General features: G+C 60.6%; 49 protein-coding genes (2 of these 49 cut by a window edge). 28 read left to right on the top strand and 21 right to left on the bottom strand.

Going from position 1 to position 57,671, the window contains the following annotated elements; all coding sequences use genetic code 11:
• A protein-coding gene (locus M2447_RS05125; RefSeq protein ID WP_277557690.1) for a hypothetical protein crosses the window boundary here: on the top strand, nt 1–50 show its 3' portion. The gene continues 403 nt to the left of window position 1, outside the view; the window shows 50 of its 453 coding nt (coding positions 404–453); the start codon falls outside the window, past its left edge; the stop codon is at nt 48–50.
• Nucleotides 51–121: 71 nt separating this feature from the next.
• Here M2447_RS05125 and M2447_RS05120 read toward each other — a convergent pair whose 3' ends face one another.
• The 3 genes from M2447_RS05120 to M2447_RS05110 all read right to left on the bottom strand — a co-directional run bounded on the left by M2447_RS05120 (nt 122) and on the right by M2447_RS05110 (nt 3,802).
• Nucleotides 122–904: a succinate dehydrogenase/fumarate reductase iron-sulfur subunit gene (locus M2447_RS05120; RefSeq protein ID WP_343215370.1), complete on the bottom strand. Its 783-nt coding sequence runs from the start codon at nt 902–904 to the stop codon at nt 122–124.
• A gap of 75 nt (nt 905–979) precedes the next feature.
• Nucleotides 980–2,905, bottom strand: a complete 1,926-nt coding sequence (locus M2447_RS05115; protein WP_277557689.1) for a fumarate reductase/succinate dehydrogenase flavoprotein subunit — start codon at nt 2,903–2,905, stop codon at nt 980–982.
• Nucleotides 2,906–2,974: 69 nt separating this feature from the next.
• Nucleotides 2,975–3,802, bottom strand: coding sequence for a succinate dehydrogenase cytochrome b subunit (locus M2447_RS05110; RefSeq protein ID WP_277557688.1), 828 nt, complete (start codon nt 3,800–3,802; stop codon nt 2,975–2,977).
• 412 nt (nt 3,803–4,214) lie between these two features.
• Between M2447_RS05110 and M2447_RS05105 the strand changes: the two genes are divergently transcribed.
• The 3 genes from M2447_RS05105 (at nt 4,215) to M2447_RS05095 (ending at nt 6,599) form a co-directional block, all read left to right on the top strand.
• The gene (locus tag M2447_RS05105) at nt 4,215–5,429 is read left to right on the top strand and encodes an MFS transporter (protein ID WP_277557687.1); all 1,215 of its coding nucleotides are present in this window, start codon (nt 4,215–4,217) and stop codon (nt 5,427–5,429) included.
• A 49-nt stretch (nt 5,430–5,478) separates the two neighbouring features.
• Nucleotides 5,479–6,186, top strand: a complete 708-nt coding sequence (locus M2447_RS05100) for a Bax inhibitor-1 family protein (protein WP_277557686.1) — start codon at nt 5,479–5,481, stop codon at nt 6,184–6,186.
• Between the two features lie 137 nt (nt 6,187–6,323).
• The gene (locus M2447_RS05095; RefSeq protein ID WP_277557685.1) at nt 6,324–6,599 is read left to right on the top strand and encodes a hypothetical protein; all 276 of its coding nucleotides are present in this window, start codon (nt 6,324–6,326) and stop codon (nt 6,597–6,599) included.
• A 269-nt stretch (nt 6,600–6,868) separates the two neighbouring features.
• On the opposite strand, the gene M2447_RS05090 is transcribed toward M2447_RS05095, so the two are convergent.
• The 4 genes from M2447_RS05090 to M2447_RS05075 all read right to left on the bottom strand — a co-directional run bounded on the left by M2447_RS05090 (nt 6,869) and on the right by M2447_RS05075 (nt 12,806).
• Nucleotides 6,869–7,978, bottom strand: a complete 1,110-nt coding sequence (locus tag M2447_RS05090) for a DNA alkylation repair protein (RefSeq protein WP_277557684.1) — start codon at nt 7,976–7,978, stop codon at nt 6,869–6,871.
• A 110-nt stretch (nt 7,979–8,088) separates the two neighbouring features.
• Nucleotides 8,089–8,775, bottom strand: coding sequence for a 3'-5' exonuclease (locus tag M2447_RS05085; RefSeq protein WP_277557683.1), 687 nt, complete (start codon nt 8,773–8,775; stop codon nt 8,089–8,091).
• Between the two features lie 154 nt (nt 8,776–8,929).
• Complete coding sequence (locus M2447_RS05080; RefSeq protein WP_277557682.1) at nt 8,930–10,900, bottom strand: DUF294 nucleotidyltransferase-like domain-containing protein; 1,971 nt, start codon at nt 10,898–10,900, stop codon at nt 8,930–8,932.
• A 373-nt stretch (nt 10,901–11,273) separates the two neighbouring features.
• Nucleotides 11,274–12,806, bottom strand: a complete 1,533-nt coding sequence (locus M2447_RS05075) for a DEAD/DEAH box helicase (protein ID WP_277557681.1) — start codon at nt 12,804–12,806, stop codon at nt 11,274–11,276.
• Between the two features lie 216 nt (nt 12,807–13,022).
• On the opposite strand from M2447_RS05075, the gene M2447_RS05070 reads away from it, so the two are divergent.
• From M2447_RS05070 to dtd, 3 genes are all read left to right on the top strand, one after another.
• Entirely contained in the window at nt 13,023–15,338 is a 2,316-nt protein-coding gene (locus M2447_RS05070; RefSeq protein WP_277557680.1) for a TonB-dependent receptor, read from the top strand.
• A gap of 90 nt (nt 15,339–15,428) precedes the next feature.
• Complete coding sequence (gene fabV, locus M2447_RS05065) at nt 15,429–16,619, top strand: enoyl-ACP reductase FabV (RefSeq protein WP_277557679.1); 1,191 nt, start codon at nt 15,429–15,431, stop codon at nt 16,617–16,619.
• A gap of 41 nt (nt 16,620–16,660) precedes the next feature.
• On the top strand, nt 16,661–17,107 hold the full coding sequence (gene dtd, locus M2447_RS05060; RefSeq protein WP_277508111.1) for a D-aminoacyl-tRNA deacylase: 447 nt from the start codon (nt 16,661–16,663) through the stop codon (nt 17,105–17,107).
• A 61-nt stretch (nt 17,108–17,168) separates the two neighbouring features.
• On the opposite strand, the gene M2447_RS05055 is transcribed toward dtd, so the two are convergent.
• Both M2447_RS05055 and M2447_RS05050 read right to left on the bottom strand, forming a co-directional pair.
• On the bottom strand, nt 17,169–17,924 hold the full coding sequence (locus M2447_RS05055; protein ID WP_277557678.1) for a ComF family protein: 756 nt from the start codon (nt 17,922–17,924) through the stop codon (nt 17,169–17,171).
• Between the two features lie 97 nt (nt 17,925–18,021).
• Complete coding sequence (locus M2447_RS05050; protein ID WP_277508108.1) at nt 18,022–18,660, bottom strand: phosphoribosylanthranilate isomerase; 639 nt, start codon at nt 18,658–18,660, stop codon at nt 18,022–18,024.
• Between the two features lie 143 nt (nt 18,661–18,803).
• Between M2447_RS05050 and M2447_RS05045 the strand changes: the two genes are divergently transcribed.
• Both M2447_RS05045 and M2447_RS05040 read left to right on the top strand, forming a co-directional pair.
• Nucleotides 18,804–20,201 carry a LutB/LldF family L-lactate oxidation iron-sulfur protein gene (locus M2447_RS05045; protein ID WP_277508107.1) on the top strand — a complete coding sequence of 466 codons (1,398 nt, stop codon included), beginning with the start codon at nt 18,804–18,806 and terminating at the stop codon, nt 20,199–20,201.
• Nucleotides 20,202–20,212: 11 nt separating this feature from the next.
• Nucleotides 20,213–20,833 carry an LUD domain-containing protein gene (locus M2447_RS05040; protein ID WP_277557677.1) on the top strand — a complete coding sequence of 207 codons (621 nt, stop codon included), beginning with the start codon at nt 20,213–20,215 and terminating at the stop codon, nt 20,831–20,833.
• Nucleotides 20,834–20,864: 31 nt separating this feature from the next.
• Here the strand turns inward: M2447_RS05040 and M2447_RS05035 are convergent, their stop codons facing one another.
• Complete coding sequence (locus M2447_RS05035) at nt 20,865–22,391, bottom strand: FAD-dependent oxidoreductase (protein ID WP_277557676.1); 1,527 nt, start codon at nt 22,389–22,391, stop codon at nt 20,865–20,867.
• A 169-nt stretch (nt 22,392–22,560) separates the two neighbouring features.
• On the opposite strand from M2447_RS05035, the gene M2447_RS05030 reads away from it, so the two are divergent.
• The 3 genes from M2447_RS05030 (at nt 22,561) to M2447_RS05020 (ending at nt 24,167) form a co-directional block, all read left to right on the top strand.
• Nucleotides 22,561–22,971, top strand: a complete 411-nt coding sequence (locus M2447_RS05030) for an energy transducer TonB (protein ID WP_277557675.1) — start codon at nt 22,561–22,563, stop codon at nt 22,969–22,971.
• 10 nt (nt 22,972–22,981) lie between these two features.
• Nucleotides 22,982–23,422, top strand: a complete 441-nt coding sequence (locus M2447_RS05025; protein ID WP_277557674.1) for an energy transducer TonB — start codon at nt 22,982–22,984, stop codon at nt 23,420–23,422.
• Nucleotides 23,423–23,540: 118 nt separating this feature from the next.
• Entirely contained in the window at nt 23,541–24,167 is a 627-nt protein-coding gene (locus M2447_RS05020) for a DUF2937 family protein (RefSeq protein WP_277557673.1), read from the top strand.
• Nucleotides 24,168–24,272: 105 nt separating this feature from the next.
• On the opposite strand, the gene M2447_RS05015 is transcribed toward M2447_RS05020, so the two are convergent.
• Nucleotides 24,273–25,388: a low specificity L-threonine aldolase gene (locus M2447_RS05015; RefSeq protein ID WP_277557672.1), complete on the bottom strand. Its 1,116-nt coding sequence runs from the start codon at nt 25,386–25,388 to the stop codon at nt 24,273–24,275.
• A gap of 103 nt (nt 25,389–25,491) precedes the next feature.
• Entirely contained in the window at nt 25,492–26,859 is a 1,368-nt protein-coding gene (locus tag M2447_RS05010) for a sodium:proton antiporter (RefSeq protein WP_277557671.1), read from the bottom strand.
• Nucleotides 26,860–27,164: 305 nt separating this feature from the next.
• Here M2447_RS05010 and M2447_RS05005 point away from each other — a divergent pair, with 305 nt between their 5' ends.
• Complete coding sequence (locus M2447_RS05005) at nt 27,165–28,547, top strand: hypothetical protein (RefSeq protein ID WP_277557670.1); 1,383 nt, start codon at nt 27,165–27,167, stop codon at nt 28,545–28,547.
• Here the strand turns inward: M2447_RS05005 and M2447_RS05000 are convergent.
• Nucleotides 28,525–29,664 (bottom strand): lytic transglycosylase domain-containing protein, encoded by a 1,140-nt coding sequence (locus M2447_RS05000; protein ID WP_277557669.1) that lies wholly within the window; start codon nt 29,662–29,664, stop codon nt 28,525–28,527. The two genes, M2447_RS05005 and M2447_RS05000, sit on opposite strands and share 23 nt — an antisense overlap.
• 208 nt (nt 29,665–29,872) lie before the next feature.
• Here M2447_RS05000 and M2447_RS04995 point away from each other — a divergent pair, with 208 nt between their 5' ends.
• The 3 genes from M2447_RS04995 (at nt 29,873) to M2447_RS04985 (ending at nt 34,171) form a co-directional block, all read left to right on the top strand.
• Nucleotides 29,873–32,872: a hypothetical protein gene (locus M2447_RS04995; protein WP_277557668.1), complete on the top strand. Its 3,000-nt coding sequence runs from the start codon at nt 29,873–29,875 to the stop codon at nt 32,870–32,872.
• 97 nt (nt 32,873–32,969) lie between these two features.
• Complete coding sequence (locus M2447_RS04990) at nt 32,970–33,413, top strand: hypothetical protein (RefSeq protein ID WP_277508094.1); 444 nt, start codon at nt 32,970–32,972, stop codon at nt 33,411–33,413.
• A gap of 95 nt (nt 33,414–33,508) precedes the next feature.
• Nucleotides 33,509–34,171: a hypothetical protein gene (locus tag M2447_RS04985; RefSeq protein WP_277557667.1), complete on the top strand. Its 663-nt coding sequence runs from the start codon at nt 33,509–33,511 to the stop codon at nt 34,169–34,171.
• A 17-nt stretch (nt 34,172–34,188) separates the two neighbouring features.
• Here the strand turns inward: M2447_RS04985 and M2447_RS04980 are convergent, their stop codons facing one another.
• Entirely contained in the window at nt 34,189–35,694 is a 1,506-nt protein-coding gene (locus M2447_RS04980) for a hypothetical protein (RefSeq protein WP_277557666.1), read from the bottom strand.
• 654 nt (nt 35,695–36,348) lie between these two features.
• Between M2447_RS04980 and M2447_RS04975 the strand changes: the two genes are divergently transcribed.
• The 10 genes from M2447_RS04975 (at nt 36,349) to M2447_RS04930 (ending at nt 46,784) form a co-directional block, all read left to right on the top strand.
• The gene (locus M2447_RS04975; RefSeq protein ID WP_277557665.1) at nt 36,349–38,337 is read left to right on the top strand and encodes a TonB-dependent receptor; all 1,989 of its coding nucleotides are present in this window, start codon (nt 36,349–36,351) and stop codon (nt 38,335–38,337) included.
• A 2-nt stretch (nt 38,338–38,339) separates the two neighbouring features.
• Nucleotides 38,340–39,323, top strand: a complete 984-nt coding sequence (locus M2447_RS04970; RefSeq protein WP_277557664.1) for an ABC transporter substrate-binding protein — start codon at nt 38,340–38,342, stop codon at nt 39,321–39,323.
• Between the two features lie 93 nt (nt 39,324–39,416).
• Nucleotides 39,417–40,379: an iron ABC transporter permease gene (locus M2447_RS04965; protein ID WP_277508225.1), complete on the top strand. Its 963-nt coding sequence runs from the start codon at nt 39,417–39,419 to the stop codon at nt 40,377–40,379.
• A 133-nt stretch (nt 40,380–40,512) separates the two neighbouring features.
• Nucleotides 40,513–41,232 carry an ABC transporter ATP-binding protein gene (locus tag M2447_RS04960; protein WP_277557663.1) on the top strand — a complete coding sequence of 240 codons (720 nt, stop codon included), beginning with the start codon at nt 40,513–40,515 and terminating at the stop codon, nt 41,230–41,232.
• Nucleotides 41,233–41,297: 65 nt separating this feature from the next.
• Complete coding sequence (cobO, locus tag M2447_RS04955; RefSeq protein ID WP_277508086.1) at nt 41,298–41,933, top strand: cob(I)yrinic acid a,c-diamide adenosyltransferase; 636 nt, start codon at nt 41,298–41,300, stop codon at nt 41,931–41,933.
• Nucleotides 41,934–42,037: 104 nt separating this feature from the next.
• Complete coding sequence (gene cobT, locus M2447_RS04950; protein ID WP_277557662.1) at nt 42,038–43,081, top strand: nicotinate-nucleotide--dimethylbenzimidazole phosphoribosyltransferase; 1,044 nt, start codon at nt 42,038–42,040, stop codon at nt 43,079–43,081.
• A gap of 77 nt (nt 43,082–43,158) precedes the next feature.
• The gene (locus M2447_RS04945; RefSeq protein ID WP_277557661.1) at nt 43,159–43,929 is read left to right on the top strand and encodes an adenosylcobinamide-GDP ribazoletransferase; all 771 of its coding nucleotides are present in this window, start codon (nt 43,159–43,161) and stop codon (nt 43,927–43,929) included.
• 152 nt (nt 43,930–44,081) lie between these two features.
• The gene (locus M2447_RS04940; protein WP_277557660.1) at nt 44,082–44,708 is read left to right on the top strand and encodes a transposase; all 627 of its coding nucleotides are present in this window, start codon (nt 44,082–44,084) and stop codon (nt 44,706–44,708) included.
• 28 nt (nt 44,709–44,736) lie between these two features.
• Nucleotides 44,737–45,297, top strand: coding sequence for a histidine phosphatase family protein (locus tag M2447_RS04935; RefSeq protein WP_277557659.1), 561 nt, complete (start codon nt 44,737–44,739; stop codon nt 45,295–45,297).
• Nucleotides 45,298–45,392: 95 nt separating this feature from the next.
• Complete coding sequence (locus tag M2447_RS04930) at nt 45,393–46,784, top strand: patatin-like phospholipase family protein (RefSeq protein ID WP_277508080.1); 1,392 nt, start codon at nt 45,393–45,395, stop codon at nt 46,782–46,784.
• Between the two features lie 30 nt (nt 46,785–46,814).
• Here M2447_RS04930 and M2447_RS04925 read toward each other — a convergent pair whose 3' ends face one another.
• The 4 genes from M2447_RS04925 to lptD all read right to left on the bottom strand — a co-directional run bounded on the left by M2447_RS04925 (nt 46,815) and on the right by lptD (nt 51,913).
• Nucleotides 46,815–47,546 carry a TrmH family RNA methyltransferase gene (locus tag M2447_RS04925; protein ID WP_277557658.1) on the bottom strand — a complete coding sequence of 244 codons (732 nt, stop codon included), beginning with the start codon at nt 47,544–47,546 and terminating at the stop codon, nt 46,815–46,817.
• Between the two features lie 147 nt (nt 47,547–47,693).
• The gene (gene hisH / locus M2447_RS04920; protein ID WP_277557657.1) at nt 47,694–48,344 is read right to left on the bottom strand and encodes an imidazole glycerol phosphate synthase subunit HisH; all 651 of its coding nucleotides are present in this window, start codon (nt 48,342–48,344) and stop codon (nt 47,694–47,696) included.
• 49 nt (nt 48,345–48,393) lie between these two features.
• Nucleotides 48,394–49,635: an RsmB/NOP family class I SAM-dependent RNA methyltransferase gene (locus M2447_RS04915; RefSeq protein ID WP_277557656.1), complete on the bottom strand. Its 1,242-nt coding sequence runs from the start codon at nt 49,633–49,635 to the stop codon at nt 48,394–48,396.
• A gap of 127 nt (nt 49,636–49,762) precedes the next feature.
• The gene (gene lptD, locus M2447_RS04910; RefSeq protein ID WP_277557655.1) at nt 49,763–51,913 is read right to left on the bottom strand and encodes an LPS assembly protein LptD; all 2,151 of its coding nucleotides are present in this window, start codon (nt 51,911–51,913) and stop codon (nt 49,763–49,765) included.
• 114 nt (nt 51,914–52,027) lie between these two features.
• Here lptD and M2447_RS04905 point away from each other — a divergent pair, with 114 nt between their 5' ends.
• Nucleotides 52,028–52,948, top strand: coding sequence for a hypothetical protein (locus M2447_RS04905; RefSeq protein WP_277557654.1), 921 nt, complete (start codon nt 52,028–52,030; stop codon nt 52,946–52,948).
• A gap of 41 nt (nt 52,949–52,989) precedes the next feature.
• Nucleotides 52,990–54,285, top strand: a complete 1,296-nt coding sequence (locus M2447_RS04900) for a thymidine phosphorylase (protein WP_277557653.1) — start codon at nt 52,990–52,992, stop codon at nt 54,283–54,285.
• A gap of 323 nt (nt 54,286–54,608) precedes the next feature.
• Here M2447_RS04900 and M2447_RS04895 read toward each other — a convergent pair whose 3' ends face one another.
• The 3 genes from M2447_RS04895 to M2447_RS04885 form a co-directional block, all read right to left on the bottom strand.
• The gene (locus M2447_RS04895; protein WP_277557652.1) at nt 54,609–55,802 is read right to left on the bottom strand and encodes a hypothetical protein; all 1,194 of its coding nucleotides are present in this window, start codon (nt 55,800–55,802) and stop codon (nt 54,609–54,611) included.
• Between the two features lie 441 nt (nt 55,803–56,243).
• On the bottom strand, nt 56,244–56,468 hold the full coding sequence (locus M2447_RS04890) for a hypothetical protein (protein ID WP_277557651.1): 225 nt from the start codon (nt 56,466–56,468) through the stop codon (nt 56,244–56,246).
• A 659-nt stretch (nt 56,469–57,127) separates the two neighbouring features.
• Nucleotides 57,128–57,671, bottom strand: partial view of an ATP-dependent Clp protease ATP-binding subunit gene (locus M2447_RS04885; RefSeq protein WP_343215366.1) — the end only. Its footprint extends 1,997 nt past the window's final position; 544 of the gene's 2,541 nt are visible here — the last part of the coding sequence; its start codon lies beyond the right edge, outside the window — the gene reads right to left on this strand; the stop codon is at nt 57,128–57,130.

Raw genomic sequence — 57,671 nt, 5'->3', positions numbered from 1 at the left:
ACGGCGTGTTTGAGAAATACGTGAACGAGGCACTGAAGGCCGGGAAGTGAAAATAAAAAAAGCGCGCCGGTGATTGGCGCGCTTTTGGTTGGTTGGAAAATTGGCAGTCTGCGCCACGTCTTTATGCGCCGCCGGCGACGGCGTTGCTCTTCGGTTTGAAGGTCTGGCGGATCGTCGCCTTGATGTAGTCGCGGTTCATGCGGGCTATGAAGTCGTGGCTGATGAGCTTCGGGCACGCGGCGCTGCATTCGTATTGGTTGGTGCAGCTTCCGAAGCCGAGTTCGTCCATCTTGGCGACCATGGCGAGCACGCGGCGGTCGCGCTCGGGCTGGCCTTGCGGGAGGAGGCTGAACTGCGAGACTTTGGCCGCGACGAAGAGCATGGCGCTGGCGTTTTTGCAGGCCGCGACGCAGGCGCCGCAGCCAATGCATTGGGCGGCGTCCATGGCGAGGTCGGCGTTGTCCTTCGAGATCGGGGTCGCGTTGGCGTCGGCTCCGGCTCCGGTGCGCACGCTGATGAAGCCGCCGGCCTGCTGGATTTTGTCGAACGCGCTGCGGTCGGTGATGAGGTCCTTGATGACCGGGAAGGGTTTTGCGCGGAAGGGCTCGACGGTGATGACCGCGCCGTCGGCGAAGCTGCGCATGTAGGTCTGGCAGGTGGCGATGGCTTTGTGCGGGCCGTGCGGCTTGCCGTCGATGACGAGGTTGCAGGTGCCGCAGATGCCTTCGCGGCAGTCGTGCGCGAACGCGATGGGCTCCTCGCCTTGCGTGACGAGGCTGTCGTTCACAACGTCGAGCATTTCGAGGAACGACATGTTCGGGTTGCAGTTCTTCGCCTGATACTCGACGAACTTGCCGGGCTGGTTCGGTCCGGCCTGGCGCCAGACGCGAAGGGTCACGTTGATGTTTTTTTCGGATGATTCGGCAACCATGGGAGTGTGTTTGTTAAATGTGTTTGGTTGTGCGTATGCCCTTTTGGCTTATTTGTAGGAGCGAACGCTCATCTGGGTGAATTCGTAGTTGAGCGGTTCGACGTTGCGGAGCGGGTCCTTGCCGTCGCCTTGGTATTCCCAGGCGGCGACGTGGCCGAAGTTGGCGTCGTCGCGTTTGCATTCGCCGTCCGGATATTGGTATTCCTCGCGGAAGTGGCCGCCGCAGCTTTCCTCGCGGGCGAGGGCGTCGCGGCACATCAGTTCGCTCAGTTCCATGTAGTCGGCGACGCGGCTGGCGTTTTCGAGCGACTGGTTGAGGGTCGCTCCCGAGCCGGGCACGCGGACGTTTTGCCAGTATTCGGCGCGGAGCTCGGGGATGAGCTTGATCGCCTTCTGGAGCGATTCCTTGGTGCGGGCCATGCCGCAGTTTTCCCACATGATGAGGCCGAGGCGCTTGTGGAAGTGCGAGACGGGTTCCTTGCCGTTGGCGCCGAGGAGGCGGTCGTTGATGTCGCGGACGTTTTGCTCGGCTTGCGCGAACTCGGTGGCGTCGGTTTTCGGACGGGAGCCGGGTTTCTGCGTGGCGAGGTAATTGCCGATGGTGTAGGGGATGACGAAGTAGCCGTCGGCGAGTCCTTGCATGAGCGCGGAGGCGCCGAGGCGGTTCGCGCCGTGGTCGGAGAAGTTCGCCTCGCCCAGAACGAAGAGGCCGGGGACGTTCGACATGAGGTTGTAGTCAACCCAGAGGCCGCCCATGGTGTAGTGCACCGCGGGGTAGATGCGCATGGGTTGTTTGTAGGCGTTTTCGTTGGTGATTTCGTGGTAGATGTCGAAGAGGTTGCCGTAGCGTTCGCGCACGCCGTCCTCGGTGAGGCGCTGGATGGCGTCGGCGAAGTCAAGGTAAACGCCGCGCTTGCCGGGGCCGACGCCGCGGCCTTCGTCGCACATGCGCATCGCCGCGCGCGAGGAGACGTCGCGGGGGGCGAGGTTGCCGAAGCTCGGATAGATGCGTTCGAGATAGTAGTCGCGCGCTTCTTCGGGGATTTGGCTGGCGGGTTTGTCGCAGTCGGCGGCGTTTTTCGGAACCCAGATGCGTCCGTCGTTGCGGAGCGACTCGGACATGAGGGTGAGTTTCGACTGGTAATCGCCGGAGACGGGGATGCAGGTGGGGTGGATTTGCGTGAAGCAGGGATTGGCAAAGCAGGCGCCGCGTTTGTAGGCGCGCCAGGCGGCGGTGGCGTTGGAGCCGCGCGCGTAGGTGGAGAGGTTGAAGACGTTGCCGTAGCCGCCGGTGGCGAGGATGACGGCGTCGGCGGACCAGCGGCGGATTTCGCCGGAGACGAGGTTGCGGGTGATAATGCCCTTGGCCTGTCCCTCAATGACGACGAGGTCGGACATTTCCTCGAAGGGGTGCACTTCGACCGCGCCGCGTCCGGCCTCCTTCATGAGCGCGGAATAGGCGCCGAGGAGGAGTTGCTGGCCGGTCTGGCCGCGGGCGTAGAAGGTGCGCGATACTTGCGCGCCGCCGAAGGAGCGGTTGGCGAGCAGGCCGCCGTATTCGCGGGCGAAGGGCACGCCTTGCGCGACGCATTGATCGATGATGTTGACGGACACTTCGGCGAGGCGGTGGACGTTGGCCTCGCGGGAGCGGTAGTCGCCGCCCTTGATGGTGTCGTAGTAGAGGCGGTGGACGCTGTCGCCGTCGTTCTGGTAATTTTTCGCGGCGTTGATGCCGCCTTGCGCGGCGATGGAGTGGGCGCGGCGCGGGGTGTCGTGAAACACGAAGCATTTCACCTTGTAGCCGAGTTCGGCGAGGGTGGCCGCGGCGGAGGCGCCCGCGAGGCCGGCGCCGACGACGATGACTTCGTATTTGCGCTTGTTGGCGGGGTTGACGAGCTTGAGCGCTTCGGACTTGTAGGTGCTCCACTTGTCGGCGAGCGGGCCTGTGGGAATCTTGGATTCGAGTTTGGCCATGGTAAAAAAATTAGGAGTTAAAAATTAGGAATTAGGAAGTGAGGTTTCGGTGGTGCGGGAGTGCGTCGGTTATTTTTGCGCGGGGGTTTGCGTCGTGCAACTGGCGCCGGCGGAGCATTGGAGTGCGGCGACCTTGGCGGCGGTGGTGCCTTCGGCGGGTTTGGCGACTCCGCTGACGATCAGGCCGGGCATCGCGAGATTGCCGAGCAGATAGACGAGGGCGAAAAGGCCGACGATGCCGCGCAGCAGGCAGGACCATTTGTGGTTGCGCCAGCCGAGGGTTTGGAAGAGCGACTCGACACCGTGCCAGAGGTGCATGGCGAGGAGGGCGACGGCGAGCATGTAGAAACCGGCGACGATCGGGTTCATGAAGCCGAGGAAAACCATGCTGTAAACGTCGTGGACGGACTCGCCCTTGTTGGCGAGGGGGATGCCGAATTCCTTGACGTTGTCGGTCATTACCCAGTGCGGAAGCGCGTCCTTGAACACGCCGCCCGTGCCTTGCACGCCGACCGTGAAATGCAGGATGTGGTAGATGATGAACGCGAGCACCACGAGGCCGGTGAGGCGCATGTAGCGCGAGGCCGTGGTGGCGGCGAGCCACTTGTTGCGGTCGTATTTTTCGGGGCCGCGGGCCTTTTTGCTTTCAACCCAAAGCGTGACGGCCGCCCAAACGTGGATCACCACGCAAAGCAGCAGGAAGCCGCGAACGCCCCAGAGGGCGAGCCCGAGTCCCTGGAGGAAGTGGGCGTAACCATTGATGTGGTCGGGATGCAGGAAGATCTGCAAATTGCCCACCATGTGGCCTGTGACGAAGCCGGTGAGCACGAGGCCTGTCAGGGCCATGAGGAATTTTCGACCTATTGAGGATGTTACGAGGTTGGCGATGGGAGTCATCGTTTGATGTGGGTGGCTGGTTCAGAGAAAAGGTTTTGCCCGCCGGCGACACTGCGCGGGAACGGTGGTTTCCGGCAAAGGTCGGACGGCGGGCTGATACAAGGGAAGAATTGGAACGCGTTTTGTCGAGGCTTCGTTCTCAAAAAAGGCGTTTTTTTTCTCATTAAAAAGAGACTGGGTCTTAATAACGGGAATTGCGGTCGCTTACGGAATCTTTTTAGACGCGGGTCGCCTTGCTTCGGCGTGTGCGGATTAGAGTGTCGCATGTCCATTTTGGGCAGTCTCGTCACAAGCAGGCGGGGGAGGGGGCGATGAAGCATTCTTGATGCGCAACGGTTCGCGATTGTTCGAATCGTTGAGTGTAAAAATGCTGTGATTGCATTGCGGACGGGGATTGTTCCAGTTTGGCGGGATGTCCTCTTTTCAACCCAGCACCGCAGTGCGCGCGCAACTTCTCACCCGGCTTTGCTACGGGTCGATGATGGCGTTGTCCATCGGCATGAATTTGCTGCCGGTGTTTCTCACGGAGTTGAGTGTGGAGTTTGGCGGCGAGGCGGGGCTGTCAAAGGAACAGCTCGGGCGTTTGAGCGCGTGGTGTTTTTCGGGGCTGGTCACGGGGATTCTTGTCACGGGGCCGCTTGCGGACCGGTGGGGCGCAAAACTGTTTGCGTTGTTCGGCAACGTCGTCACGGCGGCGAGTCTCGCGGCGATGGCGTGGGCGCCCGGTTACGGGTTGTTGTGCGGCGCGCTGTTTTCGATGGGGCTGGGCGCGGGCATGACGGACATGATTCTCAGCCCGATTGTGTCGGTGCTCAACCCCGAGCGGCGCACGGTGGCGCTCAACTGGCTGCATTCGTTTTATTGCGTGGGCGCGGTGATGACAATTGGCGTGGGCACCGTGACGCTGAGCGTCGGGCTCGGCTGGTCGGGAACGTGCCTGCTCCTGCTGCCGCTGCCGCTCGTGCTGGCGGTGATGATGGCGCCGTTGCGTTTTCCGTCGATGGTTGGCGATGGGGCGGACAAGTCCCGGAGCGACTCCGTCGCCCAAAAAGCGCGCATGCCGATGAGCCAGTTGGTGCGCCGCGGATGGTTTGTCGTCGCGATGGCGGCGATTTTTCTTGGCGGCGCGACGGAGGCGGGCATGGCGCAGTGGCTGCCGCTCTACGCGGAAAAGAGTCTCGGTTATCCCGTGTGGATCGGCGGCTTGTCGCTGTTATTGTTTTCCGTGGCGATGACCGCCGGGCGCATGATCGTGGGCATGGCGGGGCGGCGCATGGACCCGTTTGTGATGATGGCGTGGGGTTGCGGATTTTCGGTGGTGCTTTTCTGGATTGGCGCGTTTTTCCCGAGCGCGTCGGTGGCCTTGCTCGCGTGCATTGCGGCGGGGTTCACTGGAAGCTGCCTGTGGCCGACAACGCTTGCGGTGACCGCGGACCGTTACCCGAACGGGGGCGCGAGCATGTTTGGCATGCTGGCCGCGCTCGGCAACGCGGGCGGCATCTTCATGCCGTGGCTCGTGGGAATGGTCGCCGACTGGCGCGACCTGCACTGGGGGCTGGCGATTTCCGCCGTGGCGCCGTTCATCATGGTGCCGATGATACTGTGGATGCGGCGGGCAAAGGCGTGACGGTTTTCCGGTTTGCCTCGCGCGCGTGAAACCATCACGAATTGCGGGCATGAACCAATCTTACGGAAACCCCTTCCTGACCGCCGATGAAGCCGCCGCTTCCGAACGCGCGCTGTTCATCAGGCGCACCTACATTCATCTCGCCGGCGCGCTGATCGCCTTTGTCGCGCTCGAGGCTGCGTTGCTCAAGCTGCCGGGAATTGAAAAACTTATCGCCCTGATGACCGGCGGCTATGGCTGGCTGATCGTCCTCGCGGCATTCATGGGCGTTTCGTGGCTTGCGGACAAATGGGCGCGTTCGGACGCGTCGCCGTCGGCGCAATACCTCGGGCTTGGTGTTTATATCGCGGCCGAGGCTGTTATATTTTTGCCGCTGCTTTATATTGCGGCTTACTACAGCGACCCGACGATCATTCCGACCGCGGGTATTATCACCGGCCTGCTCTTTGTGGGACTCACCGCGACGGCATTCATGACGCGCCAGGATTTTTCATTTCTGCGGAGCATCCTGACAATCGGCGGGTTTGTTGCGATGGGTGTTATTATATGCAGCATTGTGTTTGGATTCACGCTCGGCCTGCTCTTCTCGGCGATCATGGTGTTTTTCGCGGGCGGCTCGATTCTTTATACAACGTCCAATATCATCCATCACTACCGCACCGACCAGCATGTTGCCGCTTCCCTCGCACTGTTTTCCGGCGTGATGCTGCTGTTCTGGTATATCCTGCGAATCCTGCTTCTGCGCAGCCGGAATTAAGGGCCGAAAACACGGCTTTTTATCCACAGATGGCGCGGGTAGGCGCAGATAAGAAAAGCTCGTGAAAAACACGCAGAAACAATGCCAGATCTTTGTTAATGAATGTTCTTTTGGATATTGAAGGACGGTGCTAAAAAATGAAACTGACGCGAAAAAACGTAGGCCAGGTTGTTCGTATTATAGGCGTGCCTGATTTGAGCGGATTGGGGGATGATGAAAGGAAAGTTAGCGCGCCGGTTTTCGAATATCTTGTTGGCAAGAAAAAAAGAATTATGGCCGTTCGGGATCATCCAATCGATGCCGAGTTTGAATTCACAATTCGAAAGGGAAAATGTAAAGGTTCTCATACTGTATGGATAGAACCAGAATTCTTGGAAGAAATGCCAAAAAGAAAGAAGCGAACCAATCGCTAGGTTCGATTTTTTTAAGCTAAATATTATATCAATCGCTAAAAATATTTAGACTTTGGTAGGGCGAACCCTCAGGGTGAGCCGAGGCTGCAAGCGGCTCACCCTGAGGGTTCGCCCTACCTTGTAATAGTCTGATTATTTGTAGCGATTGGTATTATTAACCACGGATTACACTGATTTCACGGATGCCAAACCGGGCGTCGCAAGCGACGCCCCTACGGTATTTATCCGTGAAATCTGTGTAATCCGTGGTTAAAATAAAAACGCCCGCGCTACTTGGTTTTCAGATCAAACCCGTTTTTCGCAAATGTCTCACCGTTCACGATAATCTCGATTTCATGCCGTCCGGCGTAGTGGGTGCGGGTGGTGAAATTTTCGATGCGCTGGGTGCGGGTTATTTTTATCGTTTCCCTTGGCGCGAGCGTGAGGCTTTTCAGCTTGAAAACCTTGCGCGTGGTGTGGCCGGCTTTTTTCACATAATGCACGGCGTAGTCCACGACGAGGCGCTGCGGTTTTTTGGCGGTCGATTTGAGCGTGAATGAAAAACTCAGGCGTTCACCAAGTTTGAGCGTGCGCGGGGTGATCTTGAAATCGTCTATTTGCACGCGGGCTTTTTCGCCCGCGCCGATAACGGCAAGCGCGCGGCGGTCGCCTTTTTTGATGAGGGTGCGCAGTGCGTGTTTCACGATCCAGGCGGTGTGCGCGTTTTCGGGCGGCCAGTCCTTGATGCGCGCGAGAACCCAGTCGGGATTGTCCTTGGTGATGTCGTTGAGGTGGTTGGCGACGGATTTGCGCACGTAGAGGCTCGAGTCGGCGCGGAGGTTTTCGAGGATCGGCGCGACGGGGTCGGGGTTTTGCACGAGCGAGTCGAGCCGGAACGACCACGGGAGGCGCGGGCGGCAGCCTTCGCTTGAGAGCCGGCGCACGTGCTCGTCGGGGTCGCGCGACCATTTTTGCATGATGGCAAGCGCGCGCGGCTGGTCGCGGCGAATGAACTCGCGCACGGCAAACTCGGACGAACCGAAGGGCGTGAAAAATTTCAGCGCGTCCATCGACATGTCGAAATCGCGCGGGGTGGTCCCGTGGAGGGCGACATAGTCGGGAAACACAAGCATTGCGAAACTGGGAGCGAGGGCGGGCGCGAGCGCGCGGAGCGTGGCGAGTGTTTTGCGGTAGTTGGTTTCGGCGTCGGGCAGCGTGGCGTGGAGCGACTCGGTCATGCGGCGCAGGCGTTGCATGAGCGAAAGGTTTTCAAAGTCGCGGAAGGAAAGCGCGAGAAAGCGTTTTGCGTCGAAGCGTTTTTCGATGAGGGAAAGTTCCCTGGCGACGAGGCGGAAGCGGTCGGTGTTGAAGAGCGTGTCTTTGAGCGCGGGGGCGGACATGTGTGGAAATATGTGCGAGGTTGTTTGGAATGGATGTTTTTTGCCACGGAGGGCGCGGAGGGACCCGGGGAAATTGGTTAAAAGTCGCCGATGTGTTATGCCTCAAGTTGTCAGCCATTCAGCAGCGGCAAATCCGCCAGCGTCAGCGGCCGTCCGAGGTGGCGCTGGTGCAGGGCGCACATGGAGAGGAAAATCTGCGCGGTTGTGAATGTGTCGCCCTCGGCGGTGTGGCGTTCGAGCGGGGCGATTTTGCATTGCGCGCACACTTCCTCAAGCGAGGGCTCATGCTGGCCCGGATAGGCGGTTTTGGCGAACGCCTCGATTGACGTCATGGCAAACGCCGCCGTGTCGAGCGTGGGGTTGCGCAATGCGGCGCGGAAGTGCCGCTCGAGCGAGGCGTTGAGCATGGCGATGTCGAAAAGGATGTGGTGGCCGACAAGAATCGCGTCGTGGATGCGGGGCAGAAATTCGAGCAGCACCTCGGCCTCCGGCTGGCCGCCCGCGGTTTGCGAGGGCAGGATGCCGTGAATCGCAACGGCTTTGTTGATCGGGGCGTCCTCTTGAAAGACTGTCCATGAACGCGATTTTGCGATGCTCAGGCGGCCTTTGCCGACCTCGGCAATGGCGAGCGAGAGTATGCGGTTGGCCTGGATGTCGAAGCCGGATGTCTCGCAATCGAGAATGACAAATCGCGCGTCCGCGACGGGTGTTTTTCGCGACGGGCGGGGCGAGGTTGCCTCGCGATAGGCGGCGACAACCGGGTTTGAGGGCGGGCGTTTCCAGAATTTCCAGGTCATGGCGGGGGGAGTTGAATTTTCGATTTTCGATTCTCGGTTTGGCAGACTGTCGGCCTGCGGCCTCGAAACGATTGCGCGCTACCGCGCGAAAACGAAATCGTAATGGAGCAGAAGCTCCCAATCGAAAATCGAGAATCGAAAATCGAAAATTTTCTCATGTCATGCGTCCGTCGATTGAGAATTGAAACTGCACGGCGTGCTGCACGGTGCGCACCACGTCGAACACGCTGGAGAGTTGCGCGCGCTCGATTTTGGTGAGCGTGGCGGGATCGAGGGTGCGACCCGAGTCGCCGCGTCGCAGGCCGTTGAGTGTGCGCAGGCCGAGGAGGAAATCGTAGGCGTCGCGCGCGAGGGACGCGAGTTCAGCGCGCTCGGGCACGACGCGGCGAAGCTCCTCCCAGCGTCCGCCGGTCGAGTAGCGCCGGTTGAGTTTGTGGTGAAGCGAGAAGAGGCGCGCGGCGTCGCGAAGCGGTCCCATGCCGCGGTTTTTCAGGTCGAACTCGCTGCTGCCGCCAACGCCGAGTTTTTCAATGACGAAGCGGCCGATGAAATTGAGCGGGGGGGTGTTGTCCACGATCGTTTGCGCGAGGCGGCGCTGGAGCGCGGTGTCGGCGGAGGCGGTGGCGAAAATCCTTTCGCGGAGTTTGTCGCACAGGGCGCGATCGCCGGTGACATGGCGCAGATCGTAGAGGATGGTGGCGCGCAGGAGCCCGTCGCCGTCGATGTCGGCGTTGAATGAGGCGATCTCATCGACCCACTCGTCCGCCGTGCGGCACCAGCGAGGGTTGAGCGCCATGACACCGCCCTGGCAGCGGGCGAAGCCGGCGGCGACGAGCTTGTCGATCACGCGCGCGGCGAGGCGCGTGAAAATGGCGCGCGCGGCCTCGTCCTCCTCATGCGTTTTCGAGGGGGCGAAGACGATTGCGTTGTCCATGTCGGTGCGCAGGATTTGCTCGCGGCGCCCGTCGCTGCCGACCGACATCCACGCCCACGCCACGCCGCGCGGAAGCGGGACGCCCTCGGCGCGCAGCTCGTCGGTGGAGAGTTCGACCAGTCGCTGCGTGAGCTCGTCGTAAAGCTCGGCGCAGATTTGGCCGACGTAGATGGCGGAGACACCGGCGTCGAGGTAGCTGCGGGCGATGTTCTCGATCTCGTCGCAAAGCTCGCGGAAGCGCGCGTTTGACTTGGCGAAACGGATTTCGCGCAACAGGCCCGCGGGATGGTGGCCGGTTTGCGCGAGCAGGTCCTTGTGCGTGCAGACGTCGAGCGCCTTGGTGTTGGGCGTGCCGTCCTCGGTGACGCAAACCTGCCCGATGCGTTCGCGCAGCATGATCAGCATCGCGGCGGTGGCGCTGGAGTTGGGCGAGACGGTGCAGACGGGTTTCGCCATGATGCGCGAGACGGGCTCGGTTTTGGGCATTCCGTCAACGACGACGTTTTTGACGAGCGCGTTGCTGCTGACGATGCCGAGCGGACGGCGCTCGGAATCGACAACGAGAATCGACGGCACGCGCTTCGAGGAAATGAGCGATGCGGCTTGTCCGATCTCGGCGTCGGGACCGCATGTGAGCAGTCGCTCGATCGGACGCGGCTGGATGATCTGCGCGCCGTCGAGATGCGACTGGAGGATGTTTTTTGCGCGGCCCGCCATGTGCGATTTGGTCGGTTCGTCCGAGTAGTGAATCTGGCTGCCTACGCGCACGGCCCAGGAGAGGTGGCGGCGCACATAGTTTCGAGCCTCGTCGTTTTTTTCGAGCAGCGCGCGGAGCATCGTCCATGGAAGGCCGTAGAGCATGGAGTCCTCGACTGCCTGCGCGCTGACGCGACAGGCCTCGTTGCGCACCAGCGCGCTCAGGCCGAGCACGTCGCCGACATCGCGCACATCGACGCGCTCGGACTGCCCCTCGTTGTCCCAGATGTATTCGACGCGGCCTTGCGCGAGAAAGAGCACCTCGCCGGAGGGTTTGGCGCCCTGCCGCCAAATGTAGTCGCCCATCGGCACGACCCAGACCTCGGCCTCGGCGGCGAGCCCGGCGACAGATTCCGCGGGCAGCATGGAAAAGGGAGGGAAGCGCATCAGCGCGTCGGCGATGCGTCCGGGAATCATATTTTTCGGCGCGGACATGGATTAATAAATGCGCGGAGCAAAAGCCAGCTTCCCCTCAAACGCGAGCCTGCGAATTGAGGCGCCACGCGCGGAACAAACCGGTTTCATGGCGAACCCTCGCCGTGGCATTTGTTTGTCAATGTGAACAAGGGTCAAATCCAGCAGGTGCTGCCCAACTCGATGCAGGCCATGCCCGATGGCGGCGCGATCACGATTTCGACCGGTGTATCCGAAAAATTAATACACGCGGACGTGGCCGGCGACGGGCCGGGGCTGGCAATCGCGAAGCGCACCATGCCCGGCCATCACGGCGGGATCACGCTGCTCTCGACTGGAAAAAACGGCGCGGCGTTCCGGATTGGGCTGCCGCGCCGGATTTTATTTCAGGTCTTTACCGTCCGCGGCGCAGGCGGCTTGTGGCTTTGGGCGGCGTGGCGGCGGTTTGGACGGCCTCGTCGAACAGCGCCGAGTAGATGTAGTTGAAGCCGTCGAGTTTTTTGCGCTCGATGCTCGAGTTTATGAAGCGTTCGATCGAGCGCGCGTCGCGCACGTCGTCCTCGGTCACGAGCGTGAAGGCGTCGCCGGTTTTTTGGGCGCGCCCGGTGCGGCCGATGCGGTGCACGTAGTCCTCGGGGTTTTCGGGCACGTCGTAGTTGATCACGTGCGACACGTCGGCGATGTCCAGGCCGCGCGCGGCGATGTCGGTGGCGACGAGAATCTCGTATTTTCCGGACTTGAAGCCCGAGAGCGCCTCGAGGCGTTCGCGCTGGTTGCGGTCGGAGTGGAGCACCCCGACCTTGCGGCCCGCGCCGCGGAGGCGGCCCGCGATGCGGTCGGCGCCAAACTTTGTGCGGCTGAAAATGATGATGCTGTGGTAGTCGGTGCGCTTGAGCAGTTCGTCGAGCAGGTCGGCTTTTTGCGAGGCGACGACGGGATAAAACGCATGCGACACGGTTTCGGCGGGCGAGCGTTGCGCGCCGATTTTAACCTCGACGGGATCGTTCAGCGCCCACGAGGCGAGCTGTGCGATTTCAGGCGGGAGCGTGGCGGTGAAGAAGAGCGTCTGGCGGGCATTGGGGCATTTTTGCACGATGCGTTTCACGTCGGGCAGGAAGCCCATGTCGAGCATGCGGTCCACTTCGTCGAGCACGAGGATTTCGATGCTGTTGAGGTTCACGGTGCCTTGCTCCATGTGGTCGAGCAGGCGGCCCGGGGTCGCGGCGAGGATGTCGACGCCGCGCTGGAGGTCGTCGCGCTGTTTTCCGTAGCCGACACCGCCGTAGACGATCGTCACGTCGAGGTCGGTGTATTCGCTGTATTCCTTGAATGCTTCCTCGACTTGGAGCGCGAGTTCGCGCGTGGGTTCGAGCACGAGGCAGCGGAGGCGCCCGTGCGAGCCGAGGCGTTGCAGGATGGGCAGCGCGAACGCGGCCGTCTTGCCCGTGCCGGTTTGCGCGGAGCCGGTCACGTCGCGTCCGGCGAGGACGTGCGGGATGGCTTGCGCCTGGATGGGCGTGGGCTCGACATAGCCTTTTTGCGCGACGGCGTAGGCGATGCGATCGTTGAGCCCGAGCTTGGTGAACGAAGTGTCCTGCGGGGGCACCTCGGCGATTTGTTTTGGCGGTCCGCTGCGCAGGGGCGGTTCGTAAACGGCCTCGCGTTTTGGCTTGGGCCCTCCTCGTTGCAGCGCGCCGCCCTTGCCGCGACGGCGCGGCTCGGTGTTGCGCGTTTCGCGAGAGTCATGCGAACGGCTTTTGCGTTGCTGCGCGGGCGCGGGGGCGCCGTCCGTTTTGTGACGGGGTTTTGTGTTGCGGCCACGCTGTTGCGTTTTGGAATTGGCTTTGCCGGCGGTCTTGGAGGAGGCCGGTTTTTTGGACGAAGGCGCGAGTGCTTTGCGCAGCTTCGACATGATCTTTCTTAGCATATTGTTGGTGTTAAAGGATGAAGCATCTACCAAAGCCACTGGGTTTGACAATCTTGTATATTTGCCCGCCCGGGATGCCGCCATGCGCGGAAAACATAAATAATTTTGCTGTTACCTGGCCGGGATTTTCATCGTCTCAAACATTTATTGTGGCGGTTCGGGATGAAACAATGTCTGACTCTCCACTTCGCAAAATACTTTACCAAACACATCGCCTTGACTGACGACGAAAACAACCCCGCCCTAGAGCTTTCGATGCCGCGCCGGATGCGCGCGGGCCCGGCCCGGCTCATGGTTCTATCAATCGTGTTGATGCTGTGCGCGGCGGGGCCGTCGCTCCGTGCGCAGGCGCTGCAGCCCGATCTCAACAAACTCAGCGACGACACCATCATCACGCTCGACGAGCTCGTCGTTAGCAGCGAGCGCGATCCCGCCGATGAAAATTACGATTCCACCGGAATGGGCGGTCCTGACGCGGAGTTGGAGGAGGCGCCGTTTGCCGACGAATTGACCGCGAGCGAGTCGCGGAACCCGGAGGAATTTGATGTCGAGATCACCAACGAGCTCGAGCTTGCGTCCGGGGCGAGTCCCGTTGATCTCGTCACCGCGGTGAACCGCGTCAACCTTCGCGGATTCCCCACGCCGCGCCTGCGCAACGGGTTTTCGCAAACGGGAATCCCCGAGATAATAAACGTCAACCACACCCAGCTCATTCAGGGCCCGATCATATCCGTGACGGGACGCGCCGCGCCGGGAGGCATCCAGAACTACATCACGGGGCGTCCGCTGGGGCGCTCGCGCGTCATGCTTTACGCGATGGGCAACAGCGTGAACGTGCGCGATGTCCGCTTTGATGAAAGCACGCCCATCATTCAGAAAAAACTCTGGCAGCGCGTGGCCGCCGGCTGGCGCCAGACAAAGGGCCCCATGAGCTTCGCGCACATTCGCACGCGCTATTTGAACGCGCAGCTCACATACAAGCACAGCCGTTCCACCAGCATTATGTTTTCGGTCGATTACCTCGAATTGGACGGAAATCCCTCTTCCGGCATTCCCGAGTATCGCGAAAAACTTTTGGGTAAAATCGTCGGCCCGTATCTGCCGCTCGCCACGTTCAATGCCTTCGGCCCGAACGCCTCCGTCGACAAGCAGCTTCTCTCCACAACACTCCAGGTCGAGACACGGCTCACCCGTCGCGTTTCCATGCGCGCCAATCTTTTCGCCTACGACCGGCGCACGACCGACGACCGCTACACCACCGGCCAGTATATCATCGAGGACGATAGGTATTCGAATCAACGATACACGGGCAAGTTTGGCGGCACGCGTTACCCGCGACGCATCGAGCAGCCGATGCGCGCCCTCATCGGCAGCGTCGAGGCCACCGCGCGCCTTCTGGCAGGCAGGACGGACAGCAAGGTCACCCTTCGCGTCGAGCACACGCACTCCTCCTATAAACGCATCGACCGCAGGGTGCGCTCCGCCAATTCGCTTCCCGCCGATGTGCGCATATTCGATCCCTATGCGCCGAACTATTACCGTCCGGAGTTTTCCGAGGAGGCTTACGACTACTTCATCACCAACCGCCGCGAGGCCGCCGACTACACCAGCATCGCGCTCAGCGATCGCACCGCCTTCTGGCGCGGCAAGCTCGTCGCCACCGCGGGCGGGCGCATCGACGTCATGTCGATCGATATTCACGACCGCCGTCCCAACGCTGCCCAGGAAAACGTCCACAGCAACGTGACCAAGTTCACCTGGCACGGCGGCGCCAACTACGTCGTGCGCCCGGGGCGGTTGCTTTTCTTCGCGGGCATAAGCAAGGCCGTCGAGCCGTCAACGCGTGTTGACGCGCGCACCGGGGATTTGCAGGGCAACGAAAGCACCTTCGGCTACGAAGCCGGGCTCAAGGGCATGTTCTTCGACAAACGCCTCGGCGCCACGCTTCTTCTTTTTCAATATTACAACCAAAACATCTCGCGTGGAAACCCGCTCTACAACGACCCGGTGGATGATGCCGACCACACGCAGCCCCAGCTTCTCAGCGCGGTCGAGGAGCGTTTCACGGGCGGCTCGCTCGACCTGAAGGCCACCCTTGCGCGCGGCTTCACGATCACCTCGCGCATCGCCTACATCGATCCGATCACAACCAAGTCGCCGGACTTCCCCGGCGAGGTTGATCGCGTCGTCACCCGCATGCCCAAGACGACCATCGGGGTGACCGCGCGCTACACTTTTCAAAAGAGCGCGCCCAAGCTGCTCGCGGGGCTGAGCACGAGCGTAACGCTCACTCACGTCAGCGATTTTGTCGCGCACTACGGCAATTACGCGCGCGAGTATCTCGACTATCCGAGCAACACCCTCGTGAGCCTGTCCATTTCTCGCACCTGGCTGTTTGGCGACAAAAAACGCCCCATGCGGCACACGCTCAGCGCGAGCGTGCGCAACCTTTTTGATCGCGACCAGTTGAACACCCTTCATCGCATCGGACAGCAGCGCGCGCTGACCCTGAGTTACCGGTTTCTTTGGTGACGGAGTGTGAACCGACGCGTGAAAACGCGCGCGTGCCCGTTTTTCGCAACTCTTGACGAGACCGCCCGCGCGCCCAATCTCGCAGTCCTTATGGTTATAAAGCCCAAAGTTCGCGGATTCATTTGTGTCACGGCGCACCCGACCGGCTGTGCCGCCCACGTGCAGCAACAGATCGACCATGTGCTCGCCAAAGGCCCGATCAAAAACGGCCCGAAAAAAGTGCTCGTCATCGGCTCATCGACCGGTTTCGGCCTCGCCTCGCGCATCACGGCGGCCTTCGGGGCCGGCGCCGACACGCTGGGCGTTTTCTTTGAGCGCCCCTCGGACGACGGACGCCTCGGCACACCCGGCTGGTATAACACAATCGCGTTCACCAAGGCCGCGCGCGCAGCCGGACGTTATGCGAAAAACATAAACGGCGACGCCTATTCCGACGCGATCAAGCAGCAAGCAATCGACACCATCAAGGCCGACCTCGGCCAGGTTGACCTCGTCGTTTATTCGCTCGCCTCGCCCCGCCGCCAGCATCCGCGCACCGGCGTTGTTCACAAATCCTGTCTCAAGCCCATCGGCTCCGCCTACACCGCAAAAACCGTCGACACCGACAAGGGCGTCGTTTCCGACATCACCCTCGAACCCGCCACCGGCGCCGACGTTGACGACACCGTCGCGGTCATGGGCGGCGAGGATTGGGAAATGTGGATCGACGCGCTTCTCAAGGCCGGCGTGCTCGCGCCCGGCGCCACCTCGGTCGCGTTTTCCTACATCGGCCCCGAAGTCACCTGGCCCATCTACAAAAACGGCACCATCGGCATGGCCAAGATCGACCTTGAGCGCGCCGCCAAAAAAATCGACGCCACACTCAAGGCGCACGGTTACGGACGCGCCTTCATCTCTGTCAACAAGGCGCTCGTCACACAGGCCAGCTCGGCAATCCCCGTCGTGCCGCTCTACATTTCGATCCTCTACAAGGTGATGAAGGCAAAGGGTCTTCACGAGGGATGCATCGAGCAAATGCAACGCCTCTTCGCCACGCAGATGTATAACGACTCCGCGCTCACATTCGACGACGGCGGACGCGTGCGCGTTGACAACCTGGAGATGCGCGCCGACGTGCAGGAAGAAACCGCCAGGATTTGGCCGCATGTCACCACTGAAAACCTCGACGAGCTTACCGACATGGCCGGCTACCGCAGCGAGTTCCTGCGCCTGTTCGGTTTCGGCCTGCCCGGCGTCAACTACGAGGCCGCGGTCGAACCGCACCAAACGATGCCGGAATAATAACAGGGTGGGGCGCGCCCGTCCCGCCGTAGAGCTGTTTTATGCGCGCAGTCGTCCAAAGAGTCACATCAGCCAGCGTCACCATTGATGGTGAGGTTCGCGGCGAAATCGGCGCGGGGCTGGTGATTCTCCTTGGGATTGCCGAGGGCGACACGGTCGATGACGTATGCTGGCTTGCCGAAAAGTGCGCCGCGCTGCGCATTTTTTCCGACGATGCAAACGCGATGAACCGCTCGCTCGTTGACACCGGCGGCGGCGCGCTCGTGATCAGCCAGTTCACCTTGATCGCGAGCTGCCGCAAAGGCTCGCGCCCCTCGTTTCATCGCGCGGCGAAACCCGCCGGGGCTCGTCCGCTCTACGAGCAATTCCTCGCCCACTTGAGCGCCGTGCTTGGCCGCCCCGTCGCATGCGGCGAGTTCGGCGCGATGATGCAGGTCGCGCTCGTCAACGACGGCCCCGTGACAATCGTGGTTGATTCGCGGGAGTAGAAAAAAGGACGCCGGCCGCATTCCAAATGGAATGCGCGCCCCTGCTATTTTGTTCCGCCGGTTATCCGTGGCCGAACGTGATCACAAACAGGTTTTCGCAACCCGCGCGGCGCAGCACCCGTGCGCAACTGTTGAGTGTGGAGCCGGTGGTGAACACGTCGTCAACAATCACGTGCTTCGCGGCGGCGTCCACGCGCGCGCCGCGGACCAGCGAGAACGCGTCCTTCAGGTTTTTTCGCCGGGTGGCGCGATCGAGCGCGGTTTGTGAAACCGTGTCCACCACGCGCCGCAAAAGCATTTTCACGCGCGTTCCCGACGCCTCGCCCCCCGCCGCGCGCGCAAGGCATTCCGCGACAAGGCGCCCCTGGTTGTAGCCGCGCTCGCGCTCCTTTCGGGGATGCAGCGGCACCGGCACGAGCGTCGCGCCGCGGGCGAGCTCCAGCACGCGCGGCGAGCGGCGCAAAATAGTCTCGATGTCGCGCAGCACATAACGCGCGCCATGATATTTCAGCTCGTGAATCAGCGCCCTTGCCGCGCCGCGAAACAGCACCGCCGTGCGCCCCTCGTTGAAAGCCGGCGCCAAATCCTCGCAGTGCTCGCACACGCGCTCGCCCGCCAGCTCCCCGTAAAACGGATGCCCGCACGTCGAGCAGCATGGCTCGCCGACAAACTCGATCCGCGCCTCGCACTTTGCGCAAACATGCCGAAGTGCACCCAAGTTTTCACCATGCCCGACAATGCCGTCGCAGTGCGCGCATATCGGAGGGAACAGCGTCTCGCTTAATCCGCGCGCAAGATGTCCGGGGGTAAACGGCATGCCGCAAAGCACGCCACCAAACGGCCCGGGCATCAAGCCCATTCAAGCCGGCGGATGCCCGGCGCGCCCCAATCGGTCAGTCATTTCCATGGCGGCTTTATCTTTGCCGCAGCGCGCGGGCGAACGCCTCCAGGCTGTCCGCGTTTTTTACGCCGGGCGAAATCTCAACGCCGCCGCTCACGTTGACAAAACGCGCGCCGCTTTTGTTCACGGCCTCGCCCGCGTTGTCGGCAGTCAGCCCGCCGGAGAGTATCCACAGGTTGTCCGGATGCGCCTCGCGGTGCCGCGCGAACTTTTGCCAGTCGCCGGAGTCGCGCGTGTTTTCGCCCGCGCAAAACGGATCCAGAAGAAAACCGTCGGCCAGCGGCAGCCATTCGCCGGGCACGTCCATTTCGGGCGGAAGCTCCGGCGCGAGCCACAGGTGCCGCGCGCCGACCGTGCGCGACCATTTCTCAATCTGCTCAAGCGGCGTCGTGTGTTTGAGGTGGATTTGCGCGAGGGAGAACCCGATCGCCAGCGCATGGCGCAACTCCTCCTCGCGGGGTTCCGTCATGACGGCGATTTTTTTTCTGTAGGGCAGGTGCGTGACAATGTTGTGATAAACCTCCACCGGCACGTGGCGCGGCGATTTCGGACTGAGGTCGAACCCGAGAAAATCCGCGCCGACCCGGTCCGCCGCCTCCGCGTCAATGAGCGACGTGATTCCGCAAACCTTCACCTGAATGCCGTTTATCATGGGGAAACATTAACCCCGCGCGGCCCGAATTTCACGGATAAAATATATGCCCGGCGAACATCATGCGGGCAAAAGGACGATTTTCCATTTGCTCGACTTCAATCATAAACGCATGTTTTGTTTTCACAATTCCCCGCATCGAAATGCACCAGCCAATTGACCAATACGCCGCCAAGCTGTCCGCCGGCAAACGCGCATCCGTTTATGACGGCACCAAATCCGGCTATGACGCGCGGCTTCGCTCGCTCAACACTTCCTACCCAACCCCGGATCATCTCCGCCGGCTCGCCGGACGGATCAAGCAGCACACAATCGAAAACCTCGACACCTACCTGCCGCAAGTCGAGGCGCGCCTGCGGGCGAACGGCGTGAGCGTGCACTGGGCGGTTGACGGCGGCGAGGCGTGCGCGCACGTGCATCGCATCATGGAGGCGCGCGGCGCGAAAAAAATGGTGAAGGCCAAAACGATGGTGAGCGAGGAAATCCACCTCGCCGACTATCTTGAAAAGCGCGGCATGGAATGCCTGGAAACCGACCTCGGCGAGTTCATCATCCAAATCGACCACGATCATCCGTCGCACATCGTCAAGCCGATCATCCACAAAAACCGGCGTGAAATCGCGGCGTCGTTCGAGAAAAACGGACTCGGCTCCTACAACGACGATCCCGGGGTGATCACGGCGCGCGCGCGTCAGTTTTTGCGCCACAAATATCTGGCGGCCGACGTGGGTTTGTCGGGGGCCAATTTTGTCTCGGCGGAAAGCGGCCGCATCGTGCTTGTGACAAACGAGGGCAACTCGCGCTTTTCGATTGCCGCGACAAAGGTTCACATCGCGCTCGTGGGCATTGAAAAAATCGTGCCGCGCGACCGCGACCTCGGCGTGTTTCTAAACCTGCTCGCGCGCTCGGCGACGGGGCAGCAGCTCACCTCCTACACCGAGTTCATCGGCGGCGCGCGCTCGGCGAACCAGCCCGACGGACCGGAGGAAATGCACGTCATCTTCGTGGACAACGGACGCGCGCGCGTGCTCGCGGACGACTGCCGCGCCATTCTCCGCTGCATCCGTTGCAGCGCGTGCCTGAACGTCTGCCCGGTTTACCGGCAGGCGAGCGGCCACGCTTACCGCGCCGTTTATCCGGGGCCGGTCGGCGCGGTGCTTTCGCCTTTGCTCGCCGGGGACAATTTTCCCGAAATGGCCGACCTGCCAAAGGCGTCCTCGCTTTGCGGCGCGTGCAACGAGGTCTGCCCGGTCAACATACCAATACCCGATTTGCTGCTGCGGCTGCGGGATCGCGGCAAGCGCGAGCACAGCAAAGTCGCCGCCGCCGACACGCCGCCGATGGGCGCGTTCGGCACGCTGGCGAATCATCCATCGCTTTGGAAAGCCGCCATGAAAACGGGAGGCCTGTCGGCACTGTATCCGGCGTTCCTGATGCCGTCCTACGGAAAGGCGTGGGTGCGCACCCGCGGCATGCCCAAATGGCGCGGTGGAAAATTCCGCGCATGGATGAAAACTCGCAAACAACAAGCCTCGAAATAACCCTTCCAGCCATGACTGCTTCCCGTGATGCCATTTTAAAGCGCGTGAACGACGCGCTCGCGCCGCTCAAGGAGCGCGCGCCGTATCCAGAATTTGACGACGACGTGGCGGTAATGCCCGCGCTTGATCGCAATGGCGATTTGTGGACGGCGTTTTGCGAGCGCGCAAAGCTCGTGCACGGCACGCCCCTTTCGGGCAAGCCGGCGGTGCTCGCCGACTGGCTGCACGGGCAAAACCTGCATCACGGTTATTGCGACCCGGAATTGCTGCCGCTGTTCGGCGAGGCGCTGGCGGCGGCGGGCTGCGCGGTTGAGACGATATTTGATCGCGCGCGGGTCGATGAGTATCAGTTCGGCATCACGCGCGCGGAGGCCGCGATTGCGGAAACCGGCTCGCTGGTGCTGACGGACGCGACGACTTCGAGCCGTCTCGCCGCGCTCGCGCCGTGGACGCATGTGGCGGTGCTGAAACGCGGGCAGATTTTTGCGGACGTGGCGGATGCCCTGAAAAAAATGCCCGTCGACCCGAACGTAATCTGGTGCACCGGCCCCTCGCGCACGGCCGATGTCGAGGGGATTTTAATCGAGGGTGTCCACGGCCCCGGCGTGCAAGTGGCGTTTCTGCTGGAGTGATTTTTTTGCGAGGGGCCTCGCAAGCGCGCGCCTACTTTTGCAGGACGTGATAGTTTGCCATCGAGATGCCGCTGAGCATGGCGCCGATGATGCCGAGGAAACCCTGGTCGGTGCCGCAGAGATACACGTTGTCCAACGCGGTGCGCCCCGGCCGGTTTTTTACGGGCGAGCCGTAGATCGCGCCGGCGGCGTGCCCGGTGAACTTCGTGATTGTGAGCGGCGTGAACATGTCGGTTGCCACGGTCGCGGATTCGAGCGCGGCGGGCTGCGCGAGTGGCGGGAGGAATCGTTTTGCGCTCGCGGCGATGTCGCCGAACCAGCGTTGCTTGGCGGCGCGATATTCGCCGGGGCTGTCGGAAAGGTTTTTCCAAAGATCGTAGTTGGCGAGGCAGGTGCAGCGGAAAAGGCCCTCGGGGAGCTGTTGGTCGCCGGGGTATGCGAAGTTGTTTGGAAAACAAATCACGCCGCTGCGGGTGTCCACTTGCGCATGTTCGGGGCGCTCGTAGTTGAAGCGCGGGGAGTCGTTGAAGAAAATGATCGTGTCGTCGCCCCAGCCGAAGTCGGCGGGTTGTCGGTTGAGCACGGTGATGGTTTCGACGTAGCTCAAGCGTCCCTCGGGGATTTTCGATTTTCGATTCTCGATTTTCGATTGGGCGCTTCCGCGCCAATCCGAAAATGGAGCGGCAGCTCCACCAATCGAAAATCGAGAATCGAAAATCGAAAATTCAATCAACGCCTCCGTCTCCACCGCGCCGATGCTGCTGAGGATGTGCGTGGCGGTGATCTCCTCGCCATTGTCGAGCACGAGCGCGGCGGCGCGGTTTTCACGGGTGATGATTTTTTTCACCCCGCACTTCATGCGTCGCTCGCCCCCGGCGGCGCGATATTTTTCGAGAAGCACCCGGATGATCACGCGCACTCCGTCGAAGGGGCGCGCAAAACCCTCGAAGAAGAGCGCCTTGAACATGATCACAAACTGGCTCCACTCCATGTCGTGCTCCTGCGCGCTGCCGTAATACATGACGGGGCAGAAGAGCATGTCCTCGAGAAGCGGATCGGCGATGTGCCGGCGCACGATTTCTCGCGCGGAAACGGGTTTTGCGTCGAGCGACACTTCGTTGTGCGCGCGGACGGCGGCGACAAGCGCGCGGAAGCCGTCGATTTGCGAGGGGAAGTTTTGAGCGACCTCGTTTTCGAAGACGGCAAAATCGTTTGTGAACCGGAGCGAAACCGAGCCGGCGGCGCCGCGCGGACCGAAGGTGACCCGCGATTGTTTTTGCTCGCAGAGGGCGAACTCGTCGCGGTCGATGCGGAGCTGGCGGAGGAGCTTGGTGAGCGGCGTGCCCTTGACTCCGGGACGCACGTAATTGGTGACTGCGTGCAGTCCGACATCGTATTTGCGCCCGGCGATGGAGTAGAAGCCGTTGAGTCCGCCGGGGGCGTTGTGACGCTCGAAGATGCACACGCGCTTGCCAAAGTGCGCGAGGCGTATGCCGGCCGCGAGGCCGGACATGCCCGCGCCGATGATGGCGACGTCGTAATGTGTGTGCGTGCTCACTGTTCGAGATAAAATTTGAGCCCACAAAAACGAATCGCCCCGCAAACTGCCAGTCTGCTTTTGCGGAAACGAGTGCCCGTTGGTATGGAAAAGATGAAACCGAGTGCTCGGGGTTCTTTGCGCTTGCACAGATTTTGTTTTTGACGCGTGATGTGCCGCAAAACCCGCCATGAAAAATCCCCAATGCTTGATTGCCCTGATTATCGCAACACTGCTGGTCGCATTGAGCGGCTGCGCATCGAACACACCCCAAAGCGCCTCTGCCGAGGCGCCATTTGTCGCACCCGCTGGAACATATGCGTTAAAAGAAGTGGACGCCATGCCCAAACCTCGTGGTCCTAGGGCGGGACCTGTTTATCCGCGTATGCTCAAGGATGACGGAATCACGGGGGAGGCTGTTGTTAGGTTTATTGTGAACAAGGAGGGGCGTGTCACAGATGTTCGAGTAGTGAAGGCAACGCACGAGTTGTTTGGGGATGCGGCAAAAGCTGCCGTCGAACAGTGGAATTTTAGTCCGGCTAAAAAGGACGGAGCCCCTGTTAACTGTTACATGCAAATCCCCATAATGTTTAATTTGTAATTATAGATGTATGAAAACTTACCAATATTTGATCACCTCAATTGCCGTGGTTCTGTTGGCTGTGTTGAGCGGCTGCCAGTCGTCTTCTCGGAATGCGTCTTCAAATGATTCGTTGGATCAACCGGTTCCGTTGCGCGAGGCCATGCTCAAGGGAGAATACAGTATGATTGAAGCTACAGACACACCGCCAAAAGCGGCGGAGATTTACACCAGACCCCATTACCCTTTGAAGCTCCAGCGCCAAAAAATATCAGGCGAGGCGATAATTGTTTTCATAGTATCGGAGAAGGGGAAACCGGAGCAGGTGCAGGCAATTAGAGCAACCCATGCGGGGTTCGCGGAAGAAGCGGTGAAGGCTGTCAAACTATGGCGTTTCACGCCGGCCACCAAGAACGGCAAACCCGTAAAGTGCAAAATGCAGGTGCCGATTGCTTTTCATCTGAACAATTAAAACGCAATTAGTTTCGCGCGGCCGTTGTTCTTGAGACAGGAAAAAGGAGGGCGTTGCCTCGTGTCGCCCAACGTCTCCGGTCTTGCGCTTGGCTGACTGGAGCACCAGTTTCGCGTCAATGAGTTTCGGCAGACGGGCACTTTCCTCGGGGGAGGCGGTTGTCGATCGCGTGTTGTGCGTGGTCGGCGCGGTGCTGTTTTCACAGGCGCCCGAGTTCATGCAGCAATACTTGCAACGGCTCGGGGGGCATCTCGACGAGGCCCGGCGCATGCTCGCTCAATACGAGGGGATCGCGATGCAGGCGAATCTGTCGCTCGATGATTTTATCGCGCGCACGGGCGCAAATGCGGACACCGTGGTGGCGAGGCACGCGGAGGTCATGCGGGGCGTGGTTGATCGCGTGCAGGATTTGTCGGCGGCGCAGGCGGCGATTCAGGACGCGTCGATGTTCACGCGGCCGTTCGCATTTTTGCGTCATATCGACTGGGAGGTCGCCTCGAACACTTGGGCGATTTTTAAACCCGCCGTGCCGACGACTGGCGAGGGGCTGGCGTATGCGGTCGCGGGCATTGGCGTGATACTCGGGTTTTATTACGGTTGTATCCATTTTCCAATTACACGTTGCTGGCGCAGGCGCAAGGAGCGCAAGGCGGCGCAACTGGCGGCGGCGCAGCAAGCGCGGGCGGATGGCGATGAGGCGCAGGAGGCTCGCGACGACACCGGTCGGCTCGACGGGATTTTGTGATGCCGGGAGCGCTGAGCGCGTTGAGCGTTTCGAATAACAAGCGCGGCGGCCTCGACGAGGCCGCCCTGCCTACGCGGCCACGCTATTTCTAAAAATGCCCCGGGTTCATGCCGGATCGGGGCTTTGCGTTTCCGCTGCCGCGCGCACGGCTTGGGTGAAGCGGTCGATATCTTCCTCGCGCGTGTCCCACGAGCACATGAGGCGGTAGCCGTTTGCGCCGATGAAATTGTAGAAGTGCCAGCCTTGTTGCTGGAGCCTGGCGGCGACGGGCGCGGGCATGTCGACAAAGAGTGCGTTGGCCTCCGGCTCGATGATCGGTGTGATGCCGGGGATTTCGCGCAGGGCGGCGACGAGGCGCTTGGTCATCAGGTTTGCGTGCGCGGCGTTGCGCAGCCACGCGCCGTCCTTGAGCATGCCCACCCATTGCGCGCTGAGGAAGCGCATCTTGGAGGCGAGCTGTCCCGCCTGTTTGCAGCGGTAGTCGAATTCCTTCGCGAGTTGTGAATCGAAAAACACGACGGCCTCGGTGGTGGTCATGCCGTTCTTGGTGCCGCCGAGGCAGAGCACGTCGACACCGGCGCGCCAAGTGATGTCGGCGGGGGCGGCGCCGGTGCGGTATTCGAGTGCGGAGGCGGCGTTGGCAAAGCGCGCGCCGTCCATGTGGACGTGGAGTCCGTGGCGCTTGGTGATGGCGGTGAGCGCGCGGATTTCGTCGACAGTGTAAACGGTGCCCCATTCGGTGCTTTGCGTGAGGGAGAGCACGCGGGGTTTGGGGTAATGGATGTCGGTGCGCTTGTGGATGAGTTTTTCGACGGCTTCGGGCGTGAGTTTTCCCCCGGGGCCGCTGCCGACGAGGAGTTTGGTGCCGTTGGAGAAAAATTCGGGCGCGCCGCATTCGTCGGTTTCGACGTGCGCGTAATCGTGGCAGATCACGCTGTGGTAGCTCTGGCAGAGCGAGGCGAGGGCGAGTGAGTTTGCCGAGGTGCCGTTGAACACGAAGAACACCTCGGCGTCGGGTTTTTCAAAGACACCGCGAATGAGGTCGCACGCCTGTTGCGTCCATGCGTCCGCGCCGTAGGAGGGCAGGCGTCCGGTGTTGGCCTCGGCGAGCGCGATCCACGCCTCGGGGCAGATTCCCGAGGTGTTGTCGCTGGCGAAGTGATGGTCGTGGATGATGCCGGCGTCGTTTTGCGGGTCGCCGGGGGTGCGATTTTGTGACATGGGGAGGATGCGGTTAACGACAAAGGCGCAAGGACGGCGGGTTGCGGGGGCCGCGGTTTTGCGCCTTTGCCATGGGAATGTTAAGTTTTTTGCCCAATGCCCGTCACAGGAAAACGAAGCCGCCGAGTATCAGGATGGGCAGGAGAATGGGCAGGCTGTATTTGAGGATGTAGCCGAAGAAGGTGGGCATTTTCACGCCGGAGCTTTCGGCGATGGACTTGACCATGAAGTTGGGGCCGTTGCCGATGTAGGTCATGGCTCCGAAGAACACCGAGCCGAGGCTGACCGCGATCACGAGGTGCGGCTTGTGCTCGAGGAGCAGGTGCGTGGCGGCCTTGACGTTGTCGCCGACCGCGGCAAAGGCGGCGGGCTCGGCGGCGGCGGCACTGGCCTTGGCGAGTTCGAAGAAGCTCGCGTAGGTGGGGGCGTTGTCGAGGACCGAGGAAAGCCCGCCGGTGGTGAAGTAATACTGCCAGGCGTGGACGAAACCGAAGCTCTCGCCGTGTTGCGAGAGATACATGAGCGCGGGCATCATGGTCATGAAGATGCCCGCGAACAGAAAGCCGACCTCCTTGATGGGGCCGAAGTTGAAGACGTTTTCCGCGTGGATTTTTTTCGGCGTGATAACGTAGGAGAGCACCGCCGCGGCAATCATCACGATTTCGCCCACGAGGTAGTTCTCGGGGTTTTCCATGATGCCGAGGTTTCTCAGCCATGTGGGCAGGAACACGCCGCTGATGATCATGAGCAGGAAGGCCACGTTGAACATGCCGCTAAAGCGCCACTCGTCCCTCTGCTTGAGCTCGGCCTGCATCTCGGCGGGTATTTTTTTGAAGTAGCGGCGGTCGACTATGTAGAAGACCAGCATGAGCAGCCCGAGCGTGCACAGCCATTCGACAACCACCTGGCCGACGAGCCAGAAGAACGGCACGCCGCGCAGAAAACCGAGAAACAGCGGCGGATCGCCAATCGGTGTGAGCGCGCCGCCGACGTTCGACACGATGAAAATGAAAAACACAATGTGATAGGGATTGAGGCGGCGGTGGTTCATGCGCATCCACGGGCGGATGAGCACCATCGACGCGCCTGTCGTGCCGATGAAGTTCGACAGCAGCGCGGCGAACGCCAGGAAGATGACATTTTCAAAGGGCGAGGACTCGCCATTCACGTTGATGTGGATGCCGCCCGCGACGACGAACAGCGATCCGATCAGGCAGATGAACGAAAAATACTCATGCGCCGTGTGCACGACGCTGGTTCCGCCGTTTGGCATGAACGCCACGTAGTAGGCGGCGACCAGCAGCCCCAGGCCGATCGAGATGACGGGGTAGTATTTTTCCCAAAACGCCTTGATGCCATGGGGCGTCAGGGGCATCACCGCGATGAGAAGCAGCAGGAGCGCGAATGGGGCAATGAGCCAAAGCGGGATTTCGACGCCGGCTGTTGATGAAGCAAAAAGTTCGACGATCATGTTGGCAGTGTAATTAAAAAGAAGGATCAGTGCGAAATGCGCAGGCTGGGTCAAAGGTTTTCCAATACGGCGACGGCATTCGGGAAATAGGCGCGCGCGGGGCGCTTTCAAAAATGCGCGTCCACGCCGCCGTCCGTATTGGGAAATGGTGACGCGCCCCAAGGTGAAACAGCTTTTCGCATCGCCCTCATCAGTGTTTCTTCTAGCTGTCGCGTTCGCCGCGCAAGGCATGGCCGGCTCGAAATGGTTTTACTCGGGCAAAGTGACTGCCAGAAAAGAAAGCCACAAACCCTTCCCCTTTGAAAATGAATAAAATTTTATGCGCAGTGGCTGGATATATGGTGGTGGTCATGCTCATGGTGTCGTCCGCAAACGGTGAAAGCGCGGCAGCCGGGGCATCGGATGAAAACACGGCGATCACGCGCCAGCTACTTGCGCCGATCAAGATAAGCAACCAAGACGGTGTGATGAAAATAAGAAGGCGGGTTTTTTACACGCAAGCTTCATATATGAAAGAAAAGGACGGGGTTTTTGCGCTGGAAACAGAATATAATGACAGGGATGAGAGAACGAAACTTTTATTCATAAAAAACGGGCGCGAGGCTGTGGTTGACACGATTAAATCGAGGCACGATCGCGCACCCTCCGGGGTGGATGACGTTGATACTTTTATGGATTATTACCTTATCGGGAATCGAATTCACTATATATACAGATCTGGCGGACGCGTGTATGTTTCATACGCTGATGACGCCGGGGATGGGCAGATCATAAGGTGGGGAGATAGATTGGAAATCGGGCAGAGGCTTCATACTGGTCGATTAAAGTTTACCGCTCCCTATGGAAAATATCCATTGAGTATCTTTGTCGGATTTAGTAGCAGTTTTCAAAAAACCGGCCTCAAGGTTTATGAACTGGATGATTATTCAAATAGCTTTAAATTAAGCCAGGCGATACTGAAGGATGACGGGACACCCGAGGGGAGGGTCGTGTATCAAAGAATTTGGGATCGCATGCGCAACAGTCCGGTGGTAAAAAAGGAGCCGTTGCCCGATGACACGGTGTGGGAAAGAAAAAAAGGTTTTTTCCCAAATAAAGTTTTTCTGCTGCTGGGGTATCCATGCCCCGAAAAAAGGCCGGCGTCCTTTTTGTTTGACGAGAAGCAAACGGCAAATGAGCACAGGTCACGCTTGTTATTTGTGGAAAACGGCCGCGAAACCATTATCGACAGCCATACGGCGGCCTTAAATCCGGATGACGCCCGCAAGATTTTTTTCGACTGTTATATGGCAGGGAGTCGGCTCCATTATATATACTATGTTCATGGTAATTATTACGTTAGTTATGCGGATAGAGCCGAGGGCGGGCATTTCAAGAAATCAGATAATGCGTTATGCTTGGGCTCATGGCAGACGCTATTTACCCATAATCCTGAATTCCAAAGTCCGAAAAACGGGCGGCCATTGAGCATCATTTTGCGGGATCAGCACGGATTCTTGTTTTACGAATTGAACAATCAAAATGAGTTTGAGTTTAAACGAACAATAAACCGGGAGGGGAATACGCCCGAGGAAAAGGAGTTTTTGAGAGAGTTTTGGACGGAGTATAACCGCCGATATTTGGGGATGGGACGCTGGGCAGACGTTGAAAAAGCACCCGCCTCCGCTATCCCGCCAGCGGAAACTTGATCGCGGGGATGGGCGGCAGGTCGTCCACGAATTTTTCCAGCGGCACGTTTTCGCGGATTACGAGCGTGGCGAGCACTTGGGGGACGTAGAGGCGCGTCTCGGCGGGGAGCTTCGCGGCGATGTCGGCGTAGGTTTTGGCGCCGGGGGTTTTCTTGAGCGCCACGGCAACGCGGCCTTCGCCCGCGTTGTAGGCGGCGAGGGCGAGCGGCCAGGAATTGAAGCGCTTGTATAACATGCCGAGCAGGCGGGCCGCCGCGCGCGCGTTTTTCACCGCGTAAATGCGCTCGTCCTCGGGCGCGGTGCTCAGGCCGAGCGCGCGCGCCGTGGCGGGCATGAGCTGGTAGAGGCCGCGCGCGCCGACGGGACTTTTCGCGAGCGGGTTGAACGAGGACTCGACCTCGGCGAGCCAGACGAATTCGACGGGAATGTTTTCAGTTGCAAAAATGATTTTGAGCAACGGCGCGAGCAGGTCGGCATTTTTCGGCTTGGCCCGGTTGCTGACGCGTTTGTGGCAGAGGTTGTAGTAGGGGATCGCGTTGTTCGGCGGGGGCGTTTGGTAAAACGGTTTCGGCTCGAGTGTGATCGGTGGCAGCGTGAATGGCGCGGGCGGTTTGGGCGCGGGGACGAGCGCCGGGGGCTGGCCGGGGCTGATGGCGTCTTTCGCGCTTTCGATGAGTTCGAGGCGCTCGGCGAACCAATCGGTGTATTCGGACATTTCCGGTTTTGCTCGAAGCTCGTTGAGCGTGCGCTTGGCCTTGGGTTCGAGCGAGGCGATTTCCTCAAGCGATCCGGTTTCGAGGGTTTGTTGAAACTCAGTGATGGCCGAGGCCCACTCATCGCGACTCATGAACTCGTAGTGCTCCTTGATTTGTCCGGGCGCGTAATCCTCGAAAAGCTGGCGGCCCAAGTCGTAGAGCGCGTTCATGTCGTCATCGGATATGAGCGGGGGCCGGTTTGCGCCCGCGAGCACCGGGGCGGCGGTGCCCGATGAAATTGGCTCCGCGGGCGGCTGCGAGTCCGAGGCGCGCAGCGCGGGCAGTGCGCACATCACGACAATCGCCGCCGCCGGCGCAATGCGGCGAAACGAAAAATTAGTGCGTGTCAGGGCGCGGGTCATGTGCGGGGAGAGTGAAGTTGGAAACACGCGGCGTCGCGATGTTTCACGGAAAAACTGCAATAACGCGCGCGGGCGTAAACCCCAAAAGCCGCGGGAGGTTTTTGGGGCGGTTGCGCTTTGTTGTTTTTTTACCAAACGGGTCGAAGCGATCATTGACCGTTCGGTTGAGATATTCCTACGCTCCTGCCCGTCTCTCACCATCTTGTGTATGAAAAAAGCGGTTCGTATTATTCTCGTTTCGGCAGGCGCGCTTTTGCTCCTGCTGGCGGTCGTGGTGATGGCGTTGTTTCAACCGCCGGTGCAGACGTGGTTGGTCCGGAAAGTTGTTTCCGGACAGCAAGGTTGCGAGATCGAGATCGGGCGCGTGAGCGCCGGGTTGAACAAGGTCGAGCTCACCGGTGTGCAAATGAAAGGGCGGGGGATGACGGTCGATTTGCCGCTGGCGGTGGTCGAGATGCCGCTGCTGGGTTTGATTCGCGAAAAGGTGGATGTGAAAAAAATCACGGCGAAAGGCTGGACGCTTGATCTTTCGCAACCGGCGGCCGAGCCTCCGCCAACTGCCGGCGCGCCCGCACCGGATGCGGGCGCCCCCGAGAGCGGCGGCAAAAATATTGGAGGGATTCTCGACATGTTGCGTTTTCCCGTCGATCTCGCGGTTGAGGACGCGGACATCGAGGGCGCGATTGTTTTGCCGCCGGAAACGCCGGACGCCGCGCCCGTGCGCGCCGGGGTCAGCGTGCGCGGCGGCCAGTTGCGCCCCGGCAATGACGGGCGGTTCGAGCTCGCGCTCAACATGGAGGGGCCGGAAAGCGACGCCGCGGTTTCCGCCATTCAAGTGACGAGCAGCCTGCTCGTGCGCATGGGCGCGGCGCGCGACATCCAGTCGCTCATCTTCGACGTCGATGCGAAGGCCTCCGGCGCGCAGCTGCCCCGGGGCGCGCGATTGCAGATCAACATCGCGGCCTCAAAAAACGCGAGCGGCGAGGATTATTCGATCAGCCTGAAGTCGCAGGAGGAGGGTTCGGAAAAAAACATCCTCAGCATAAAGGCCACCAATCCGTCCGGACCCGAGGGGCTGAACGCGATGTGGGTGGTCGATTTGCGCGATGCCGACCTCGCGCCATTCACGGGCGGCCTGGGTTTGAAACTGCCTGCGTTCAAGGCCAGCGGGCAGGGCACGTTTGCCGCGGCCGATAATTTCACGAGTTTTCACGCCGCCGGAAAAATCAGCGGCGACGCGAGCCGGCTCGAGGTTTTCGACTCGGCGCTTTCGGAGCTCGGGCATGTTAAGTTTTCAAGCGATTTCGACGTGGTCAACGAGGGCGACTTGTTGCGCGTCGGCGTGCTTTCGGCGGACGTGCTTTCGGATGTTCCGGTCGCCTCGATAAAAACGCTGCAACTCATCGAGATCAACACGGCGAACGGCGAGATCAAGGTGCCCGATCTCCAGGGCGATCTTTTGCGCGTGGATGTGCACGGGCTGCCCCTGGCGTGGGCGAGGCCGTTTATCAAGGACACGGGGCTCGCGATTTCGGGCGATCCGCTGCGCGGCGGCTTCACGGGCAGGGCGCAGGGCAACGGCTATTCGATCCGCAGCGCCACGCCGCTCACGCTGGGCGGACTGTCTGTCGCGCGGGACGGGGTCGCGCTCGTGAAAAATCTGGATGTGGCCGCGTCGTTCACGGCCGATTACTCGAATGCCGCGTGGGCCGTGGGTGTGTCCGATTTTTCAATACGGAGCAACGGCGCGCCGCTCGCGGTCGTGACAAACGCGAGGGCGGGCGGCGCCGTCGCGCCGGACGGGGGGATTTCCACGACGGGCCGGGCGCGGCTCAATATCCCCGCCATCCTTGCGCAACCGGTCGCCGCGGGGCTTTGCGCATTGTCGGGCGGCGCGGTTGATGCCGATTTTTCCGGGCGTGTCTCGAAAAAAATCTCCTCGTTCGAGGCGAAACTCGCCGCCTCGGATTTGCGCGCGGGCGACGGCGAGGCACTGCCGGAAGTCTCGGCCAATGTGCGCGCGGACATTCACGCGGACGGCACGCTCGAGATTCAGGCCCCGGCGGTGTTTGAGCTCAACGGGCGCAAATCGGACATCGAGCTGGGCGCGACCCTCAAGCCCGACGGCGCGTGCCAAAACATCGACGCGTCCATCGCGAGCAACGATCTTTATGTCGAGGATCTGATGATTTTTTCCGCGCTGGTCCCCGAGGATTCCGGCGGGGCAAAGGCGGACGGGGACACCGGCGGCGATGCGAAGGAAACAGGCGCGTCGCGGAATGGTGTGAGCGGACAGGTCAAGTTTGCGTTGAAAAATGTGGTTTGGTCGCAGGACCTTCAGGCGGCCAATGTTGGCGGCGAGATCAAGGTTACCCCTTCGCTTTTTTCACTGGAAAACCTGCGCGGCCAACTGAGCGACGGCGCCGAGATCAAGGCGGACGGCAGCATGAAATATGACGCCGCCGCGGGCGCATCGGCATACAGTGTCGATGCGAAGGTGGCGCTCGCGAATTTTGATCCCGCCCCGTTCCTGCGCATGGCGAACCCCGGCAAGACGCCGACGGTCGAGGGACGGTTTGATATCAACGGCGTTGTGACGGGCACGGCCGCCTCGCTTGTGACGATTGCCGATGGCGTGAACGCGGACCTGACGCTCACAAGCCGCGGCGGCAAATTTCACGGGTTTTCCCCATCGGTAAAATCGTCGGGCATCGACAATCTGCACAAGGACTCCGGCGCGACATCGACCATCGCGGCAATCAGCGGCGCGATTTTGTCCCTCGTCGGCAAAAGCGACAACTCCGCGACACTCGAAAAAATCAAGACGGGCCGGCGGGTTTTGGAGCGGCTTGGCGAAATCGATTTTGACCAGATCAACCTCGACGCCTCCTACAGGGCGGGAAGGGAGATTGAGATCAGGAATTTTAGCCTGCTCTCGCCCGACATGCGCTTTGCGGGGATGGGGACGCTTGGCAACAAGCCCGCGCTTTCGCTGTTCAAGCAGGCGCTTTCCATGAACCTGCAAATGGCCGTGCGCGGCGAGCAGGCGGAGGATTTGCGCGCGCTCAACATCTTGAAAAAGGAGACGGACGCCGACACGCTCGGCTACATGCCGCTGCTGGAGAATTTCAGCATGGAGGGAACCCCCTCAAACCTGATCGCCGCCAGCCTGGTGCGGCACATCGTCAGCATGCTTGCGAAAAAGTGAGAGGGTGCGCGGGCGGGATGTTTTTGCGCGAGCCAGCCCATGCGATGCACGCTTGGGCTTGCGCAAATCCAATTTCATGGTGTGTGCTCTGCGAGTGATGAGATACTTACGCTTTTTACCGCTGGCCGCATTGTGCGTGCTTTTGTTTTCGGGATGCGCCACCTACAAGGCGAACGTGAAGCCTGACGCGGACCTTTCCCAATACCAGCGCGTCTGGGTGAAGAGCAACATGAACGACAATCGCGGCATCGGGCACTTCATTCGCGAGGCGCTCCGGGAGCGCGGCCTCGAATCCGACCTCGGCCCGCTTACCATGATGCCGTTGAACACGCAGGCGATCATCTCCTTCACCGATTCGTGGACATGGGATTTCAAGGACCACATGACCGGGCTGACGCTTTCGTTTAAGGACACCAAAATCGATTTCCCTATCGCGACCGCGACTTACGTCGGGCACACCTCGTTCACAAAAGCGCCGCACGAAATTGCCGAAAAACTCGTCGACAAACTGTTCGGCGAAAACACCCCGAAGAAAAAATGAACCCCGCCGGGGCGGGCAAACAACCGGCGTCCGATCGACATTAACTGAACACTTGCCCTCGTCGCGCAACCGATGACAATCCCGCCACACTCGACATGACAAATCCAACGCTCCGCATCGTCCCGCTCATCCTCGGTGTTTGTTCGCTCGTGCTTCTGTCTTTTTCAGGATGCGCGCATAAAAAAGAGTATGTTCCCGAAACCGATCCGAACGCGCCCCCGCCGCCCGCGATGCAAGGCTACGGGGAGTTTTTCGATGGCAAACTGCTCGTCGAGGCAAGCCTCGGCCGCGGCTTCCGCATGCGCCCCGGAAAAATGCGCGACATGGACGGACGGCGCGGGCGCGGGGACAGTTTCACCGAGGTGTATTATGTCGATAGCGACGACGAGCCCGAGGAACAATATTTCATTCCGCGCATGAACAACAGCACGCTGCCCCCGGTTGCGCTCCGTCTGCGCGTGACCAACCAGATGGCGGAATCGGTCGAGGTGGAGTTTATCGAGTGCAATTCGCTGCTGGGCAATTTTGCGGTGCGTCCGGAAAAAATCACAATCGCCCCCGGCGAGATGGGGGCGCCCGAGCCCATGACATCGCTGCTCGGTCTCTCGGCCGGCGAGTTTCAGTTGAAAATCGGCCTCAAGGTCGGCGCGATACAGGAGAGCAAAATCCTGATGCTGCACACGCTCAAGGACGCCCGTCCACCCGAGACGGAAAAGGGCAGGCGCGGCAAACCCCCGCGCCAGCCGAAGGAAAACTGAGCGCGAGGTTTGATGAGTCAGCCTTCCTGCTTGGGCTCTTTTGAATCCGGGGAACTTTGTTTTTTGGGCGCTTTTCGCCCGATCCAGTAGGACTGGAATTTTACGAATTCCATGTTCTCCCATTTGGGCTCCTCGGGATAACGCAGCACCAGTCGGTCGGCTGATGTCATCTTTTCCATCCACGGCGCATACTCGTCGATTAATCCGTCGCTAAACTGAATTCGACGCAGTGTTTTAAGATCTTCCGGGGGCATCAGCCCCGATTCGAATCCCAGGATGAAGCGATAATGATCGTTGGGGTTTCTGAAGTAGAGTTTGTAGAACACACCCATGTCCGATGCGTATAATATTCCCCCGCGGTCGGGCAGCACGCTTTCGAAGTCAGCCACGGGGCGCGTTAACAATGAGTCCTTGAGGTTGCGCGTGTAGCGGCTTCCGACATCTCCGGTGGTTCCAATATAAAAAGCGGCCAGAACCGGTATCGCGACGCCAAGCCTCGCAAAGCTGTTCAGATTTACCTTGGTGCTGAGTATGATAAATTGCCGGCAAATCCACACAGCCATTGCCGGAACCGCCCAGTCTTCCATGAACCTGCATACCTTGAGGCCGAGAATCGCGCCAATGACGGCCAGCCAGAAATCGGGTTTTTGCAGCTCCTCCTTTATCTTGTCGCCGCACATCTTGCGAATGATGAGCAGCACAATCATGGCAATCCAAACGGAGTCCGAGATTGTGATCGGTTGAAACTCCGTCACCAAATTTCCCACCACAATGTTGTCCGACAAAAACGCCTGGAAGAGCTGGAGGACGGGCAGAATGACAATGTCGTAAACGCTTCCGCAGAGTATGCAGGCGATTATTAGCGCGGCAACTGTGCCCGCGGCCAGAATGATTGCCGAGCGAAACTGCCTGCACAGGCACAGCGCCAGAAAAGGCAGCGGCCATACGAACCACACTGACGGGTGAAAACAAATCGACACGACCAAAAGGCCCAAAACCACGCCGAATTCCTTCTGCCACTTCCAGTTTTTAATATTGGGGTTTGTCCACAAGAACAACAGCACCACCAATATGGCCATCGTTATACTAAACGGACGCCCAAGCAGCAGTCGGTAAAACAGGGATGAGCCGCATGTGACCATCAGCAAACATGTGCACATCCAAGCCAGCGTGTTGCGCGACGCGATTGCGCCCGCGACCATGAAGGTGATGAACGTCACGCAGAACGAAAAAAACACCAAGTTGTCCTGCGCGGCACCGGTTTTGTTATGCACGCCGCGCAGCACGGCATGCCATGCGGGATGGCTGTCCATGTCCTTGCGGATGGTTGAATTGAAGACGAGCACATCGCCCCAATCGCGGCTGTCCACGGCATAGGCCGAGTGCCGCAGCGCGTCATCCTGTGGCAGGTAACCCAGTTCGCCAATCTTGACGGGAGCCAAAATAATCACCGCGTAGCAAGACACCACAATAAACAGTTTTATCAGAAAATTCAGGGATTCTTGATTCGAACGAGTATTCATGAAATTCAAAATGAAATGTGCATGACGCGCATTGTGCGCGCCTGTTTTTGCAAAATATAAGCGAAGTAGTAGAGTTGTGAAAATTTAATGGTTCAACCACAAACTGGCTTTTCGTCTATCCTGACATTCCGCGACAGCTTGTGCGTTTTCGTTTCCGATTTGCCTGTGCCAAAAACAGGCTTGCGCCCGCGCGTTGCTTCGCCGCATGTTCCACAAATCCGGCATTTGTGCCGGATGTTCTTTTCACACCCGACACATCACGCTCAGGGCACTGGGAAAAGCCGTGAAAACCGGCTACAGTTGCGCTGCGGTAACGCATCAGTCCAGACCATCGTTCGCGTCTTAAACACGCGATAAAACCAGTCGGCCTCCCGGTCGGCGAAGGAGATGGCGAGGCAGGCGGCGCGTCCGATTTCGAAAACGCAAAACCACGTTTCACGAATCGCGCGCGCCCCGGCACATGCGGAGTCCGAATATCCACCCTTGGGCGCTCACGCGGCCGGCGCGAAATTTTTGCGCGCGCCGACCCCGCGAAATCTTCATCGCAAAAATGAAGCGTGAGAGCAGTGCCTCGAGTTCGATTGCGCGCCACAAAAACGCAGGGCGCGCAACGAGCCCTGTCTGCTCTTGCCACCAACCAAGAGAGACAGACCCGTGAACCAACACAAAAACCGTTCGCTGGCCCGCGTCCGCGCATTCCGCGCATCGGGGCAGCTTTTTTCATTCGCGAACATCGCGGCCGCAGCCGCGTTCGCCCTGATCGCCACCGCCGCCACCGGCCCCGCCGCGCGCGCCCAAGCCGCGTCCGCTTCCGCGCCGCAACAACAGCCCGACACCGTTGAGCTCGAAGCCTACGTGGTGTCCGCCTCGCGCACCGCGCAAAATGTCAAACTCACGCCCAGCAGCGTGACCTCCATTTCGCTCTCCCACATGGAGAACTTGCAGATTCCCGATCTGCGCACCGCCCTGCAAACCATCCCCGGTGTCAACGTCTCTGAAACCGGCGGCGCGGCCGGCAGCCAGTCCGCGATTCACATTCGCGGCGCGAGTAAAAACCACACGCTTTTTCTCGTCGACGGCATCCGCATGAACGCCGAGGACTGGACCAGCGACTACAACAATTTTCTCGGCGCGTCCGGGCTCGCCGGCTTGGAGCGCGTCGAGATCCTTCGCGGCCCGCAAAGCACTCTTTACGGCAGCGCCGCGCTCGGCGGTGTCATCTCGCTTGAAACCGCCCGCGGACGCGGCCCCGCGCACGGCATGATCGCGGTCGAGGGCGGTTCGTTCGCAAGCATCGGCGGAGTTGCCGCCGTGGCTGGCAGCGTGCCCGTAACGACCGGATTTTCCGCGCAGCCGCAATCGCTCAGTTACAGCGCCGCGCTTTCCGCCTCCTACACGGAAAACGACCGCGACAACAACGATTTCAGGCAGTTCAGCGGCTCCACGCGCCTCGAATACAAACTCGCCGACCGCGTCACCGCCGGTTTCACCTATCGCGGCCTCAAGTCCCGCTACGAGGAGCCCGGCCCGGTTTACAGCCCGGGCGACGCCGGAGTCCTCGATCTCGATGTCAACATCGCCACCGTTTACGCGGCGTGGAATCCCGTCGAGAACTTCGACACGCGCCTCACCTACGGCTGGGTTCAAAACATCTACGACTGGGACGCCTCCTGGCCGTCCCTCGCGCACAGCACGCGCAACGTCCTCGACTGGCAAAACACCTGGCGGGCTCTCGATCAGCTCCAGCTTGTCGGCGGCGTCAACACCGAGTGGTCGCGTTACACTTCGGGCGGCGAGACCGAAAGCGACCGCCTTGTCTCGGCTTATGTGAACGCCGTCGCGAACCCGCTCAAAAACCTTGAGCTCACCGCCGGTGTCCGCGTTGACGATTACAACACCTTCGACACGCGCGCGACCTGGCGCGCGGGCGCGGCCTATCGTATTGAAAAAACGAATACAACCGTTCGCGCCACCTACGGCACCGGCTTCAACGCCCCCGCGCCCCAATACGTGCGCGGCGGCGGATGGTATGTGGAAAGCCCCGACCTCAACCCCGAAAAATCCAAGGGCTGGGACATCGGTTTCGAGCAGGATGCCTGGAATGATCGCATCACCTTCGGCGGCGTGTTTTTCAGGAATGATTTCGATAACAAATTTGTCGCGAATTACGACTCCGGCAGCGGCCTCTACAAATACACGAACATCCCCGCCGCCACGACCAGGGGTGTCGAAGCCTATGTGTATGCGCGCCCGATCGACCGGATGGGCGTTCAGATTGCCTACACCTATCTCGACACGCGCGACAGCAACGGCGCGCGTCTCATTCGCATGCCGCGCCATGTGTTTTCGGGCGACGTCAATTATCGTGTCACCAAGGAGCTGATGGTTGGCGCCGGCGTCACCTTCGCCTCGGGGCGCCCGAGCGAAACCTACAGCGTTTACGATGCATATTGGAATCCAACAACGGTCGTGCAGCGGATGGGCGGTTACGCGAACGTCCGCCTCTACGGCAGCTACGAGGTTTGCTCCGGCTTGAAACTCAAGCTGCGCGTTGAAAATCTCCTCGATAAAAAATACGACACCGTCGCCGGTTATCCCGCATTGCCCGTCGGCGTGTTTGGCGGCATTGAGTGGAAATTCTGAAAATGGAACAATTACACAAGGTAGGGCGAAGCCTCCGGCTGAGCCGCAAACAGCGTTCGCTGCTCAAACTGTTTCGGCTCACCGGGGACGGTTCGCCCTGCCTTGTTGTTTTTCTCCTCCTCCTTTTCACCCTTCACCTTTCACCTTTCACCCTTCGCGTGCTTGCGGACGCACCGCGCCCGCAAGCACGCGTCGTTTCCCAAACCGTCGGCAACGACGAGTTGCTCCATGCGGTCGCCGATCCCGGGCAAATCGCTTGCCTCAGCCACCTTTCGCGCGACTCCAGTTTTTCCGCCATCGCCCGGGAGGCCGCCGCGTTTCCCAGCCTCCAAAAAAACGCCACCGCCGAAACCATCCTTTCCCACGAACCGACGCTCGTCATCTTCAACGATTACAGCCGTGTCGAGCTCGTCGAACAAGTGCGGCGCGCAGGCGTGCGCGTGATCGTCATCAGCAAATACTACACGCTTGAGGACGCGTTCGATAATCTCCGCATGATCGCGCGAGAACTCGGCCCCCGTGCCGAGGCCCGCGCCGAGGCCATCATTGCCGACGGCCTGCGCCGTGTCGCGGCCCTTCGCGAAACACTCAAGGGCGCCAAACCCGTTCGCGTCATCGCGCCCTCTACCTACGGCCTCATTCCCGGCGACCAGAGCACGTTTCAGGACCTTTGTGATTACGCCCGCGCCGAAAATCTCGCCTCCACGCTCGGACGTTTGCACGGACACCAGGCGCCGCCCTCGGAGAAAATGCTCACATGGCCGATCGACAAAGTCGTGCTCATAGGCGCGGACAAAAACGCCGCGCTTGCGCCTTACGAAAAACTTCCGCCCTATCAATACATGTCCGCAATCCGTGAAGGCCGTGTCGCGCTCCTCGAACCCTGGCAAATAAGCTGCGTCTCCCACCTGCGCATCGGCGCCTACGAACGGCTGGCGCGGGAGCTGCACCCGGCGCGGTTCCCGCTAATGAATAATGGAAAATGAAAAATGAATAATGGGGAAAACAACTCATCCGGTGGAAGGGAAAGCGCAACGGCCGCAAAGCGTGCGCGCCCTTCGCATCAGAGATCATTCTTCATTCTACATTTTCCATTATTCATTAGCATAGTCCTGCTCGCGGGACTATGCGTCGTCTCGCTCTGTGTCGGCGACATGAACCTCTCGCCCGCGCGCACGCTCGACGGACTGCTCCGGCGCGACGAGCTCGCCACGTTTGTCATTTGGAACATGCGCCTTCCGCGCCTCCTTGTTGCGATGCTTATCGGCGGCGCGCTGGCGTCGAGCGGACTCGTCATGCAGGCGTATTTTCGCAACAGCCTCGCCAGTCCCGGGCTCCTCGGCGTGAGCGCCGGCGGCACGGCGGGCGCGGTCGTTGCGATTGGGGCGGGATTCGCGGCGGGCACGTTTTTTCTCCTGCCGTTCGCATCCATCGCGGGCGCGTTTATCGCGACGGCGTGCGTCATCGCGCTCGCGCGGCGCGGCGCGGGCACCGAGCGGCTCCTGCTCGCCGGCATCGCGCTCAACGCCATGCTCGGCGCCGTTTCCAGTTACGTGCTTTCCAACGCCACGCTCACCTACGAGCGCAACGCGCAAATCCTTTTCTGGCTTCTCGGCGGGCTTGAGGATCGCACGTGGGAGCACGTCATGATGGCGTCGCCAATCCTGCTCGCCGCGCTTCTGCTCTGGCCGCTCGGCCGGCAAATGGACCTCCTCAGCCTCGGCGCCGACGAGGCGCAAAGCCTCGGTGTCGATGTGCGCCGCCTGCGCGGCTGGCTGCTCGTGCTCTCGACCGTGCTCACCGCGCTTGCGACGGCGGTCACCGGCACGGTCGGATTTGTCGGACTCGTCGTGCCGCACATCTTTCGCCTGCTCGTCGGCCCCGAGCACCGGCGGCTTGTTCCGCTTTCGCTGGTTGGCGGCGCGGCCTTTGTCGTCGCGTGCGATCTCATCGGGCGCGAAGCCGGCGGACTGCGCATCGGCATCGTCACATCGTTAATCGGCGGGCCGTTTTTCCTGTGGTTATTAAGGAGGCAGGCATGAGCGGAATTTTCGATTTTCGATTTTGGATTTTGGATTGGGAGCTCCCGCTCCATTTTCGATTTCGTTTCCGCGCGGCAGCGCGCAATCGAAAATCGAAAATCGAAAATCGAAAATTCCCCACCCCATCCCTCTGATGTCCGACGCGCTCACAATTTCCAACGCCACGGTTCCCGGCCGAATAACGTCCGTCAGCCTCGCGCTTGCGCCCGGTGTCATGGCGGGACTCGTCGGACCCAACGGCTCCGGGAAATCCACGCTGCTCCAAGTCGCCTCCGGATTGCTTTCGCCCGGGCCCGGCGACGTGCGGTGGAGCGGTGTTCCGCTCGCGCGCATTCCGATTCTCGAACGCGGACGCCGCGCCTCGTGGGTGCCACAGGAGGCGCATTTCGAGTTCGGCTTCACCGTGCGCTCCGTCGTGGCGCAAGGCCGTTACGCGCACGACGACGACGGCAAACACGTTGACGAGACACTCGCCCGGTTCGATCTCACCGCGCTCGCGCACCGTCCCGTCACCCGGCTCTCCGGCGGCGAACGCCAGCGCGTGCTCCTCGCGCGCGCGCACGCCACCGCCGCGCCCCTGCAACTTTGGGACGAACCGCTTGCCGCGCTCGACCCGCGCCACGCGCTGAAGATTCTCCTGCTTGGCAACAAACACACGCGCGCCGGCGGCACGCTCCTCTTTTCGCTGCACGACCTCCGCATGGCCTACATCCTCGACATGGTTGTGGTGATGCACGAAGGCCGTCTCCGCGCCGCCGGCAAACCCGCCGACGTGCTCACGCCCGAACTCCTCCTCGAAGTCTTCGGCGTCCGCGCCGAAATCACCTCAAGCCTCTCCTTCGCGCTGCCCTGAAAAATTCCAGTCCCGACTTAAATCGACTTGGGGCGACTTAAGTCGATTTAAGTCGTTTTCAAAAAATGAAACAAAATCACACACCTCAAACCACCGCCGAAAAAACCGGGCCGCAAACCGAGGCCGAGCACGCCGGGCACATGAAAGCCGTTCAGGCCGACATGCGCGCCAAGCTCGAAGCGACCCGCGAAAAACGCGGCCTCGTCATCGTGCACACCGGCAACGGCAAGGGCAAAAGCACCGCGGGCTTTGGCATGGTCGCGCGCATGCTCGCTCACAAACGCAAATGCGCCGTCATCCAGTTCATAAAATCATCCAACGACGCCGTGGCCAAACTCCTCGACGGCCCCAACCTCCGCTGGCACCACGTCGGCGAGGGTTTCACTTGGGACACGCAAAATCGCGACGCCGACATCGCCCAATGCCGCGCCGGCTGGCAACTCGCGCTCGAGCACATGCGCGACCCCGAAATCTCGCTGATCGACCTCGATGAAATCAACGTCGTCCTCGACCTCGGCTATCTTCCCGTTGACGAAGTGCTCGCCGCGCTCCGCCAAAAACGTCCCGACCAGCACATCGTCTGCACCGGGCGCAACGCCCCCGCCGCGCTGATCGAGCTCGCCGACCTCGTCACCGAAATGCGCGAAATCAAGCACCCCTTCAACACCGGCGTCCAGGCGCAGGCGGGCATCGAGTTTTGAAATTTTCGATTTTCGATTTTGGATTGGGAGCTGCCGCTCCATTTCCGATTTCGAGATCGCGCGGTAGCGCGCAATCGAAAATCGAAAATCCATCCACCAATCTCATGTCACACACTCCTCCCCTCATTCCTCCTCTCGCAAACGAACTGGAACCTGCGCTCCGCGCGGCCATCGACAACAAGACCAAGCCGCCCGGCTCGCTCGGACGGCTTGAGGAAGTCGCGCTCCGGCTTGGCCTCATGCAGGGCACGCTCGCGCCCGCGCTTCGCGCTCCGGCGTCGCTCGTGTTTGCGGGCGACCACGGGCTTGCCGACGAGGGAGTGAGCCCGTTTCCCAAGGCCGTCACCGTGCAAATGGTGCTCAACTTTCTCGCGGGCGGCGCGGCGATCAATGTCTTCGCGCGCCAGCACGGGCTCCACCTCAAGGTGATTGACGCCGGTGTCGCCGGGGCGCTGCCCGAGCATCCCGATCTCATCTCGCGCAAAGTCATGCCCGGCACGCGCAATGCCCTTCGCGAACAAGCCATGACTCCCGCCGAGGTCGAGCTCTGCTTTGCGCACGCCGACCGCATCATTGGCGATCTTCACGCGCGCGGTTGCAACGCCGTCATCTTTGGCGAAATGGGCATTGGCAACACCTCCATCGCCTCGCTGCTCATGAGCGCGCTCACCGGCACTCCGCTCGAGGACTGCACCGGGCGCGGCGCGGGGCACGATCCCGCCGGGCTCGCGCGCAAAATCGACATTCTCAAACGCGTGCAGGCGCGTCACGGCCCGATCACCGATCCGCTCGCCGCGCTCGCGGCCTACGGCGGCTGCGAAGTCGCGATGATGGCCGGCGCGATGCTTTCCGCCGCCTCGCGCCGCATGCTCGTGATGAACGACGGTTTCATTGTGACAAGCGCGCTGCTCGTCGCCTCGCGCATCAACCCCGCCGTTCTCGACTACACGATCTTCGGGCACACGAGCGCGGAGGGCGCGCATCCGAAACTTGTTTCGCTGCTCGGCGGCAAGCCGCTCGTCGCGATCGACCTGCGTCTCGGCGAGGGAACCGGCGCCGCGCTCGCGTGGCCGCTCGTCATGAGCGCCGCCGCATTCCTCCGCGAAATGGCGACCTTCGAATCGGCCAAAGTCAGCAACAGGGAATGAGCGCAACGAAGGCGCAGGGGGCGCGAAAAACAGATTTTTTCTTTGTGCCTTTTGCGCCTCTTTCTTCGTTTTAAACCATGTCTTTCCTCCAAACTGAGCTTCGCGCGCTGCATTCCGCGGTGATGTTTTTCACGCGAATTCCGATGCCGTCGTTCAAGGACTACGATCCCGGCGACCTGCAACGCTCGTCGGCTTATTTTCCGCTGGTCGGCTGGCTCACGGGCGGCGCGGCGGCGCTCGCGTGGTGGGGCGCGATTCAAATCTGGCCGCCCGCAATCGCCAGCGGCGCGAGCCTTGCCGTCACGCTGTTGCTCACCGGCGCGTTTCATGAGGACGGCTTTGCCGACATGTGCGACGGCTTCGGCAGCGGCGCGCCGAAGGACCGCGTGCTCGAAATCATGCGCGACTCGCGCATCGGCGCGTTCGGCGCGATCGGGCTTGTCGTCATGCTCACGCTCAAATGGCAGGCGGTCGCCGCGCTGCCGTTGCAACCGGCGTGGCTCGCGCCCGCGCTTTTGCTCGCGGCGCACACGGTGTCGCGCGGCGCGTCCGGCACGCTCATGACCACGCTCGCGTATGTGAGCGAGCAGGGGAAGGCGAAACCGCTCGCCACCACGCTGCGCGGCTGGCGCCTGGTGATTTCGCTTGTGTTCGCGCTCGCGCCGCTCGCGCTGCTGCCGGTGCGTTTTTGGTGGACGCTGGTCGCGGTTGCCGCCGCGCGCGCGGTGATGGCGTGGCTCTGCAAACGCCGCATCGGCGGCTACACCGGCGACTGCCTCGGCGCGACCCAGCAGGTTTGCGAGGCCGCGTTTTATCTCTGCGCAATCGCGCTCGTTTGGGCAAGGTAGCACAGACATTCCTGTCTGTGCCGTGAAATCACTCGCGCACCGAACACAGACAGACCCAGCCGGAAATATCCGTGCTGTTTTTATGAATAGTGCGGTATTCACTTGCGTTCAAATTGCGCTGACGAAAAGTCCTCGCGAACCTCATCAATCCCATGCCCCACGAACGCGATCTCGTCGGCCTCGGCGCGGATATACACATATCCCGGAGAAATCTTCCCCACTGGACAATCAGCGCAAACACCGGGGCCGTTTATTGGATCACTTTTAGACTCGCTGATTCCATCCCGCAGGAAACGCTGCGCACATGGCGAAACAGCTTCAACGTTTGGAAACAAGCGCATCCGCCGCCGTGGGATGCCGCGGTTTGGGCCGAATATGACGAACGCTTCGGCAAACATTATGAAGCATGGCTCGATCAGGGCAACGGTTCGCGCGCGCTCGCAAAATCCCATGTTAGGGACATTGTCATCAACTGTCTGGCACGTTTTGTCGGCGAACGTTTTTTGCTGCATGCAGCCGTGATCATGCCCACGCACGTCCATGCTTTGATGCAGCCGCTCCATCATCACACAATCACCGCGACTCTAAAGGGCATCAAGGGCGCGAGCGCGAGAGCGGCCAATCAACTGCTCGGCACAACAGGATCGTTCTGGCATGACGAGAGCTACGACCACATTGTTCGCAGCAATGAACAGCTTGCACATTACTTTCGCTATATTGCGGACAACCCGCGCAAGGCCGGCCTGAGTTTCGATGAATACTGGCTATACAAAAAATAAAGCGGCACAGGCACAGACAGGAATGTCTGTGCTACCTTCCCGGAGCGTTTCCCGCGTTTTTCTCATCCGCCACACGCGTGTCGATGTCGCGCCGGGGGTTTGCTACGGGCAAACCGATGTGCCGCTCGCGTCCACTTTTGCCGATGAAGCCGCGACCGCGCTTTCACTCATGCCCTGGAGGCCGTCCGAAATTTGGACGAGCCCGGCCTCGCGCTGCACGCGGCTCGCGGAGCGTTTTGGCGCTTCCAATATCCGCGTCGATCCGCGCCTGCTCGAGCTCGATTTCGGTGAATGGGAGAACCGCGCGTGGGAAAGCTTTCGTTCGCCGCGGAGCGAGGCGTGGGCGCTCGACCCGATGCGCGTCCGTCCGCCAGGCGGCGAGACGGGCGCGGAGCTGCACGCGCGCGTCGGCGGGGTTCGCGACGAAATTCTTTCGCGCATCGCGGCGGATGAAAGCGGCGCGTTGCGCATCGCAATCATCACGCACGCGGGCGTGATCCGTTCGTGGCTCGCCCATGCGAGCGGGCGCGGCCTGATGGACTTTTTCGGCGAGCCCGTGCCGCATGGTTCGCCGCTGGCCGCCGCGTGAAGCGTTGACACTTATTTTCCGCAATCGTTCTCTCTGCGGGACAAAACTTCGTCATGTCGCGCCCGGCTTACGTTCTTCAAATTTTGAGTGCACGCGTGCGTTTCGCACGCGGCGCGGTTGTGTTGGCGGTTTTGTTTGCCATTGCGTTTTTGTTTTCCGGCTGCGCCCACGCGCCGCTCAACCAGCCGCTCGACAAGGACACGCCGCCTCCCGAGAGCCTGCGCGCGCCCGCTGAAAACACAACCGACCTCGCCGTTTTTCTGTTTTTTTCCGGCGGCGGCAAACGCGCCTCCGCGCTTTCCTACGGCGTGCTCAAGGCGCTTGCCGACACGAGCGTTTCGCTCGACGGGCACGCGCACCGCCTGAGCGACCGGATTGAGTTCATCTCGTCCGTTTCCGGCGGCAGCTTCACCGCCGCCTATTACGGCCTCTACGGGGATCGCATTTTCGAGGACTTCGAAAAACGCTACCTCAAGCACAACACCGACGCCGCCCTCAGCCTGCGCCTCCTCAATCCCTACTGGTGGTTTCGCCTCGGCTCCGGTTACTACGGACGCAGCGACATGGCCGCCCGCTACTACGACAAGCGCCTCTTCAAGGGCGCCACCTTCGGCGATCTCCTCAAAAACGGAAACCGTCCCATCCTCTCCATCAACGCCACCGACGCGGGCAACGCCGAGCAATTCTCCTTCACGCAGACAACCTTCGACCTGATCTCGTCGGACCTTTCCCGTTACCCCATTTCCCGCGCCGTCGCCGCCTCGTCCGCAGTGCCCGTCGCGCTCACGCCGGTCACGCTCAAAAACTATTCCACCAAGACCTCCTCGGCCACCTACGTCGATCCGCTTCTGCTGCCCGCGCGCAAGACCGACCCGTTGCGCCCCCTCACCGAGCGCGAGCAATACCTGCGCAAAATCATGCGCTCCTACACCGACGCGGGCGAGCGGCCCTTCATTCACCTCGTTGACGGGGGCATGTCCGACAACCTCGGGCTGCACGGCATCATCGACGCGAGCGTGATGCTCGGCGGCCTGCACGAATTGATGGCCCACGTGCGCATGAAACCGCCCGAAAAACTCCTCATCGTGATCGTGAACGCCGAGGCGCGGCGCGGCGGCCACCTCACCGACGTGGAACGCACGCCCGGCTCGCTCGAAACCATGAGGCAAATAAACGACATCCGCGGCAACCAGCGCAACGCGCGCACGCTCGAGTCGCTCATGCACCTCGTCGAGGACTGGCAATACAGGGACCGCCCCTTCACCGCCGCGGCGCAGCTCGCGCCCGAGTTTTACATCGTCATCGTCGATTTCGAAAAACTTTCCGACGACAACGAACGCGAATTTTTCCAAACCCTGCCGACTCGTTTTCACCTGCCCGACAAAACAATAGACCGCCTGACAGCCGCGGGCGGAAAAATCCTGCGCGACTCGCCGGAGTTTCAACGCCTCCTGCGCGACCTTGCCGGAGACAATCGCGGGAAATGAATCCAGCGGGCACCCCGGAGGCAAAACCTGTTACGATTGCGCGCGACGGAGGTTGTCAGCGACGATGGCGGCGGCGATGGCGGCGTTGAGTGATTCGGCGCGGCCGTGGCGGGGAATGGTGACAAGTCGCGTGACCGTCGCGCGAACTTCCGGCGTGAGTCCGCGTCCCTCACTGCCGACGACAACGACGGCATTGTGAAGGGGCTCGAGCTCGTGCACATCGCCGCCGCCGAGATCGCAGCCGAGAACGGGCGTGTCTGCTTGCGCGGCCTCGATGAGAACGGGGGCGATCGGAGTGGCGACGGCGCGCACGCGCGCGAAGGAGCCCATGCTGGCGTTGATGACTTTTTGCGAAAAAAGATCGGCGCACCCGGGCGAGCAGACGACGCGGTCGAAGGCGAACCAGTCCGCGATGCGCAGGAGCGTGCCGACGTTGCCGGGGTCCTGGATGTCGTCGAGCGCGAGTGTGAGTCCGCGCGCGAGCTCGTTGTCGGCGAGCGCGGGGCGCGCGATCGGGCCGACGGCGAGCGCGGTGCCCGGTGTCGGGTAGTGGCTGATGCGCGCCATTTCGGCCTCGGTGACGGGTGTCGCGTTTTGGGCGAGCGTCGAGTCTGGCGTGGCGTAGATTTCCAGGAAGGGGAATTTTTCGCGGAGGAGTTCGGCGATGACTTTTTCGCCCTCAACGACAAAAAGGCCGAGCGCCTCGCGATGTTTTTTTTCGCGGAGCGAGCGAATGCGGGCGATGTCGGTTTTGAAGAGCATGGGGGTGGGAATTTTCGATTTTGGATTTGGCAGACTGTCGCTGGCGCTCGAAACGATTTTCGATTGGGAGCTTCCGCTCCGTTTTCGAATTCGGCGCCGCGCGGTAGCGCGCAATCGAAAATCGAAAATCGAGAATCGAAAATTCGTTCAGCGGGATATTTTCACGAAGTTGCGGTAGATTTGCAGGCCGCGCGCCTGGCTTTTTTCGGGGTGGAATTGCGTGGCGTGGCAGTTGCCGCGCGCGATTGCCGCGGTGAACGCGCCGCCGTAATCGCTGGTGGCGAGCACGACCGAGGGATCGGCGGGCGCGCAGTGGTAGCTGTGCACGAAATAAAACGCCTCGCCCTCGGGCTTGAGCCCGGCGGCGAGGGGGGAGTCGGGTTGCGTGAAGCGCACGGTGTTCCAGCCCATGTGCGGGATTTTGTATTCGGGCGGAAGCTCGAAGCGGACGACTTTGCCGGGGAGAATGCCGAGGCCGCGCGTGTCGCCTTCCTCGGAATATTCGAAGAGCGCCTGCATGCCGAGGCACACACCGAGGAAGGGGCGGTCGGCGGCGATCCACTCGCGCACGGTGCCGGCGAGGCCGCTGGCTTGCAGCGAGGCGACGCAATCGCGGAGCGCGCCGACGCCGGGCAGGACAAGCCCGGTGGCCGCGGCGGGCAGCTCGGCGGGCGTGCGTATGACGTGTGTGGCGGCGCCAACGGCCTCGATCGCCTTGGTGACGCTGCGCAGGTTGCAAATGCCGTTGTCGATGACGGCGATGTGTGTGGTTGCGGTGTCTGTCTGGTCGTTGTTCACGGACGGAGAAAAGGCGCGTATGTTTTTTTGAGCGGCGGTTTAAGTCGACTTAAATCGAGCCGCGACGGAGCGTGGCGGTGAAAAAGCCGTCGGTGTTGTGCTCGGCGGGGAGAATGGTGGTTTGCCGCACGAGTGTGAAATCGGCGTGCGCGGGATCGGCGAGGAAGGCGGCGACAACGTCCTCGTTTTCGCGGCGGCTGAGCGAGCAGGTGGCGTAGATGAGCAAGCCGCCGTCGCGGACGAGCGGCGCGTGGCGGCGGAAAATTTTTTGCTGGAGCGCGGCGGCGTCGCGGATGGTCGCCTCGGTGGTCGTGTATTTGAGGTGCGGGGCGCGACGCCATGTGCCGGTGCCGCTGCAAGGGGCGTCCACTACGACTACGTCGTGGGATTTTGGATTGCCGGACGCAAGCGTGGGTTGGGGGACGATGCGGATGTTTTTTATGTTTGCGCGGGCGGCGCGGGTTTTGAGTTCAGCGAGGGCGTCAGGGCGCGGGTCGGTGGCGTCGATTTGTGCGTTGGGGAAGAGGCGCGCGAGTTGGAGCGTCTTGCCGCCGGCGCCGGCGCAAGCGTCGAGAAAAAGGCTGAAGGACTGAAGGGCTGAAGGGCTGAAAGATGCGAGCGCGGTCGGCAGGATGAGTTGCGAGCCGAGGTCCTGGATTTCGAAAAGGCCGCGTTGGTGGGCCTCGGTTTTTGTGAGGTCGGGGTCGTTGGCGGCTTGGAGTTCGATGGCGTCGGGGAGGACGGGCGAGGCGCGCCATGTCCAGCCGCGCGCGGTGAACTCGGCAAAGACGGGCGCGGGGTCGTCGGTTTGCAGGCGGAGCCAGAGCGGGGCGCGCGTGTGGAGCGCGTCGATGTTGGGCGGCTCGAAGGCCGCCGGACAATGCTCGCGAAACCACGCGGGGAGAAGCGCGGCGGGTTGCTCGCCGAGGAGCGCGGCGCGTTCGGCGATGGTGGCGGGCGCGGGCGGAAAGTTGGCGAGGAGTTGCTGTTTGAGGGGAAGCGTGCCGGGGGTGTCGGGGGCGAGCCAGAGAGCCAAATGCGAAATGCGGAGTTCGGAATGCGGAATGAAGGACGGGCTGGCGTGGGTGTTTTGGGTTTCGAGCCAGGGCAGGTGGCGCAGCGCGGTGTAGATGAGCTCGCGATAGAGGCGGCGGTCGCGGGAGCCGAAGCGTTTTTCCTTGGCGAGGCGTTGCTGGATGCGCGCGGGGAGGTTGCGATCGGTGCGGATGTGGGGGCGGATTTCGTCCCAAAGTGTTTCAAAGGTGCGTAGCTGGTTTTCGGCGCGCGACATGGGGGTGTTAATTACGGATTACTAATGACTGATTACTAATTATGAATGACGCGTCGGGTGGGTGTGCCGTGCTTCGGGCGCATGGGTGTTTTCCATTAGTAATTTGTAATTGGTAATTCGTAATTTCTCAAAAATTCATGAGGCGAACCTCGATGCTAAAGCCGAATTTGCTTTCGCGGGCCTGGCCTTCGTAGAGCGAGATGCCGTAGCGAATCGTCCAGAGGTTGTGGCCGAGTTTTTGGATGATGCCGAAGCTGCGTTCGTTGAAGCGATGCTCGCGCGCGTCGTAGCGCAGGCGCGCGTAGGCCTGGTAGGTTTCGTTGAGGCGGTAGCGGCCCTCGGCAATGTATTCGTTGATCTGGCCTTTCAGATAGTGCGTGGACAGGCCGGCGGACCAGAGCGAGCCGTCGTTGATTGAGAAACCGGTGTTGATTTCGCGGAGTGTGAAATCCTGCGGGGTGAAACTTTGGTAGAGGTTGAAACGGAGCCACGGCGCGGGCATGAGCGCGAGTTCGGCATGGATGGCGGAGAGGTCGTGCTCGCCGTCGGGCGCGGTGCGGTCGAGGCGAAAATCGGCGGCGAGGTTGAGCATGGCGAGGTCGCGCGAGCCGTATTCCTTGTCGCGGGTCTGGAGTGTGTTGTCGAGGCCGATGCGGAAGGTGTTCGTGGAGCTGATTTGGTCGATGTTGCGAATCTCGCCGAGGCCGAGAGGCTGGAGGTAGGTGGAGAAAGATTGGTCGTCAACGGGCGGAATATAGGCCGAGCCCTTGTCGGCTTTCGGGATGTAGCGGTAGGAGAGACGCGGCGTGACGAGGTGGCGGAGGCCGTCGATGCCCCATTTTTCGTTTTTGTAATCGAAAGTGCCGGCGGCGCGGAGCGTGGCGTCGAAGCCGATTTCGCCGAGGTAGCGAGTGTAGTCTTTTTTGCCGTTGGCGTCGGCATAGTGGGTGACGCGCGCGCCGAACACGGGGGTGAGCGTGGCGATGTCCTTGTAGGCGACGGGGCGGTAGAGCGCGTAGTAGGCGTCGAGGCGGTTGCTGTCGATGCTCGCGGGCAGATAAAGCGGCGAGTCGTCGGTGAGCGAGGCGGCGCTGGCCTGGCCTTTTTGATAAATCCCCTGCACGCCGATGAGGGAGGGGAGGAGGTCGAAGCGGACTTCGGGAAGGCGTTGCTGGACGGGGTAGTAGGAATTGAGCTGCGCGCGGGCGAAGACGGAAATGATGAAGTTGTCGCGCGCATAGTCGGCCTCGAGAAAATTGTCCGGCTGCTGCACGGGATAGAACTCGTTGCGCCTGAAATCGCGAATGATCTCGGAATCGCTCCAGTAGTTTATCTCGCCAAAAACACGCAGGTTGGGGGTGACGCCCTGGCTGTGCCGCCACGTGACGAATCCCCGGTCGGCCGGCACGGGGCGGTCGAGGATGTCTGTGAGGCGGTTGCCGTTGTCGTGGATGTAGCCGGTGTTGAGCGAACCGGTCATGCGCCCGCCGCCGGGCGTTGCGATGTCGTAGGCGGCGGCGGGGCCGAAAAGGACGCCGCGCTTGGTGTAGTAACCGACATTGCCGCCGAGCCGGAGTCCGTCGGCGACGGGCACAAGCGTGCCAAGGTCGAGGAACGCGCCGAGGTTGCCGCGATAACCGATCCTGCCGCTGGTGTTGCCGATGAAGGAATTCCCTCCTACGCCCTGCGAAAGGCGAGGCAGCTTGATGACGGGAACCGCGCCGATGCCGATGCGTGTATTCGATGTGTGGATACGCTGGTCGGGCCCGCTTGTGTAGGTGAGCGAGCCGGCGCCGAGCTGCGGGACAAAGACGCCGGGTTCCTGATACGATACGGTGGCCTCCGTGAGCGTGACGGCCTGCGCGGAGCCGGACGCCCTCGCGCCCGAAATGTAGTAGGGAAACTCGCCGAGCCGGGGCGCCTCGACGGAGAACGTGCCGTCGGCGATGTTGTAGACGAGCTCGTCGGCCAGCATGCGCATGGGGCCGCGCGTGAAAACGACACGGCCGCGCGCGACGGCGGTGTTGCCCGCGCGGTTGTAGCGCAGCTCGTCGGCGGTGAGGAGCGCGATGCCCTGGGTGAAACGGGCGTCGCCGGTGTAAACGATGTCGCGCGTCGCGCGATCAGTGCGCACATTGCCCGCGGTGAATTCGAAATCCTGAAAAGCAAACTCGCGCGCGAGCGCGGACGCCGTGCGTGACACCGTCGCCGTGCCGTCCGCAAAAACGCAGAGCGGCGGCAGGGTGAGAATAAAAATGGCGAAAAGGCGACGAATCACGATTCGCGGGAGCAAAGTGAGACGCGGGCCGGCGTGCAAGCACGGGGTTTTGCCGCGAGCGATCATGGGTGTGGCGTGTTGACTCGCCAATGCAGAGGTGTAGCGTGCGCAGTCATGAAAACCTTCATCGCCATGTTTGGCATCGGAGTAGTGGAGCTTTGCGGAAGTTTGTTTTCCGCGCCGGAGATGGATCGCACGGATGAAATTTTCAACAGGGCGGGGTTTCCCGAGATGCGCATTGAATCGGTGGCAGAAGGACGGATAATGCCGAGTCGCGAGCGCTGTTTTTTCGCCAGGTCGCAAAAAAAGGTCGTGCTTGGCGGAGTGCTCGGCAAGTGCACGGTTCGTGAGTCGAACATGGATGGACGTGACGAGAGGTGGACTGTCGCGCCTGTTGAAATTATCCCGAAAAAATCCAGCAGGATTTCGCTATTATTAGATGCTGGTAAATCCAACGAACTAAATGATCTGCCATGCGAGTGGTCGGTGGATGATCCATTGATTGATTGGGTCAGCCGCCGGACGCCTGTGGCGTTTGTGTCGAGAGTAGATGCGTTTTTTCGCCGAGCCATTTTGAATAGATCTACAGCGCCCAATTTCGTCCTGATCACTGTCGTAAATGACAATACAAATGAGGCTCGGGTTGTGTGTGTGGAGGCGCCATTTCTGCTCGGGGCAATTCATAGGGAGAACAATATTCCTTATTCGGATGAGGGTGTTCGGAAAGCGTTGGACTTGGCTCTCGCGAACAAGGACCAAGTGTTTCATTTTTCGAATCAGGAAGCACTGGCGAACATCAATCCGCATTATGGTGATGTAATACTTGATGCAATGCGTGTTGTGTTGAAAGATATTCCTGATTCAGCGTTGAAAAATGGGTTTCGAGGACATGGGAGCGATTTGGATAATTTGTATATGAGGCAGGAGGGTGAAAAATATAGCGCATATCGGAATGCTATTGCGCATGTGCTATTAGAACGAGGTCTGTTGCCCGGTCGCGGATGTTTTGCGGGGCATCTCTTTATTGCTGAGTGATTGAGGAGATTATGATCCCTTCATCCAAATCCCCCCGACATGTGATCGCCGCGAAAAGGGACGCGCGAAAACTCACGCGCGACGAGATCGGCGCTTTTGTGCGCGGCGCGACCGACGGCTCCTGGGCCGATTACCAGTTGAGCGCGATGCTCATGGCAATTTGTATTCGCGGGATGGATACGGACGAGACCGCCGCGCTCACGGAGGCGATGATGAACTCGGGCACGGTCGCGGATTTGCCGGGCGTTCGCCTTCCCAAGGTTGACAAGCACTCGACCGGCGGGGTGGGGGACAAGGTCTCAATCCACCTGGCGCCGATGGTCGCGGCGTGCGGCGTGGCGGTGCCGATGATGAGCGGGCGCGGTCTCGGGCACACGGGCGGCACGCTCGACAAGCTGGAGTCGATTCCGGGGTTTCGCGTCGGGCTCACGTTGCCCGAGTATCGCGCGCAAATGGAAACGCTCGGCGTCGCGCTCATCGGGCAGACCGCCGAACTCGCGCCCGCCGACAAAAAACTTTACGCGTTGCGCGATGTGACGGGCACGGTTGAAAGCATCCCGCTTATCACGGGCAGCATTTTGTCAAAAAAACTCGCCGAGGGAATCGACGCGCTCGTGCTCGACGTGAAGTTCGGCGCGGGCGCGTTCATGAGGGAAAAGGCTCGCGCGCGCGAACTCGCGACGACGATGGTCGCCGCGTGCCGCCATCTGGGCAAACCCGCGCGCGCATTGCTCACCGCGATGAACCAGCCGCTTGGCCGCGCCGTGGGCAACGCGCTCGAAATCGCGGAGTGCATCGACTGCCTGCGCGGTAACGGCCCGGCGGATTTGATGGAGGTCACTTATGCGCTTGGCGAACAGATGTTGTTGCTCGCGGGCGTGGCGAAGACGATGGGGGAGGCGCGCGCAAAATTGGAAAACGCAATCGCGAGTGGCGCGGCGTTGGAAAAACTGCGCGCGCTCATCGTCGCGCAAAATGGCGATCCGCGCGTGGTCGATGATCCGCCGGGGCATTTGCCGTCGGCGAAACATCAGGAGGCGGTTGTTGCCGGTTCCGGCGCGGGCGGTTATGTCGCGGGTGTGGACGCAATGGGTGTTGCGTTGGCGGCGTTGCGTTTGGGCGCGGGCCGTGTTCGCGCGGAGGACAAGATCGACCATGCGGTTGGCATTTCGAAACTCGTGAAAGCGGGCGAGCGCGTGGCGGCGGGCGACACGCTCGCGGTTATCCATGCGAATAACGAGGACGCGCTTGCGGAGGCTCACGAAGGCGTGGCGCGGGCAATCACGTTTTCGCAGGCGCCGGTCGCGGTGGAGGCGTTGGTGACCGAAATCATTTAAGGGGGGGCGCCGTGGGGACGCACCTGACATGCGACCTCTTATACCAACATCCTTATGTTTTCAGACTATTCAGGGTAGGGCGAACCCTCCGGGTGAGCCGAAGCCGTGAACGGCTCACCCGGAGGGTTCGCCCTACCAAAGTCCAAAAGCTCGTAGACGTTGGTATTATGCGAGAGACTGTGTGCGAGCGTATGCACAAAGCGGGCGACCACGAGGACGCACGCAAGGTGCGCCCCTACGCGAAACATCATGCGTTGCGCGCATGAAAAAAGGCGGCTTTTCAGCCGCCCTTTTGAGGGTGAGATTGTGATGCTGCCGCAGGATCAGTTCACAGGCACGATGAGCGGCTTGTATTTGCCGACCAGCCAGTTTTCCACGGTGATCGTCTTGGCTGCCGCGCCGGATTGGGCGGTGGCGTTGGACATCGGATCGAGTGTCACGGTTTGTTCGCCGACCTTGATTTTGGCGGGGATGCTGCTGCGGTTCACAAAGATCAGGTTTCCGCCTTCCTTTTTGATTTCAACGCAGGCGTCGAAGAGCTGGCGCACCCATTTTTCCTGTCCGAAAATCATGTTCGCGGCCCAGCCGATGGTGCGCTTGGCGAAGAACGCCTCGCGAACCGATTCCAGGGTTTTTTCCTTGGCAAAGATCAGCGTGATTGGGCGCAGGGGATTGCGCACGCCATACATGTCGAACTCGGGCGGGTGGATGTCGCTGTTGGCAAAAACGGCGAGGTTTTTGTCGGTGCACCATTTTGCCACGACGGGATAAAACTGCTTGCCGTTGAAAGCCTCGATGCCGTGCATCCAGCCTTTTTCATACATTTCCGTGTGAACGTCGGTGAAGGTGGTCGGCGCGCCCTTTTCGATGCCGCCGCTTTTGGGCGCCTCCCAGCCGGGATGGTTCCAGAGCAGGAAGCCGCCTTGCGCCACGGCCTCCTTGAACATTTCGCGGAAGTCGTCCTGCTTCGCCGCGATCTTGTTCACGTCGGTGACGAAGAGCGCGTTGACGTGGCCGGGGGGCATTTTGCTTTTGGTGATCTCGGTGCCGCGCACCAGAAGGAGCTTGCGCTTGCCGGCTTCGACCTTGGCAATCTCGTAGGAGAGGTTGTAGTCCTCGGTCCCGTTGAGCAGGGGGAAGTTGGTGACTTTGCCGGCCTTGTTCTTGCGGGGGACGCCGCCGACAAACGGACGGTATTCGATGTGGTCGGTGATGGCGATCACGTCGAGGCCGTTGCCGTCGGCCTCGATCACGCGCTGGGTGGGCCAGACGCGTCCGTCGGAGAAAAGGGTGTGGATGTGGAAGTCGCCCTTGAGCACGCGGAACTCGCCGACGTTGGGGATGGTGATGGTGCGCTTCGCCGGTGTTTTGCTGAGCTCCTCGCCAAAGCTCACCGTGTAGCTGATGTCCGGGTTTTCGCCGGGTTTGGGCGTCACGCCCTTTGCGAGGATGGTTTGCGGCATTGCGCAAAGCGCCAGTCCGCATGCCAGAAGCGTGGAGTTTTTTAGTAATTTCATGGGTTTCGTTTTTTTTGGGTGTGAGTTTGCAATGCAACAGTTTGGAAAAATTTGGGCAATGGTAATGTTTATGCGGGTTGGGGTAAGAGGGGGAGGAGCGCACATAAATCGACGCGAATTGATTTGAGTTGCATCGATTTAAGTCGAAATGGACGGATGCACGCCAAAAATCAACGAAACTCGGCCTTGGGTTATTGGCTGTTTTCGGGCTAGGCTCTTTTCTTTTTCAGGTAACGGCGCAAAATCAGCGTTCCGGCAATAATAACCATAAGATATAGCAACTGCTGGGCCGCCGTTTCGAACGGTAGTATGAATGAGCCTATGCCATAAATATAGAATGGTATCACAAACCAAAGCAATCTGCGCACCCAAAGCGGCCATCTTTTTTTGGGTTTTTGGGAGTCAGGCGACGCGGACATTGCTTTTCTTATGTCAAAGAGATTACTCCGCCGACTCCGTCGCGTTGGACTGAATGAAAACATTGCTGCGCACATCCTCAACAGCAACGCCGCCCTCGTCGGCGAGTGAACGTTCAGCCTCGTTGATGGCGTCAAGCAGGGCTGGTGTTTCCGGCCAGAGTTTCGAGTCGAGCCACGCCGCAAGCTGACGTTGCGCATCGACGGATAGTTTCTCAATGGCGGCCTCGATTTCGACAACGGTGGACATGCCCGAACACTGCCTCAAACCCTCCATTTGTCGAGAGGAAGAACTTGGATGGAAAAGACAGAAAGGCGCAGGATCAACAACGCGCGATCCGACCCCGTTTTGCTATTCCGCCTTCTCTTCATATAAAATCCAACCATCAGATGGAACATCTTCAATAAGTAACCATACGTTGTTTCTTTTCTCGATGCGGAATACATGTCGTTTCCCGTCTTTTGATGATACGAATTTTATCTTCTTATCGTTAAGTCCCCACCCAGTGTGATATATGTTCCTTGTTTTCCAATTTGCAGGCGAACTCTTATCAAGCTCCGAGCATACGATTTCTACGCATGAGCCGTCACGGAAAATGCCAACCATGTAGCCATCAGACTGATTCTTATCTGATACAAATAGCGTTCCGTGCTCGCCAATTAAGAAGGGAGGGTTTTCCGGCTGGGGCGCGCAGCCGACTAAGATGACGATGAAGCAAACCCAAATATGCCGCATATTTTAGTTCAACCGGTTATTGGATTACACTGCGTTGTGCAACCCTTTCAGGGTTGTGTATCAAAAAACAAAATACCCAGGGTAGGCTCCGTTGTCGCCGACCCTGGGCTAAGTTGTGAAACCCCTTTGGGGTTTAATCATTCATGCTTACTCTTACTCCGATTTACTCCAACTCACTCCGACGACGCCGGCGCTGGCGGGGTCGTCGGCGCGTTGGGTTGGAAGAAGGTTAGCTTTTCGCCGTCGCGTTTTATTTCCACGGGCGCGCCGTCCTTGATGTCGCCTCGCAGGATCGCCTCGGCGAGCGGGTCTTCCAAATAATGCTCCACGGCGCGGCGCAGCGGGCGCGCGCCATATTTTTCATCGTAGCCTTTTTCAACGAGCAACAGTTTTGCCGCGTCGTCAAAGACGAGGTCGATTTTGCGCTCCACAAGGCGTTTCGCGAATTTCGCGACTTCGATGTCCACGATTTTCGTGATGTCGTCCTTGTTGAGCGGACGGAAGAAGATGATGTCCGAAATGCGGTTCAGGAACTCGGGACGGAAAACGCGCTTCGCTTCCTCAAGGACTTTTTCGCGCATTTTCTCATGGTCGCTGATGCCGCTGGTGGCGGCGGCGAAGCCCATCGAGGTCTGGCGTTGCAGGAGCGAGGCACCGACGTTCGAGGTCATGATGATGATGGTGTTTCGGAAATCCACGCTGCGGCCCATCGCGTCG

The organism is Ereboglobus sp. PH5-10 (assembly GCF_029504735.1).
Lineage (GTDB): Bacteria > Verrucomicrobiota > Verrucomicrobiia > Opitutales > Opitutaceae > Ereboglobus.
The sequence above is the reverse complement of the archived record's forward strand: the minus strand, read 5'-3'. Positions and strand labels throughout refer to the sequence as shown.

Coding starts and splice junctions, on each gene's coding strand:
- M2447_RS04980 (WP_277557666.1), bottom strand. CDS start 35,694: ATGAATACTCGTTCGAATCAAGAATCCCTGAATTTTCTGATAAAACTG.
- M2447_RS05095 (WP_277557685.1), top strand. CDS start 6,324: ATGAAACTGACGCGAAAAAACGTAGGCCAGGTTGTTCGTATTATAGGC.
- M2447_RS04940 (WP_277557660.1), top strand. CDS start 44,082: ATGCCCCACGAACGCGATCTCGTCGGCCTCGGCGCGGATATACACATA.
- M2447_RS05055 (WP_277557678.1), bottom strand. CDS start 17,924: ATGCCGTTTACCCCCGGACATCTTGCGCGCGGATTAAGCGAGACGCTG.
- M2447_RS05050 (WP_277508108.1), bottom strand. CDS start 18,660: ATGATAAACGGCATTCAGGTGAAGGTTTGCGGAATCACGTCGCTCATT.
- M2447_RS05025 (WP_277557674.1), top strand. CDS start 22,982: ATGAAAACTTACCAATATTTGATCACCTCAATTGCCGTGGTTCTGTTG.
- M2447_RS05005 (WP_277557670.1), top strand. CDS start 27,165: ATGAATAAAATTTTATGCGCAGTGGCTGGATATATGGTGGTGGTCATG.
- M2447_RS05015 (WP_277557672.1), bottom strand. CDS start 25,388: ATGTCACAAAATCGCACCCCCGGCGACCCGCAAAACGACGCCGGCATC.
- M2447_RS04995 (WP_277557668.1), top strand. CDS start 29,873: ATGAAAAAAGCGGTTCGTATTATTCTCGTTTCGGCAGGCGCGCTTTTG.
- M2447_RS05000 (WP_277557669.1), bottom strand. CDS start 29,664: ATGACCCGCGCCCTGACACGCACTAATTTTTCGTTTCGCCGCATTGCG.
- M2447_RS04945 (WP_277557661.1), top strand. CDS start 43,159: ATGTCTTTCCTCCAAACTGAGCTTCGCGCGCTGCATTCCGCGGTGATG.
- M2447_RS05105 (WP_277557687.1), top strand. CDS start 4,215: ATGTCCTCTTTTCAACCCAGCACCGCAGTGCGCGCGCAACTTCTCACC.
- M2447_RS05115 (WP_277557689.1), bottom strand. CDS start 2,905: ATGGCCAAACTCGAATCCAAGATTCCCACAGGCCCGCTCGCCGACAAG.
- M2447_RS04990 (WP_277508094.1), top strand. CDS start 32,970: ATGAGATACTTACGCTTTTTACCGCTGGCCGCATTGTGCGTGCTTTTG.
- fabV (WP_277557679.1), top strand. CDS start 15,429: ATGGTTATAAAGCCCAAAGTTCGCGGATTCATTTGTGTCACGGCGCAC.
- dtd (WP_277508111.1), top strand. CDS start 16,661: ATGCGCGCAGTCGTCCAAAGAGTCACATCAGCCAGCGTCACCATTGAT.
- M2447_RS04960 (WP_277557663.1), top strand. CDS start 40,513: ATGTCCGACGCGCTCACAATTTCCAACGCCACGGTTCCCGGCCGAATA.
- M2447_RS05040 (WP_277557677.1), top strand. CDS start 20,213: ATGACTGCTTCCCGTGATGCCATTTTAAAGCGCGTGAACGACGCGCTC.
- M2447_RS04890 (WP_277557651.1), bottom strand. CDS start 56,468: ATGTCCACCGTTGTCGAAATCGAGGCCGCCATTGAGAAACTATCCGTC.
- M2447_RS05100 (WP_277557686.1), top strand. CDS start 5,479: ATGAACCAATCTTACGGAAACCCCTTCCTGACCGCCGATGAAGCCGCC.
- M2447_RS05110 (WP_277557688.1), bottom strand. CDS start 3,802: ATGACTCCCATCGCCAACCTCGTAACATCCTCAATAGGTCGAAAATTC.
- M2447_RS05030 (WP_277557675.1), top strand. CDS start 22,561: ATGAAAAATCCCCAATGCTTGATTGCCCTGATTATCGCAACACTGCTG.
- M2447_RS05075 (WP_277557681.1), bottom strand. CDS start 12,806: ATGCTAAGAAAGATCATGTCGAAGCTGCGCAAAGCACTCGCGCCTTCG.
- M2447_RS05010 (WP_277557671.1), bottom strand. CDS start 26,859: ATGATCGTCGAACTTTTTGCTTCATCAACAGCCGGCGTCGAAATCCCG.
- M2447_RS05020 (WP_277557673.1), top strand. CDS start 23,541: ATGAGTTTCGGCAGACGGGCACTTTCCTCGGGGGAGGCGGTTGTCGAT.
- M2447_RS04905 (WP_277557654.1), top strand. CDS start 52,028: ATGAAAACCTTCATCGCCATGTTTGGCATCGGAGTAGTGGAGCTTTGC.
- M2447_RS04970 (WP_277557664.1), top strand. CDS start 38,340: ATGGAACAATTACACAAGGTAGGGCGAAGCCTCCGGCTGAGCCGCAAA.
- M2447_RS04985 (WP_277557667.1), top strand. CDS start 33,509: ATGACAAATCCAACGCTCCGCATCGTCCCGCTCATCCTCGGTGTTTGT.
- M2447_RS05090 (WP_277557684.1), bottom strand. CDS start 7,978: ATGTCCGCCCCCGCGCTCAAAGACACGCTCTTCAACACCGACCGCTTC.
- cobT (WP_277557662.1), top strand. CDS start 42,038: ATGTCACACACTCCTCCCCTCATTCCTCCTCTCGCAAACGAACTGGAA.
- M2447_RS05080 (WP_277557682.1), bottom strand. CDS start 10,900: ATGTCCGCGCCGAAAAATATGATTCCCGGACGCATCGCCGACGCGCTG.
- M2447_RS04925 (WP_277557658.1), bottom strand. CDS start 47,546: ATGCTCTTCAAAACCGACATCGCCCGCATTCGCTCGCTCCGCGAAAAA.
- M2447_RS04915 (WP_277557656.1), bottom strand. CDS start 49,635: ATGTCGCGCGCCGAAAACCAGCTACGCACCTTTGAAACACTTTGGGAC.
- M2447_RS05085 (WP_277557683.1), bottom strand. CDS start 8,775: ATGACCTGGAAATTCTGGAAACGCCCGCCCTCAAACCCGGTTGTCGCC.
- M2447_RS04895 (WP_277557652.1), bottom strand. CDS start 55,802: ATGAAATTACTAAAAAACTCCACGCTTCTGGCATGCGGACTGGCGCTT.
- M2447_RS05045 (WP_277508107.1), top strand. CDS start 18,804: ATGCACCAGCCAATTGACCAATACGCCGCCAAGCTGTCCGCCGGCAAA.
- cobO (WP_277508086.1), top strand. CDS start 41,298: ATGAAACAAAATCACACACCTCAAACCACCGCCGAAAAAACCGGGCCG.